The sequence below is a fragment of the Nonomuraea sp. NPDC048826 genome, from assembly GCF_043198225.1.
In the GTDB taxonomy this organism is placed as follows: domain Bacteria; phylum Actinomycetota; class Actinomycetes; order Streptosporangiales; family Streptosporangiaceae; genus Nonomuraea.
In genome coordinates, this window is record NZ_JBICUQ010000006.1 from 571948 (window position 1) to 627773 (window position 55826).

The window sequence follows — 55826 nt, forward strand, 5'->3', positions numbered from 1 at the left end:
ACCGCGCCGACCCGGTCACCCAGCGCTCGGTCACCCAGCGCATCCGTGAGTCTGCGGGTCAAAGTACCCTTGGTCGGGAGAGGTCCGTCTCCTGACCTCGCCGCCAAACCGGCCAGCACCGGCCCCGCGGTGACCACGGGGGCTTCGGGAGGCGCGGTCTGCTCGGCCGGTGGCGGCTGCCTCGTCAGCGCGCTCAGGGTGAGGTCGTTGTCTACCGCGTACACGCCGGTGACGATGGTCACGACCTGCAGCAGGGCGAGGGTGGTCAGCATCACCCACCGCTCGTGTCGTGCCACGTCGCCCTGACCTCTCATCCTGGTGTTCGCCTACGAGACATTAACGCCCAGCCGGGGTTCCCGGGGGGCGCGAGCGGAGGAACCGCGGTGGAGTTCGACGTTGTCGTTGAGATTCCCAAGGGGCAACGGAACAAGTACGAAGTGGACCACGAAACCGGCAAGATCAGGCTCGACCGGCTGTTGTTCACCTCCACGCAGTACCCCGCCGACTACGGCTTCATCGAGAACACCCTCGGTGAGGACGGCGACCCGCTCGACGCGCTGGTGCTGCTGCAGGAGCCGACGTTCCCCGGCTGCTACATCACCTGCCGTGCGGTCGGCATGTTCCGCATGACCGACGAGAAGGGCGGCGACGACAAGGTCCTGTGCGTCCCGTCGACCGACCCGCGCATGGCACACATCCAGGACATCCACCACGTGGCGGAGTTCGACCGGCTGGAGATCCAGCACTTCTTCGAGGTCTACAAGGACCTGGAGCCCGGCAAGTCGGTCGAGGGCGCCAACTGGGTGGGCCGGATGGAGGCCGAGGCCGAGATCGAGCGGTCCTTCCAGCGGGCCAAGGACTCCGGACACTGACGTCATCCGCGGGGCCTGGTGGCGCCCACCAGGTCCCGCCTCCAGATCGGGGCGACGCGCACCACGTCGCCGGTCTGCGGCGCGTGCACCATCAGCCCGCGCCCCACGTACACGCCCACGTGGTGGATGGTGCGCGGGTCGTGCCGGTTGTGGCCGAAGAACATCAGGTCGCCGCGGCGCAGCCGGTCGAGCGGGACCCGCGGGCCCGACGTCCACTGCGTGCCGGTCCAGTGGTCGAGCCGCACCCCGGCCCGCTGCCAGGCCCTCATGGTCAACCCTGAACAGTCGTAACTCCGCGGGCCGGCGGCGGCCCACAGGTAGGGCTTGCCGAGCTGGGTGAGCGCCCAGTTGGCGGCCCTGTGGCCGCGGCCCGACCCGCGGCGCAGCGGCATCCTGAACCGGCCCGCCCGCTTCCTGGCCCGCAGGTCCGCCCGGTCGCGGGCGGCGTCCACCCGCCGCCGCAGCCTGTCACGCTCGGCTGTCAGCGCCTTCGTCTCGCGTTCCTGCCTGGCCACGGCCTCCTGGGCAGCCGCCTTGGCGTGGGCCGCGCCGTCGACGGCCGCCTGCTGGGCGGCCTGGGCGCGGGCCGCCTGGGTGCGCAGGATCGCGGCCACCGTCTGGGCGTCACGCATCCTGGCCAGCACCGCGGCCCGTTCGCCGGCCACCTGCTGGAGCGCCGCGGCGCGGTGCAGGTAGCCGTCGTGGCCGCCGCCGTCCCCGCCGGGGATCGCCGGACGCGGAAGATCCATCCCGCCGTACGCCTGCGCGGCCAGCAGCGCCACCGGCCGCCGGGCATGCTCCACCTCGGCATCCGCCGAGGCGACCCGGGCTACTGCCTGCTCGTGCGCCTCCGTCGTCCGCCGCAGCCGCACCCGTTCGCCGTGGTACACCTCCACCCGCCGCCCGGCCTCGGCGGCCAGCTCCTCCAGCCGTGCCTGCGCCACGGCCAGCGCGGTCACGGCCCTGACCAGTTCCCGTGAACGATCCCGTACGTCCTGCCGCGCGCCGGCGACGTCACGGGAGGAGGGAGCCCGGCTCGGCGTGCACCGGCGGGCTGAGGGCGACGGCCAGGCAGGCGAGCAGGATTCCGGCTCGGACGTGCATAGAATCCCCCTGCTGTCACTCTATGCACACAGTTCCCTACCGTTATCCCTCGTACACTCCTTTCACCTCAATCCCGACCTCCCCCTTTTCGGGGTCTGTCCCTTGCTCAGCCTCATAGAGGCGGAGCACTGCTTCTGGTGATCAGGAGCCTTCGTGGGTGGTGAGAGAAGAAGGGGTCCGGTTGCGCCCACTGCCCCGCCCCTGACTTCACCCCGTCCTCTCACCCCGTCCCCTCACAGTGGCCCGCTCGCCTGCCGTCCGGCCAACCCCCACCGCAACCCGCTGGGCTGGGTCAGTGAGGACGGGCCGGGGCTTGGGGCAGATGTGGGGCTGGGAGGCGGGTCAGCTCACCTTTTCTTCCTCACCAGAAGAGCCGCTCCCCTATGACGCTGCCGTGGGGGTGGGTTGGGGGGAGGGGGTGGGGATCGGGTCGGAGGTGGGGGTGGGGTCCGGGGTGGGGGTGGTGGGGTGGGTGGTCGGCCTGGTGGGGTGGCCTGTGGGTCTGATGGTCGGGCGGATCGTCGGGCGGAAGGTGGGGTGCCGGGTCGGGTGGGCCGTCGGGGCTTGCGTCTGGGTGGGGGATGCGGGGGCGTGGGTGGGCTCGCCAGGACGCAGGGAAGGAAGGGTGGCGTGGGTGCTGTGGGTGGGGACGGGGTCGCGGTCGGGGGCCGATGACCGGTCGTGGGTGGGGAGGCCGCGGGTGGCTTCGGTGGCGGGCGAGGCGAGGCGGGCCGGTGGGGTGGCGCTGGCCACGTCCAGCGGTGGCCGGGTGCCGGTGCTGTCGAGGCCCGGTTCGGCGGTGGCGTCGGCCCGATGCCAGGGGAGGGCGGGTGGCTGGTCTTCGGGCGGGAACGCCACGGTGGCGACGCCCGGCAGGTCGCCGACCTCCTTGCCGAAGTAGTCGAAGATGCTGCCTATCGCCACCACGGTCGCGACCGCCGCCAGTGTGCACGCCACCGCGCGAGGCCAGGTGCGCGGCTTCCGCTCCCCGCCCACGGGAAACCCGGCGCCGTCCAGCGCCTGCGACCGCCGGGCGACGTAGCGGCGGTAGAGGAACAGCTCCGGGTCGACGAAGCAGCTCAGCACCCGCACCCGGAGCGCCTCGGGGAGCGTGACCTGCGGCAGCAGCTCGAAGACCTTCGCCGCCGACACCTGCCGGCTGCGGTGCGGTGAGCAGGTCTCGCATCGGGCGAGGTGGCGGACGAGGTGCTCGCGCATGTCGAGGGTCAGCTCGCCGGCGAAGCCGGTGAGGATGCGGGCCCGGCGCGGGCAGTCGTACGGGCCCTTCCTGGCGAGGATCTCGGCGGTGATGGCGTCGCGCAGGCGGGCGCGCGCGTGCTCGCGGGCGGCGTCGAGCCGGCGTGCCGGGATGCCGAGGACGGCGGCGAGGCCGGCGCCGGTCAGCCCGTGCCGGGTGTCGAGCTCCAGGACCTCGCGGTCGGCGGCGGACAGGCTCTGGACCGCGTTCCAGGCCATGATCCGCAGGTCGGCGTCGTCCGGGTCGTCCGGCTCCGGCGCGTCGGCCAGCACGTCGCCGGCCGCCTGCGCCGCGGCCATCCGGCGGCGCCGGCACTCGCTCCTGGCCAGGGCGTACAGCCAGGGGCGGAGCAGGCCGGGGTCGGACAGCGCGGCGGCGTGCGCCTCGGCCGCGATCAGCGCGTCGCGCAGGGCCACCTGGGCGCTGTCGGTGTCGCGCAGGAGGGACCAGCAGTAGCGGTAGACGCTCTCGGCGTGCGCGTCGTAGAGCGCGGCGAGTGCGCCTGGGTCGCCGGCGCGCAGGGCTTCGACCAGGACGCGGTCATTCATATCACCGAATGTAATGGAGTCGTAACTTGCAGTTCTACCGATTCCGCGCGATACACATCCCTTGTCATGAGCAAGCCAGAAAAATGTCAAGCAGTTCGTCCGGAATGGCCTTTTTGTTTACTCGGCCGCGGCGGGCGACACCTGACTTCCCCGGTCCGTCTCGAAGGGCTCGGTCGTCGGCTTGACCGTGTGCAGCGGCACCGCGCCGCCCATCGCCAGTTCCTCGTACGGCCGCGCGGTCGACCCCCACGTGCGGGCGGTCACCTCCGTGCGGCTCACCTTGGCGCCCGACGGCAGCCCGGCCACCGTGAGGATGAACCGCGGCGGCCGGCCCGCCTGCACCTCGTCGACGAACGTGCTGCCGCCGCCCAGCAGCTTGCCGCCGGCGTCGCGGAGCAGCGCGCTCACCACGAGGCTGCTGGCGGGCAGCTGGTACGGGTTCGCGACGTATCCGGTGATCAGGTACGACCCGTCCTTCTGCCGCATGGTCTGCACCCGCGACACCGGGAACGGCCGGAAGGCCGAGGGCACCCGGGCCGCGGGGCGCCAGCGCGCGGGCCGGTAGGCGACGTCGACCTTGGCCGGTTGGGCGGTCGCGGTGCCCTGGCCGGTGAACGTCAGGGAGCCGCCGGGCGGCACGGCGTCCAGCGGCTGGTCCGTCCTGAACACCTCCTTGCCCTTGGCGTCCTTGCCGACGACGGTCGCCACGACGTGTTCGCCGAAGTGCCACGGGTTGCCGTTGGCCAGGACGGCGGCCCAGGTCACGGCGTACCCGTCGTCCGACTTGGTGACGGCCGACACCTGTTCCATGAGGGTGAGCGGTTTGAGCTGCTGCTGCGTCGGTTCCTCGGACGAGCACCCGGCTAGGCAGATCGCCCCGAGTGCGAGGAGGCTGACGGTTCGGCTACGCGGGATCACTTTGCCGTGATAACCCGATCATGGGTACGCCCGGCCCCTGACACGCGCCGGGCGTACCAACTCTTTGATTTCCTATCGGGCTCTTTGATTTCCTATCGGGCGCGAACGACCCGCTTTTCATCCCAGACCGGCTCCGGTGACTCATAAACCGCGCCATCCGCGCCGAATACCAAATACCGATCGAAATCAGCCGCGAACCACCGGTCGTGGGTGACCGCGAGCACCGTGCCGTCGAACGCGTCCAGCCCGTCCTGCAACGCCTCGGCGCTGGCCAGGTCGAGGTTGTCCGTCGGCTCGTCGAGGAGCAGCAGCGTGGCCCCGGACAGCTCCAGCAGCAGGATCTGCAGCCTGGCCTGCTGGCCGCCGGAAAGCGTCTCGAACCGCTGGTCGGCGATCAGCCCGGCCAGCTCGTAGCGGGCCAGCGCCTTCATCGCCTCGTTCTTGAGCCGGGCGTGCTCGGTCATCACGATCTCGACCGGGGTGCGGCCGGCCAGCTCGGGCCTCGCGTGCGTCTGGGCGAAGTGGCCGGGCACCACCCGGGCGCCGAGCCGGGCCGCACCGGCGTGACGGACCTCCTCGCCGGCCAGCAGCCGCAGGAAGTGTGACTTGCCGGAGCCGTTGGAGCCGAGCACCGCCACCCGCTCGCCGTACCAGACCTCCAGGTCGAACGGCTTCATCAGGCCGGTCAGCTCCAGCCCTTCGCAGATGACCGCGCGCTTGCCGGTGCGGCCGCCGCGCAGGCGCATGCTGATGTTCTGGTCGGCCGGCGGCGTCTCGGGCGGCCCCGCCTCCTCGAACTTGCGCAGCCGCGTCTGGGCGGCGTGGTAGGCGGCGGCCATGCCGTCGTTGTAGCGCGCCTTGTTCTTCAGCATGTTGACCAGGGCCTTGAGCTTGGCGTGCTCCTCGTCCCAGCGCCGCCGCAGCTCGTCGAGGCGTTCGTTCCTAGCCCTGCGCGCCTCGGCGTACGTGCCGAAGCCGCCGCCGTGGATCCAGATGTTGCCCGACTCCACGGTGACGATCCGGTCGGCGGAGTTGGCCAGGAGCTGCCGGTCGTGGCTGACCAGCAGCACGGTCTTGGGCGTCTCGCGGAGCTGCTGCTCCAGCCACTCCTTGCCGGGCACGTCGAGGTAGTTGTCGGGCTCGTCCAGCAGCAGCGTCTGGTCGGGGCCGCGCAGCAGCGCCTCCAGGACCAGCCGTTTCTGCTCACCACCGGACAGCGTGGCCACGTCACGATATTTCACGCGATCGTACGGAACGCCCAGCGCGGCGACCGTGCACGTGTCCCACAGGACCTCGATCTCGTACCCGCCGGCGTCGGTGTAGTCGCTGATCGCCTGGGCGTAGCGGAGCTGCGTCTTCTCGTCGTCGCGCTCCATCATGTCGAGCTCGGCCCGCTCCAGCCGCTCCGCGGCCTCCCGCACCGCGGGCGGCGCCACGCTCAGCAGCAGGTCGTGGACGTTGCTGCCGTCGCGCACGCTGCCGACGAACTGCCGCATCACGCCCAGCCCGCCGGAGGACACCACTCCTCCCTCGACCGGCCGCAGGTCTCCCGCGATCAGCCGCATCAGCGTCGTCTTCCCGGCCCCGTTGGGCCCCACCAGCGCGGCCTTGACGCCCTCACCGATCCTGAACGACACGTCGTCGAGCAACGGCCGCCCGTCGGGCAGCACGTACGTCAGGTGAGCGACCTCGACGTGTCCCACGACAATTCCCCTCCTCGATCCTTGTGGAGGGTACCTTCCGATTTCGTGGCGGAGCACCCCGTTTTCACTGCGTGCGCTGAACCCGGACCGGTTCGCCGAAGGGGAGACTTCCGCGCCATGAGGTCTAGACAGTAAGTGATCTGATGACTAGAACTGTAGGCATCCCCCACCTCTAGGACGTGTCATGGCGCGACTCAGAGCAGTGCTCCTCACCTTGGTCCTCGCCCTGTCCACCCTCACGGCCGTGCCCTCCGCCGCCGCCGTGGCCGCGTCGCCCGGCTGCGCGCCCGCCTTCCAGGGTTCCTCGGTGAACCAGCGGCTGACCACGCTGTTCACCACGTACGGCGACGACAACAGCCGGCTCGACGACTGGACCGGCGCCGACGGCACCTACTCGGTGCGGCTGCCCAACGGGCGCGAGCTGTGGGTGTTCTCCGACACCTTCCTCGGCCAGGTCAACCCCGACGGCTCCCGGCCCCCGGTGGTGGAGGAGGGCGGCACGACCGTCTTCCTGAACAACTCCTTCGCCGTCGAGCGCGACGGCCGCCTGCGCACCATCACCGGCGGCAGCAGCCAGGCCCCGAAGGCCGTGATGCCGCCCCGCGACCAGAACCACTGGTACTGGGCCGGCGACGTGACGCTCGCCGGCGGCATCGTCGAGGTGACCTATCAGGAGTACGAGCGCTTCGGCCCCGGCGCGTGGGACTGGCGCTGGCACCGCAACGTGGTGACCAGGTTCCCCCAGGGCAGGCTCGACCGGCCGCTCAGCGTGCACGACCTGCCCTCGGGCCACGGGGTCGCCTGGGCGTCCGGGATCCTCAAGGACGGCGGGTACACCTACGTCTACGGGGTCGAGGACCACGGCTCGCCGAAGTACATGCACCTCGCCCGGGTCCGGGGCGACAGCCTGCTCGGCACGTGGGAGTTCCTGACCGCCGACGGCACCTGGTCGCGTGACGAGACCGACTCGGCCCGCGTCATGGACGGGGTGGCCAACGAGTACAGCGTGACCAAGGTCGGCGACGGCTACGTGCTCATCACGCACGACACCACCGAGGTGCTCAGCGCGCGGATCGTGGCGTACTCGTCGTGCTCCCCGACCGGCCCGTTCACCGGCAAGCAGGTGATCTACACCACCCCCGAGACCGGCGGGAACATCTTCACCTACAACGCCCACGCCCACCCGGGCATCGCCTCCGACGGGCTGGTCGTCTCCTACAACGTCAACAGCTTCGTCAACACCGACCACTACCGGGACGTGTCGATCTACCGCCCGCGGTTCATCGACGTGAGATTCGGATGATCCTCGACCGCAACTGGGGAGCCCGCCTGCGCCACGGGGGCGTGGGCGGGCTCCGCGCGGTCACGCTGGAGAACGAGCTGCTCCGGGTGACCGTGCTGCCGGGCAAGGGCGGCGACGTCGTCGAGTTCCTGCACAAGCCCACCGACACCGACTTCGTCTGGCTCTCCCCGCAGGGCCTGCGCGACCCGCGCGAGCACCTGCACGGCGCGGCCGACGACGTGGCCCAGTTCGTCGACCACTACGAGGGCGGCTGGCAGGAGGTCTTCCCCAACGGCGGCGCGCCCAGCGAGTACCGCGGCGCCCGGCTGGCCCAGCACGGCGAGGTGTCGGGGCTGCCGTGGGAGTACGAGGTGGTGGCCGACACCGAACGCGAGGTCGCGATCCGGCTCCACGTGCGGACCAGGCGGCTGCCGTACCGGCTGGAACGGACGCTCCGCCTGCGGTCGGGCACGCCCGCGCTGGAGATCGAGGGGCGGGCGGTCAACGACTCCGATCTCCTCCTGCACGCCATGTGGGGGCAGCACCTGGTGTACGGGATGCCGTTCCTGCGCCCGGGGGCCAGGATCCGGCTGCCGGAGGGCGTACGGGTGATCCCGCACGAGACCGCGATCAACCCGGAGGGGCGCCGGGTGAAGGCCGGCGGCCCGTGGGACTGGCCGGTCGTGCCCGCCGACGGCGGCGGCGAGGTCGACCTGAGCGCGGTCCCCGAACGGGGCACGCCCAGCGACATCGTCTACCTGACCGGGTTCCGGGCCGGGTGGTACGAGATCGTCTCGGACCTCGGGCTGCGGGTGGAGTGGGACGCCGAGGTGCTGCCCTATCTGTGGCTCTGGCAGGAGTTCGGCGCCTCCACCGGGTATCCCTGGTGGGGCCGGGCGTTCACGGTCGGGCTGGAGCCGTTCTCCAGCGTGCCGACCGACGGGCTGGCGGCGGCGGTGGCCAACGGCACCGCGCTCGTCCTCGGGCCGGGCGAGACCAGGGTGCTGTCGATGCGTGCGGAGGTGGTGAAGTGACCGAGTTCGACGGCAAGGTGGCGCTGGTCACCGGCGGGTCGATGGGCATCGGCCGGGCGGTCGTGGACCGGCTGGCGGCGGGCGGCGCGTCGGTGGTGTTCTGCGGCGCGGACGAGGGGGCCGCGTCGGAGGGCGAGCGGGTCACCGGCGTGGTCGCCGACGTGCGCCGGGCCGCCGACATGCGTGACCTGGTGGACCTGGCCGTGACCCGGTACGGCGGGCTGGACGTGGTGGTGACGTGCGCGGGCGTGCAGCGCTACGGCACGGTGGTGGACACCCCCGAGGAGGTCTGGGACGAGGTCCTCGACATCAACCTCAAGGGCGTCTACCTCACCTGTCAGGCGGCGGTGCCCCGGCTCGCCGAGCGCGGCGGCGGTTCGGTCGTGGTGGTCTCCTCGGTGCAGGCGTTCGCCTCCCAGGCCCAGGTGGCGGCCTACACGGCGAGCAAGTCGGCGCTGAACGGGCTGGTGCGGGCGATGGCGCTGGACCACGCCGGTGAGGGCGTGCGGGTGAACGCGGTCTGCCCCGGCTCGGTCGACACCCCGATGCTGCGCTGGGCGGCCGACCTGTGGCGGGGCGAGCTGTCGCAGGACGAGCAGGTGGCGCAGTGGGGCCGGGCGCACCCGCTCGGCCGGGTGGCCCGGGCCGAGGAGGTGGCTGAGCTGGTGGCGTTCCTGGCCGGGCCGCGCTCGTCGTTCATCACCGGGGCTGAGCACCGCGTCGACGGCGGCCTGCTGGCCAGGAACCCCGCCGCGCTACCGACGGAGTAGCTCCGCCGCGCGCTCGCGCAGCGCGTCGGACGCCTTCGTGATCGCGCCGGCGTCGTACGGCGGGGCCGGGTCGTACTCGATGACCAGTTGCACCGACTCGGCCGTCTCGTCGCCGGAGACCCGGCCGAGCAGGTCGAACGCCATGTCGATGCCGGCCGACACCCCGGCCGCGGTGACGATCTTGCCGTCGACCACGACCCGCTCGGTCACCGGGTCCGCGCCCGCGCCGGGCAGGAACCCCGTGACCGCCCAGTGGCTCGTCGCCCGCCGCCCCTGGAGCAGCCCCGCCGCGCCGAGCAGGAGCGAGCCGCTGCACACCGACGTCGTCCACCGGGTGTGCTCGTGGGCCTGGCGGATCCAGTCGACCAGGGCCTCGTCGGCGAGCGCGTCGAAGGTGCCGAGGCCGCCGGGCACCAGGATCACGTCCGGCTCCGGCAGGTCGGCGTAGCTCGCGGTCGCGGGGATGGCGAGCGTGCCGAGGTCGTCGTGCACCAGGCCCGGCTCCGCCGCGACGAACGTGACCGTCCAGCCGGGCGCGAAGCCCAGCACGGTGTAGGGGCCGACGGCGTCCAGCGCCGTGAACCTGGGGTAGAGGGGGATCGCGACGTGCATCAGCACTCCTTCGTGTGGAACCGGCGACGGTAGTCGCCGGGTGAGATGCGCAGGTGCGGCGGAAGACGCGGTACGACGTCGGCGGGACCGGCCAGGTCGAGCAGCTGGAAGCCTTCGTGAGCCACCAGGACGACCCGCCTCTTCATACCTTTCATGCTGGTCGTGGCCGTCGCGCGGCGTCAACGACACGACCATTGCGGATTACGCCATCGGCTTTACCCGGGGATCCGTGCCATGACCTGGAGTATGCGTTCAGGCACGCTAAGTTATCGATACTTCCACAGCTCGACTGATCCAGGAGGTCCCCGTTGAGGTTGTCCACCCTCGTGGCCGCCGTCCTGCTCGTCCTCGCCGTGCCCGTCCCGGCCGCGGCCAGCCCGCGCTCGGCCTGCTTCCAGGGCCGGGTCTGCCTGTACGCGGGCTTCGACTTCAACCGCGGCCAGGTCGACCTCTGGCGCGACTTCGTCCGCGACGACCCCGACCTGTCCGGCGACACCTGGCTGAAATGGGACTACACCGACTCCTGGATCGGCATGAACAACGAGACCAGCTCGGCGAAGAACCGGCTCGGCTGCCCGGTGACGCTCTGGCAGAACCCCTACTTCACCGGCGCCCACAGCACGCTCGGTCACGGCACGGGCGACGGGTTCCTGGCCAACAATCCGGTGGGCAACAACCGGGTCAGCTCGCTCGACATCCAGTGCCGATGATCAGGCTTCTCGCCCTCGGGCTGGTGGTGTCGGTGGCGGCGGGCTGCGCGGGCGCGCCGCCGGCGCCGGGGCCGGTCGCCGGCTCGGTGGACGATCTGGTCCTGCCGTTCGACGCCTACAAGCCGGCGCCGGGCCAGCGCGCGCTGCTCGACACCGCGCGGCGCGCGCTGGTCACCCGCTGCCTGAGCCGGCGCGGCGGCCGGCGCGGCCCGGTCCCGCTCGCGCCGCCCGATCCCGGCAACTCCCGCCGCTACGGCGTCGCCGACCCGGCCCAGGCCGCCGAGTTCGGCTACCACCTGCCCGCCGCGCAGGCGGAGCCGGCCGGGTCGGGGAAGCGCGCCAAGAAGGCGCGGCGTCACCCGGCAGGTCTGCGCGCGTGCGAGGAGCGGGCGGCGGTGCGGCTGGCGTCGTCCGGGCAGGCGCCCTGGACGTGGCTGGCGCGGCGCGACGCGCGCACCCTCGAACGCTCCGCCGCCCGCCCGGAGGTGCGTCAGGCCGTCACCGGCTGGGTGGCCTGCATGCGCTCCGCGGGTCATCCGTACCCGTCGCCCGAGGCGGCGATCGGCGACCCCCGCTGGGCCCTGGACAAACCGGTGATCAGCGCTGACGAGAAGCGCACGGCCATCGCCGACACCGCCTGCAAGTGGTCGTCCGGGCTGGTGGCGCGCTGGTTCGCGGCCGACGCCGCGCTGCAGCGGAGGCTCGTCCACAAGCACGCGGGCCGCTTCGCCCTCTTGCGCGCCGACCTGAACGAGCGGGTCCGGCGGGCCACCACCCTCCTGGACCGCAGCTGAATCCGGGCGTTACCGGACGAATCACTCGACAGGGGGACCACCGATCATCCCCGCGGCGGACGCCCCCTCACCCGCCGCGTCCCTAGCGTGTGACCCTGCGAACGGGGCGCATCCGGCTCCCCGTGCGACGAATGCGGGGAAAGAAATGAGCAAGACTCGCACCAGCCTCGACGACATCGCGGCGCTCGGCGCCGAGCTCGACGAGGGCCAGCTGCTGCAGGTGAGCGGGGGCGCGAAGAGCCAGGTCATCGTGATCTGCGGCGGCCACACGCACACCTCCGGCGACAGCAACTAGTGTGCCGCGGGGGCGCGACCATGGCGCGCCCCCGACCGGGACCACGGTCATGATCCTCGTACTGACTTCCGCCGGTGACGAGCACGCCGAACGCGTCGTGGAGGCGCTCGCGGGGGCGGACGTCACCGTCTTCGACCCCGCGGACTTCCCCGTCTCCGCCACCCTGGAGATCGGCCTGCCGGGCGACGGCTCGACCCTGCGGACGCTCGGCCGCGACGGCCGCCGGCTCGTCCTCGACGAGCTGACCGCGATCTGGTACCGCCGCCCCGGAAACCCGGTGGCGCACCCGCGGACCCTCGCCCGCGACCACGTCGAGGAGGAGTGCCGCATCCTGGCCGAGAGCCTGTGGGACGGGCTCGGGTGCCTCAAGGTCCCCGCCTCCAGGCCGGTCATCGACCGCGCGGCGCGCAAACCGTACCAGCTGGACATCGCCCGGCGGCTCGGCTTCGAGCTGCCCGAGACGCTGGTCACCAACGACCCCGAGAGCTTTCTCGACTTCTACCACCGCCACGAGGGCCGGGTGATCACCAAGCCGGTGCACGGCAACCAGTGGGAGGCGGCCGGTGAGCGGTTCGGGCGGTTCGCGGCGCCGGTGACCCCGGCGGACCTGGGTCACGCCGACGCGCTGCGGCTCTGCCCGGTCATCGTCCAGGCGTACGTGCCCAAGCGGGTCGAGGTGCGGGTGACGGTGGTCGGCGGCGAGCTCTTCTCAGCCGAGATCCACTCGCAGGTCAGCAACCACACCCGGCACGACTGGCGGCACTACGACCCCGGCGCCACCCCCGTGCTGCCGCACGACCTGCCGGGCGAGGTCGCCCGGCGCTGCCTGGAGCTGGTCCGGCGGCTCGGGCTGTCCTACGGCGCGATCGACCTGATCGTCACCCCGGACGGCCGCCACGTCTTCCTGGAGATCAATCCGAACGGCCAGTTCCTGTGGATCGAGGAGGCGGCCGGCCTGCCGATCAGCGCGGCGATCGGCGACCTGCTCAAGAGCGGAGCGACGCGATGACGGACGGCCCGATGCTCGCCGACGCGGTCGGCCTGCTCAGCTCGGAGCGGCCCGCCGACGGGCTGGCGGCGTTCCGGGCGGCGTACCCGCGGGTCCGGGCGCGGCTGCTCGCCCAGCGCGAGGAGTTCGACGGCTCGCTCCACCACGCCCTGCTCATCAAGGACGGCGACGCCACGGTCTCCCTCTCCTGGTGCCCGGACCGGGCCCTGCCCTGGCCGCTGCGCGGCGTGCACCGCGCGGGCGAGCACCTGCTGCTCCGGGTCAACGGGATCGAGACGCCGGTGGCCAGGGCGATCGCCTGCCTGGACTTCATCTGGGACGAGTCCGCGCTCGCCGACCGGCTCGTCGCCGACAGCCTGGTGCGCGAGGAACTGGAGGAGACGCGGGAACCGCTGACCGACGCCGCGCTGCAGGAGGCGATGGACGCCTTCCGCCGCGCCCGCGGCCTGCTGACCGCGGCGGCGACCCGGGAGTGGATGGAGCGGCACCGCGTCTCCCACCGCGAGCTGGAGGAGCTGGTATCCCTGGAGGCCGCGGTGGCCGCGCTCCGCAAGCGGGTGTCCGAGGGACGGGTCGAGGAGTGGTTCGCCGCGCACGGCGCGGAGCTCGACGTCGCCCGGGTCGCGCGGGCGGAGTTCGTCGCCGAGCCGGCCGTGCCCGCCCCTGGCGGGTTCCTCGACGCGGTCGAGCGGGCCTTCGCCGACGGTACGGCCCGTCCGGGCGAGGTGTTCGCCACCGTACGCCGGGGCGAGCTCGACGCCGGCCAGGCGGAGCGGATCTTCGCCACCCCGCCGGGGCAGGTCGCCGGGCCGTTCCGCACGGAGCACGGGCACCTGCTGGTCAAGGTCCTGGCGGTGGAGCCCGCCGTGCTCGACGCGGGTACCCGCGACCTCGTCGAACGCCGCGTCTTTCGCGAGTGGGTCGAGCGGCGCAGGAGCACGGCCAAGATCGAATGGTTCTGGGGCCTCGCGGAACGGACGGCGGGCCGATGAAGCCGCTGCCGTACCGGGAGAAGGTGCTCCACCACCACCAGGGCGTCCGGCGGCGCGTCGAGCGCCCCTTCCGGGTCTCCGGGACGCTCGTCGCCTGGCTGTGGATCTACGTGGGCGTGCTGGCGCTGTCGCTGGCGATCGTGGTGGCGCTCGGCGTCCTGCCCGCGCTCGGCGGCGCCCGATGACGCGGGTCAGGGTGCCCGTCCTGCTGCAGAGCACGATGGCCGACTGCGGCGCGGCGTGCCTGGCGATGGTGCTCGGCCACCACGGGCGCAGAGTGACCGTGCGCGAGGTCGCCGCGGACGTCCAGGTGTCCAGGGACGGGCTGACCGCGTTCGCGCTCGTCGAGGCCGCCCGCTCCTACGGCCTGCGCGCCAAGGCGCTCTCGATCGCGCCCGAGCGGCTCGGCTCGGTGCCGGGACCGTTCGTCGTGCACTGGGAGTTCAACCACTTCCTGGTGGTCGAGCGCTGGCGGCCGGACGCCGTCGACGTCGTCGACCCGGCCTCCGGGCGGCGCCGGCTCACCGCGGAGGAGTTCGACCTCGGGTTCACCGGGGTCGTGCTGGCCTTCGAACCGGGTCCGGACTTCAGCGTCCGGGGCCCGGAGCGGCCGCCCTGGCGCGCGAACCTGCTGCGCGCCCTGCTCGTCCGTCACCGCGGCCTGCTGGCCCAGGCGCTGCTCGCGTCGCTGCTCCTGCAGGTGGCCGCGCTCGTGCCGCCCCTGCTGTCAGGGCTCGTCGTGGACGCGGTGCTGCCCGGCGGCGACCGCCACCTGCTGGTGGTCCTCTTCGTCGGCCTGCCGTTCGTGGTGCTGATCCAGGGGATCCTCAGCTACCTGCGCACGGCCGCGCTGCTCATGCTGCGGGCCCGGGCCGACACCGAGTTCACCGCCGGGGTGGTCTCGCGGCTGTTCGCGCTGCCGTACCGGTACTTCACCCTGCGCGGGACGAGCGACCTGGTCATGAGCACGCAGAGCGCGGCCAGCCTGCGGGCCATGCTGTCCGGCCAGGTGTTGTCGGCGCTGCTCGACGGCCCGCTCGCCGTGGTGCTCGTGGTCCTCGTGCTGGTGGGCGACCCGCTGCTGGGCGGGTGCCTGGGCGTGATGGCGGCCGTCCAGGTCGTGCTGCTGGTCCTCACCCGGAAACGGATCACCGACCTCACCGGGCGCGGGCTGACCGCCGCCGCCACCACCCAGGGCCGGCTCATCGAGTCGATCCGGGGCATCGAGTCGATCAAGGCCTCCAGCTCCGAAGGGCGCGCCGTGGAGCGGTGGTCGGCGATGTTCACCGCCCAGATGAACGCCGACCTGCGGCTGGGCCTGACCCGCGGGCTGCTGGACGCCGTGCTGGCGGGCGTCAGAGTCCTCGCGCCCGCGCTGCTGCTGCTCGTGGGCGCGGTCCGGGTGCTCGACGGCGGGCTGAGCCTGGGGACGATGCTCGCGCTCAACGCGCTCGCCGTCTCCGCGCTCACGCCGCTGACCTCGCTGCTGACCAGCCTCCAGGAACTGCAGGAGGCCGGGGCGCACGTCGACCGGCTCGCCGACATCATCGAAGCCGAGCCGGAGCGCACCGGCGGGGCGCGGCCCGAGCTGCGCGGGCAGGTGACGCTGAGCCGCGTCGGGTTCCGCTTCGACCCGCGCTCCCCCTGGACGCTCAAGGACGTCACGCTCAGCATCGAACCGGGGCAGAAGGTCGCGCTGGTGGGCAGCTCCGGCTCGGGCAAGAGCACGCTGGGCAGGCTCCTGCTCGGCCTGTACGAGCCGGTCGAGGGCGAGATCCGCTACGACGGGACGCCCGCCCGCGACCTGGACCCAGTAGGGCTGCGCGCCCGGTTCGGCGTGGTCACCCAGGAACCGCACCTGTTCACCGGCACCATCAGGGAGAACATCGGCCTGACGGTCCCCGGCGCCGGGCTGGACCGGATCGTGCGGGCCGCCGAGCTGGCGCACGTGCACGACGACATCATGGCCATGCCGATGGGCTACGAGACGATGCTGGCCGAGGGCGGCGGGCTGTCCGGCGGCCAGCGGCAGCGGATCGCGCTGGCCCGCGCGCTGCTGCCTGAGCCCCGGATCCTGCTGCTCGACGAGGCCACCAGCCACCTCGACACCGTGGCGGAGGCGGCCATCGAGCACAATCTCGCGACCCTGCCGCTGACCCGGATCGTCATCGCGCACCGGCTGAGCACCGTGCGCGACGCCGATCAGATCCTGGTCGTCGACGCGGGCCGGGTGGCCGAGCGGGGCACCCACGACGAGCTGATGCGGCTCGGCGGACGGTACGCGGCCCTGTCGGACCTCGCCCGGCCACGGCGGTGAGACCGGTCAGAGCTCGGCCGGGACGGACGGGTCGGCGAAGCGCTGGTTCGGCACCCGAGCGAACCAGCCGGGCCGTCCCGGGTCCCGGTCGTAGGGGTAGCCGCCCTCCTGACGGTAGAGCTCGGCGTAGCGGGCCAGCCGTTCCCGGTCCAGCCGCACGCCCAGCCCCGGCCCGGACGGCACCGGGATCGCGCCCCCGGCGTACGCCAGCTTGCCGCCCTCGATCACGTCGTCGCGGAGCTGGTGGTAGTGGGCGTCGGCCGCGTACGTGAGGTTCGGCAGCACCGCGCCCAGGTGGAGCATGGTCGCGAGCTGGATGCCCAGCTCACCGGAGGAGTGCACGGCCACGTCCACCTGGAACGTCTCGCACACCCCCGCCGCCTTCACGCACGCCCGGACACCGCCCCAGAACGTGGTGTCGAGCAGCACCACGTCCGCGCCGCGGCGCAGCACGTTCGCGGCGAGCTGCTCGAAGTTGACCACCACAGTGTTGGTCGCGATCGGCACCCGGACCCGCTCGCGCACCTGCCGCAGCCCCTCCAGACCGAAGACCGGGTCCTCCAGGTAGTCGTTGTCCAGGTCCTCGATGGCCCGGCCGAACCGGATCGCCTCGGCCATCGACAGCACCGCGTTCGGGTCGTACCGGAGCCGGTCACCGGGGAAGGCGGCGGCCAGCGCGAGGTAGCACTCCAGCTCGTAGTCCGGCGGGAACACGCCGCCCTTCAGCTTGTGCACGGTGAATCCGTGCGCCGCCTTCAGCGCCCGGGTGTGCTCGACGAGCTGCTCGGGCGTGCGCACCTCGGGGTAGCCCTCGGCGGCGTAGCGGAAGAACAGGTACGAGGCGAACGGCACCTCGTCGCGGATCCGCCCGCCCAGCAGGTCGCAGACCGCGACCCCGAGCTGCTGCCCGATCAGGTCCAGGCAGGCGAACTCGACGGCGGCCAGCAGTTGGGTCCGGTTGTTGTAGAGCGACGCCGTCGGGTTGGCGATCTTGAAGCGGAGCGTCTCCAGCTGGAACGGGTCGTGGTCGCGCAGGTAGGGCAGCAGGGCGCGGAACGCCGCCTCTGCGCTCTCCCCGCCGCCGCCCATCTCGCCCAGCCCGATCAGCCCGTTGTCGGCCTCGACCTCGACGATCGTGCGCACGAAACGGCCCCAGTGAGCGCCGTTGCTGTGCCGCAGCGGGGCCTCCAGCGGCACGGCGACCGTGGTGGCCCGGATGTCAACGATCTTCACACGTCCCCCAAACCGCGGCGACCCCGCAGGCGGGGATCCGCACCTTGACCGATTCGCCCGTCACCTGGAGCGGTTGCGGCGCGCGGTCCAGTCCCGCGCTCACCCGGGCGGCCCGCAACCCGGGCAGTCCGACGGTCACCTCGACCGGCTCGGCGGCCAGCGACCGCAGCCGCACGACCCGTTCGGCGCCCGCCTGCCCGAGCGAGGTGACCAGGACGTCCGGGTGGTCCACCGACACGTACGCGCGCTCCGGGTCGCATCCCCCGCCGGTCAGCAGGGCGCCGGTGAACGGCTCGGTCAGCCCGGCCGCGGCCAGCGCCCCCAGCCGTCTGCCCGGCACGCCCGGCGCCGAGCGGACCGCGTACCGGAACGTGGTCTCGCCCTGCTGCTGCGCGGGGAAGTTGGTGTCCCAGATGTTGTTCAGCGCCCACGAGTACACCGTGCCCGGCTCCTCGTCCAGCGTCGGCGGGAACGGCGCGTACGGCATGTGGATCGTGCCGAGCTGCACCAGCGGCGCTTCCAGCGTCGCCCAGGCGACGGTCAGCTCGGGGTCCTCGAACGCGATCCAGTGCCGGATGGGCAGCATGTAGGCGGCCGAGCCCGGCACGTGCGGCACGTCGGGGCCGCCGACGCCGCCCGTCAGCTCCCAGGCGGTGGCCTGACCGGCGGCGAACGGGAAGGCCAGGAAGACCGCCTCCTTCGCCGGGGTGCCCTGCTTGGCGAGCTGGTAGGTCAGGTCCAGGCGGGGCACGCCGTAGTGCAGCTCGACCGTGGTGCGCAGCCAGTCGACGCCCTTGCCCTGCAGCTCCACCACCAGCTTCTCGCCGACGGCGGTGCGCTGCGCCTTGACGACCGTGGCGTTGCGGGCGATGGCGCGGTCGCCGAGCAGCGTGCGGTCGTGCGCGCCGACGTGCCCGGACAGGTGGTTGAAGTGCGGCGCCGTGGCGTAGCGGTCGTAGACGTACTGGCCGAACCCGGCGGCGGCGTCCTGGTTGACCAGCTCCCGGCCGGCCTTCTTGTCGAACACCGAGGAGAGGTAACCCTCGCGGACGTCGTAGGTCACCCGGTAGAACTCGTTCTCGATCACCCCGCCGAGGTCCAGTTCGACCGGCTCCGGCGCCTGCGCCTCACCGCGCACGACATCCAGCCGTACGTGCCCGTACCCGGGCAGGTCGGGCACCACGGCATGGATGTGCCGGCCGATCGGCCGGGTCGGCCAGTCGTCCGGGTCCACGTACTCCTCGTGGTGCGGCAGCCGCTCCCCGGTGCGCGCGTCCACCAGCGCGATCGGCACGTCCACCGGCACCACGTCGCGGGGCAGGAACGCGCGGACCACGTCGGTCCGCCGCGCGGTGCCCGGGTTGAACACCGCGAAGGCCGCGAGCGCGCCCTCTCCGGGAGCGGCGCCGTCCCCTGACGCGGCACCGGTCCCGGCGAGGGCAGGTCCGTCGCCGCCCAGGGCGGCGGCGAAGTGGCGGGTGGCGGCCTGCAGCAGGTCCAGGGCGTCGTCCCCGGCGTCGTAGGCGCCCGACGACTTGCGGGTCCACTGCAGCCCGCCCGAGTCGCCGGCCTCCTCGGCGTCCTCCCACGGGTTGGCCGCTCCCCAGGTGTGCTCGTTGAACAGCGCCACCTTGTCGTAGGCCGCGTCCACCTGCTCGGTGGCGTCGGCGCCGGCCAGCGTGTGCAGCGTCTCGGCCGCGCGCAGCGCCGCCTGGGCGCGCCGCACGTAGCCCAGCGGCCGCGCCCCCGACCCGAGCCCGTCGGCCCACCAGTCGGTCCAGTCGCCCTCGTGCACGGCCAGCCGGTCGTGGTGGTGCTCGGCCACGTGGTCGAAGAAGTCGCTGTTGACGGCCGACCGCAGCCGCGGCCACGCCCACTGCTCCCGCCACCGGCGGGCGATCGACGCCGGCACGATCGACGGCCCGGCGTTGTCGGCGTGCGCCCCCTGCACCCGCAGGTGCAGCACGTCCAGCTCGTACGGTTCGCGCGGCGCGTCCGGTCCCTGCCAGCCGAACGTGCCCGGCCCGTACGGGTAGCCGCGCGAGGCCAGCGCGGCCAGGTAACGCGGCAGCAGGTCGTCGGCCAGTTCGTAGGAGTCGGTCAGCCCGACCGTGTTGCCCTCCATGTAGGCCATGCCGTGCGGGGTGTCGGTGAACCACACGAGCAGTTCGTTCCCGCTCGGCGCCCGCCAACGGAACGGCCGGGTCAATTTCTCCCCGCCGTGCAGGTACGGCACGGACCGGCCGGCCCAGTTGTGCGCCGCGGCCAGGTAGCGCACCCCGGCCGCCGACAGCGCGTCGATCAGCCCGACGACCGCGCCCGGCACGTCGGTGTGCATGGCCGACCTGGTGGCGAACCCGTACGCGCGCTCCAGGCGGGTGGTGAAGCGGAGCTGGCGGTACAGCTCCTCGGTGGAGCACGCCTCGGTGTGCAGCTGGAACGGCAGCGCGGTGACCTCGATGATCCCCTCGCGGGCCAGCGCGGCGAACCGGTCGACCTGCTCCGGCGGGCGCGCGTCCAGCCATTTCAGCGCCGGCATCGACGACTCGACCGTCCAGCGGAACTTCGCGTCGTCCGGCCAGGAGGCGGTCTCGCCGGCCAGCCGCACGGCCGCGTCCAGGTAGTCGAGGTGGTGGCGGAGCACGGTGCCCTGCGGATCGGTGTAGCCGATGTCCAGGTGCGAGTGGTGCACGACGAACACGGTCCACTTGCGCTGCGGCGTGACCGTCACCCGGGCGGTGCCGACCACCCCGGCGTCGTCGCGGCACTCCAGCGTCAGCGCCCGCGGCTCGCTCACCTCCGGCACCAGCAGCGTCACGTCCGTGCCCGCGGCGCTGTCGACCCCGACCAGCACGTGCGTCAGCGGGACCGTGCTGGACACCCGGACCGCCTGGCGGCCGTCGTGGGTGAACAGCGGCAGCACCGCCACCCGCACCTCCAGCCCGCGCTCGCTGATCACCGGCGTCGAGGTGCCGGTGCGCAACGCCTGGCGGATCCCGTCGTAGTCCGGTGAGCCCAGGCTCCGCTGCAGCAACCGGCTCGTCATCACACACTCCCTAGGGACAGGCCACGGGCGAACAGCCGCTGGGTGGCGAGGAACAGCACGACCGTCGGCAGCGACACCACCAGCCCCGCCGCCAGTCCGACCGGCACCGGGGTCCCGGCGTACACGTCGGTCATCAGCCCGGCCAGCGCGGTCATCACCGGCCGCACCTCGGCCGTCTGGGTCAGCGTCAGGCCGAAGATCAGGTCGTTCCAGATGAAGGTGAACTCCAGGATGAATACGGCGGCCAGCGCGCTGGTCGACAGCGGCAGGTAGATCCGCCAGAAGATGCGGAACGTGGACGCGCCGTCCATGCGGGCCGCCTCGAAGATCGAGAACGCGACTCCGCTGTAGAAGTTCCGCAGCACGAACGCGGCCAGCGGCACGTTGATCGCCGTGTAGACGAGGATCATCCCGGCGCGGCTGTCGTACAGGCCGGCGTCGCTGTAGCCGACGAAGAGCGGCACGAGCAGCATCTGGGCCGGGAAGACGGTCCCGCCGAAGATCAGCAGGAACCACCAGAACCCGTGCCGCAGCCGCAGCACCACGATCGTGTAGCCGGCCAGCGCGCCGATGAGCACGCCCAGCGCGGGCGAGACCAGGCTGTAAAGAGCGGTGCTGGCCAGGCTGGCGCCCAGGTCGGCGCTGTCCAGCGCGCGCAGGAAGTTGGTGACCAGCGAGAAGTCGTCCGGCGGCGCCCACGCCCGCGACGCGTCGTACGACTCCGGCGACCGCGAGGCGTTCACCAGCAGCAGGTAGGTCGGCCCGAGCCAGATCAGGCCGAGCACGATCAGCACGGCGCGCCGGATCATCGCACCTGCCTCCTGAGATAGAGGTAGGACGCCAGCCCGGTGACCACCGTCAGCACCACCGCCACCGCCGAGCCGTAGCCGTAGTCGCTGGCCACGAACGTCTCCTTGTACATGGTCACCGCGAGCGTCTCGGAGTTGCGTCCCGGCCCGCCCTGCGTCAGCACCCAGACGATGTCGAACGTCTTGAGGCTCGCCACCAGCGCCAGCCCGACCACGACCGCGGTCAGCGGGCGCATCAGCGGCCAGATGACGTACCGGAACAGCCGCCACCCGGACGCCCCGTCCAGCCTGGCCGCCTCGATCGGCTCCTTCGGGATCGACTGCAGCCCGACGACGAACAGCAGCGTGTTCACGCCGAGCTGCTGCCACGTCCACACCAGCAGCATCGCGATCGTGTTGTGCGGCGCCTCCTGCAGGAACGCGGTGTCCACGCCGAGCAGGTTGTTGGCCACCCCGTCGTGCGACAGGATCGGGCTCCACACCAGGGCCAGCCCGGCGCCGCTGAGCGCGTACGGCAGCATGAACGGCAGCCGGTACCACCCGCCGCCCTTGATGTCGTACGAGAGCACGGCGACGAGCAGCCCCAGCCCGACCGGCAGCACCATCGTGCCCGCCACCCAGATCAGCGTGTTGCGCACCGAGGTGAGCAGCACGGGGTCGTCGAGCAGCTTGACGAAGTTGGCGAAACCGACCCACTCCGGCGGCACCAGCCCGTCGTACCGGGTCAGGCTCAGGTAGGCCGTCCACAGGAACGGCGTGTAGAGCAGCCCGGCGACGAGCAGCGCCGCCGGGGCGACGTAGCCGTGCCTGAACCGGCCCAGCATGGGAGCTCGGGTCACTGGTGCGTGCTCCAGTACTCGTCGGCCTCCTTCTGGATGGTCTCCAGCACTTCCTGCTGGGTGCTGGTGTCGGTGACGAACTTGGAGAAGCCGTCCAGCGCGGCGGTCAGGATCGGCGGCGGGGTGGCCTCGAAGTAGCGGTTGACCAGGCGGTACTCACCGCTGCCCGCGTCCTTGGTGACCTTGCCGAGCGCCTCGTCGGCGATCTGCACCTTGGGGTTGGCGCTCACGTCGCCGCGGGCGGTGGCCCACTTCTCCTGCGCCTGGGCGGTGGTCCACCAGGTCAGGTACTTGGTGCTGGCCGCCGGGTCGGGCGCCTTGGCGAGCGAGCACAGCGGGCCGCTCTCGAAGATCATGGAGGTCTTCGGCAGCGACGCGTTCACGTTGGGGATGACGAAGAAGCCGTAGTCCTCGCCCGCCTTCATGCCGCGCTGGGTCATGCTCGTGTTGAACCAGGTGCCGAAGGACACCATCGCCGCCTTGCCGCTCTTCAGCAGGTCAGCCGGGTCGGTCTTGTCGCCCGGGTTGACGAAGTAGCCGGCGTCGACGAGTTCCTTCCACTTGTTCATCACGGCGACCACACCGGGGTCGGTGTACTTGGCCTTGCCGGTGGACAGCCGGTCGTACAGGTCGGGGTCCATGCCGGCCATGAGCTGCTCGAACCAGACGAACGAGAACAGCACGCTGGTGTGGTAGAACGCCTTGACCCCCTGCTGCTTCAGAGTGTCGGCGATCTTGACGAGGTCGTCCCAGGTCTCCGGCGGCTGCAGGCCGTGCTCGTCGAAGACCTTCTTGTTGTAGAACATGCCCCAGTACGCGACGTTCATCGGCACGCAGTACTGCTTGCCGTCGATGGTGTAGTACGGGGCCAGGTCCTGCGACAGGTCGCCGTTCTTGATGGCCTCCTGCCAGATGGCCGTGGTCTCGGCCACCTGCTTCTGCTTGACGATCTCCTCCAGCATCCCCCCGGTCTGCCAGGTGAAGAGGTCGGGTTTGACGTTCGTCCGGAACGAGGCCTTGATGAACGCCTGGTACTGCGCGGAGTCGGTGTAGCCGCTCGGTTTCATGCCCAGGCCGATGGCCTGCTTGGACGCGGCGCCCATCTGCTCGAAGTACTCGCTCCAGGCGCCCTTGTCGTTGTAGAGGGTCAGCTCGGTCTTCTGCTGCGGCGCCTCGGCGCCGTTCCCGCCGCAGGCGGCGAGAAGGAGGGCTGCCACGCCGATCGTGGCCACACGTGACCGGACCATGTTCCCGGCCTCCTTGATCATTCGGGGGGGTGGTGCGTCCTCTGCTCGATCACGGTCCGCACGTCCATCAGGTGAGCCCGCATGCGCTCCTCGGCCGCCGCCGCGTCGCGCGCCTCGATCGCCTCGAGGATCGCCAGGTGCTCCTCGTAGTCGCGCCGCCGGTCGTCGAAGATCTGCAGGATCGCCTGCTGCTCGGCCGCGTGGACGGTGAGCAGCGAGTCGACCACCTCGTGCAGGACGGTGTTGCCCGCCATCCGGGCGGTGGCCCGGTGGAAGGTCATGTTGGCGTCGTGCAGTTCGGCGTCCTGGCCGCGCAGGTGGCCCGCGGCGTCCGCGAGCACCCGCTGGAGCGCCGTCAGCTCCGCCTCGGTGCCGTGGCGGGCCGCCATCGCGGCCAGCGGCGGCTCGATGACGATGCGCGCGCCCAGCAGGTCGAGCAGCTTGGGCGTGTGCATCGCGCGCATGTTGGGGTTGGGCAGCACGAGCCGCTCGATGGCGGCGCCGACATAGATGCCGGACCCGTGCCGCAGCTCGATCGCGCCCGTCGCCTCCAGCCTGCGCAGCGCCTCGCGCAGCGTGGGCGTGGTGACGGCGAACCGCTGGGACAGCTCTCTGGTGGAAGGCAGCCGGTCACCCGGCCGGTGCCCGCCCTCGCGGATGAGCTCCAGCATGCGCTCGGTGAGCGCGTCCGACAGGGTGGGCCGTGCGACCTCTGACATATCAAGTGATCTAATCACTTAACCGCATGCGTGTCCATGGCACCGCGAACGGCATTCTCAGCCGGAGATCTCCGTCAGCAGCCGCCGCATCTGCTCGATCTGCGCCTTGCGCGACTCCTGCACCGTGGCCGCCCAGCGGGTCGCCTCCGGGTTCACCCCGTCGCGGACCTCCGCCGCGGCCATCTGGACGGCCCCGTCCTGATGGGCGATGAGCAGCGTCAGCAGCTCGGGCTCGAACGGGTCCGCCGCCCGGAGCGCGGCGATCTTCTTCCGGTCGGTCTCGGGCACCCCGCCGTGATGGTCGTGCGCGCCGTCGGGCGGCGTGAGCGGCTGCTCCCACGCGTGCAGCCAGCGCAGCATCATCTCGACCTCGGTCTGCTGAGTGCTCACGACGGCCGCCGTCAGCGTCTTCAGCTCCTCCGTGGTCGCCTTCTCGACGCCCACCCCGGCGATCTCGATCCCCTGCCGGTGGTGCTGGACCATCATCTGGACGAACATCACGTCATCGGCGTTCACCGGATCGCCCGTGGGCCCGGCTCCGCAGGCGACCACCAGCAGGAGCGCCACAGCGGCGAGAACGCGTCTCATGCCGAGCAAGCGTGTCATCCACCCGCCGCCCCCGCCACCCCGTCTCATACCGGGATGACTCATCCCAGGGTGGCCGCCGTCACCAGCGCAGGCCGGTGCTGAGCACCGCCCCGTCGAACAGGCCCTGGCCCGCCGGGCGCCATCCGGCCCGCGCCGCGTACTCCGACCCGTACGGCGGCCTGATCTCGTGCCATCCGCACGTCTGGATCTGCCCCTCGGCCGTGATGTGCATCCGGTGGCACTTCAGCTCCTTGGTGACCGGCTTCTCCAGGAACGTGTCGTACGCCTGCACCACCATGTCCGTACGCGTGCCGACCGGGCCGCGTAACCGGCTCCTGATCAGCATGCGGCTGTCACGCACCCGCACGCACGCCTCCAGCTCCACGCCGCCTCCCGCGTCGGTCCACGGGCTGCACCGATCCCCGCTGCCCTGGGCCTCCGGCTGGACGGTCACACCCGGCACCGGCGGATCAGGGGCCCAGGTCCGCCCCGTCAACATCCCGCCCAGAAAGGCGATCACGCCCACCGCACCAGCGGCCACCGCCGCCGTGAGCAGCGGCACCGACCTGCGCGGCGCAGGCTCCTCGACGGTCGGGGCGGCGGTCGGTGAGGCGGGCGGGGGCGGCTCCGGCGGGGCGGTGCGGCGGCTGTGGTGGTCGGCGGCCCTGGTTCGCCAGCCGCGCTCCTCCGCCTCCAGCCGCTTGCGGAGGTCGTCGACGGCGCCGCCGAGGGCGATCAGGGCCCGCGCCCGTTCCGCCGGCAGCTGCAGCGCCGCGGCGATGTCGCGCATCGCGTCCGCGCCCGGCAGGCGGTTGCGGTCGGCGAGCTGACGGGAGCCCGACAGCCAGCGGGAGACGAGCGAGGGGCTGGCGTCCGCGACCCGGTTCGCGAGGTACTTCTGCGGGCGGTTCTGGGAGCGCAGCGCCTCCCGGATGCCCTCAGCCGCCTCGTCCAGCGCGGCGGCCAGCCCGTCCGCGAGCTCCTCGAACGTCCCCATCGCAGCGCGCCGCCCCTTCCCGCAATTGTCCTCCGGACCGTGGAACCGCAGGTGAAGCCCGGTGCAAGCGGTGGCGCAACATTCCACGGACCGCACCGTCTGGCCCCCGTCGGCCAGGCCCGGCCAGTCTTGCAACGCAACAAACGATCAATGCTCGCACAGGATGCGAGACGGATTGGAGACCCATGCGATCACTGGTCATCGCCCTCGCCGCCGCCGCCACGCTGGCCGGGCTGCCCGCCACCACCGCCGCCGCCCAGACCTCCGCGCTGCCCACCTGCTCCGGCACGCGGGTGATGCGCGAGCCCGTGCACCTCCAGCAGAACATGGCCAAGGCGGCGTACATCCACGTCTTCTACGACTCGCGCACGTCGACCGCCTGCGCCTACCTCAACTCCACGAACGCCACGTGGGGCGTCCGGAAGCACATGACGATCATGCTGAAGCACTGCGCCCGTCCCGCCGCCGGCTACGGCGGGTGCGACGGACAGCTGCAGTCGACGGCCGTCCGCGGCTGGTACACCGGCCGCACCCACACCGCCCGGCTGCGCATCTCGCGCGGCTGCATGATGGCGACGGGGCGGATCTACTGGGGCAAGAACTACGGCCTGTTCTCCACCAAGGGCAACGCGTGCGTGAACGGGGCGAGCAGCGCCTCCCGCGGATAGGCGTCAGTGCAGGGGCACGGTGTTCCACGGGCTGTCAGGGGCCGCCAGCAGGGCGCGGTGCGCGTCCAGCACGGTGGTGTACCAGTCGCCGAACGTCTCCTCGTCGAAGTGCAGGCAGCGGCCGAGCACGTAGCCGGCCGAGAACTCCGGCCACGAACCGTACGCGGCCTGCACCGCCTTGCCGGCCCGCTCGACCGCGGCGTGCAGCTCCTGCTCGGAGGCGTACCGTGCGCCGCGGCCCCAGCGGGCCACCATGGTGGCGCGGCCCAGGTCCCAGGCGGCGACGGTGCGCACGTAGCCGTCGGGAGGGAGGAGGCCGTCGGCGCGGAAACGCGACTCGTACCGCATGATCTTGCCGGCCAGCCCGCGCAGGCTGGTCGCCAGGTCGTCCAGGTCCTCGCCGGAGACCTCGTCCCGCAGTTGCGCGCGGATGCTCTGCTCGACGCAGTCGCGCCACACCACCGGGTCGACGCGCCGCTCCCCCGTCTCCTGGGCGAGCCAGAGGCGGGCGCCGAGCACGTACTCCCACACCCACGGGCTGAGTTCGGCGGCGAGCAGGCGTTCCGTGGTGTCCAGCCAGTCGTCGTGGTCGTGGACGCCCCAGCTCTCGGCCAGCCGCTGGACCTCGCTGCCGTAGCCGGCGCCGTGCCAGTCCAGCGTGTTCCAGGCGTCGCCGTTGCCGTAGCACAGGTGGGCGCCGCAGGCGAGGCCGCGCAGCACGCCCTCGTCCAGCGGCAGTCCGGTGCGGCGGGTCTCGATGCGGTCGCAGGTGCCGTCCGGCCGGAACAGCTCGTCGTGCAGCTCGATCCAGGCGTCCTGCTCCTCCTCCGTCGCCAGGAACGCCCTGGCGCACGGCGTCGCCCCGTTCACCAGGAGGACGCGCACGTCGTCGGGCCAGAGCGCGGCCAGCCCGCGCAGCGTGACGAACTCGTACACCAGGTCCGGGTGCGGGCGCGGCAGCACGCCCGCCGTGTACGCCTGCACGAGCCGGCGACCGTCCGGCAGCGCCGTCACGAGCAGCGGCGCCGCCCCGTCGCTTCCTCTGGCCTCGGCGAGCGGCACCGGCCGGTACAGCCCTTCGGCGGCGATCGTCCTCAGGTAGGCCAGGTGCGCCTCGGCGCCGCCGTCGCGGCACAGCTCGTACAGCCGCTGTTCCCGGAACGCCGGCGCGAGCCACCGCTCCCCCTCGGGAGGATCTTCCAGGTACGGGAGTACCGCGTCGTGGGTCTCGTCCTCGGGAGGCATGGGCGCAATATAGCGACTTAATGGATCATGTGCCGGAAGCCCGGCACGGGAGTTCACGTGCCGGGCTTCCGGGGTTCCTTACGGGCGGTTGACGGACTCACAGGCCACCGGGGCGTCGGCGGCGTCCACGAAGGCGGTGTCGTTCTGGCCACCGCAGTCGATCAGCGTGTCCTTGGTGCCCTTGACGTCGACGGCGTCGATCACGTCGGCGCCGCCCCTGCCCTCCAGACGGTCCGCGCCCTGGTCCCCGTCCAGGGTGTCGGAGCCCGAGGAGCCGATCAGCGTGTCGGCGCCGACGGTGCCGCGGATGATCTCCACGTCGAGCGTGACGTCGTCGCGGTCCAGGCTGGGCCGGCCGTCGGTGCGGATGGTGTCGTTCTTGGTGACGGTCACGGGCGTGCCGCTGGAGCCGTAGTCGACGGTGTCGGTGCCGTCGCCGCCCCTGTAGGTGAAGGCGGTGCCCTGGAAGCCCCGCCCGCCCAGGAAGACGTCGCCGCCCGGGCCGCCGTCGACGGTGCCCACCAGGCCCATCAGCGACGAGAAGCGGTCGTTGCCCCGGCCCAGGTTCGCGTTGAGCGTGGTGACCCCGGTGCCGCAGTTCACCTCGTTGGCCGAGACCTGGGTGCAGCCGGTGCCCGCGAGGACCCCGCCGAACACGTGCGTCCGGCCGCTCACCTCCTGGACGGTCAGGTTGTCGTTCCGGGTGATGTCCGCCGGCGCCGTGATGGTGACGGTGCTGCCGCTCCGCGTGACGGTCGGCTCGCCGGCGGCGGCGTGACCGGCGGCGGGCACCGCCGCCAGGACGCCGGCGGCCAGGCCGCCGAGCAGGGACACGCGGATGAGGCCGTGCTTGATGCTGTTCATGGTTTCTGTACCCCGTAGGAGATCTTCGGCGGCGTCCCCTTGAGCGCCGCTCACGTTCGTCGCCTAAGGTGCCGGAGATTTCTGCTCGTTACTGTGCATAACTCCATGTATCAAGCGTTACCGAGAAAAATGCACATTCGATCTTCGATCCATTTGACAGGAAAAACTGTCCAATGGTTTCATCGAGGTATGGCCGCAACCGAGATGTCGCTCATGGACGAGCCCGAGCGCCTGCGCGTCGCCCTGACGCCCATCCGCCGGCAGCTCCTGGCCCGCCTGCGCGAGCCGGCCTCGGCGGTCCAGCTCGCGGCCGAGCTCGGCCTGCCCCGCCAGCGGGTCGGCTACCACCTGAAGATCCTGGAGCAGGAAGAGCTGATCGAGCTGGTCGAGGAGCGCCGCCGGCGCGGCTGCGTCGAGCGCGTCATGCGCGCCACCGCCAAGGCCTTCCTCGTCGACCCCGGCGTGCTCACCTCCCCCGCCCAGGTCGACGCCGACTTCGCCCGCATCGCCGACCGCCACTCCGCCGAGCACCTGGTCGAGACCGCCGCCGGCACCGTCCGCGACGTCACCCGGATGGCCTCGGCGGCCGACCGCCAGGGCGCCCGCCTGCTGACCTTCACCCTGGAGGCCGAGGTGCGCTTCGCCGAGCCGGGCGACGTGCACCGCTTCACCGACGAGCTGGCCGAGGCCGTCTCCCGCATCGCGGCCCGCTACGACACCGCCGGCGGCAGGCCCTACCGCCTCACCGCCGGCGGCCATCCCGCCCCGCGCACCTGAATCCCACTCCCGAAGGAGCTCCGATGACGGACGAACGGTTCACCGTCGAGGTCACCATCTCCGCGCCGGTCGAGGAGGTGTGGCGGGCGCTGCGCGAGCCGGAGCGGATCCGGCGCTGGCACGGCTGGCACTCCGACGGCCTCGACAAGGAGATCGAAGTCATCTACGCCGAGCACGTCACCGAGTCGCCGGAAGAACACTGGATGGAGGTCCAGGGCGGCGACAGGTTCGAGCTGACCGACGCCGGCGGCGGCCGCACCCGCCTGCGCATGACCCGGGCCCCGCTCAGCGGCGACGCCGAGTGGGACGCCTACTACGACGACGTCAACGAGGGCTGGATCACCTTCATCCACCAGCTCAGGTTCGCCCTGGAGCGCCACCCCGGAGCCGACCGGCGCACCGTCTTCCTGTCGGGCCGCGGCACCACCCCGACCCTGACGGCCGCCGGCCTGGCCGCGCTCGCCGACCTCGTCCCCGGCGCCCCGTACGCGCACACCGCCCCCACCGGCGAGCCGCTCGCCGGCACCGTCTGGTTCCGCACGGACCACCAGCTCGGCCTCACCGTCGACGGCTGGGGCGACGGCCTCCTCGTGGTCGCGCACACCCCGGCCGCCCCGGTCCACCCGGAGGGCGTCGCCATGATGGTGCTGACCACGTACGGCCAGACGGACGAGGAGTTCGCCGCCCTGGAGGCGCGCTGGAACGCCTGGTGGTCGTCGGCCGTCCCGGCGGCCTGATCAACGGGGCGAAACTGTCGGCGCCCGCTGCGAGACTGCGCGGGTGCCGACATCCGACCTCGCTCCCATCTCAACTTTCTGGGACTCTTCCGCCGAAGCCTTCGACCACGAGCCCGACCACGGCCTGCGCAGCCCGCAGGTGCGCGCCGCCTGGTGGCTCAGGCTCACCCAGTGGCTGCCCAGCGGCGCCTCCGACATCCTCGACCTGGGCTGCGGCACGGGTTCGCTGACCCTCCTGCTCGCCCAGCAGGGCCACCGCCCGACCGGCGTCGACCTCTCGCCCCGCATGATCGAGCAGGCCGCGCGCAAGCTGGAGCAGGCGGGCTTCGGCGCGCCCCTGCTGGTCGGTGACGCCGCCGACCCGCCCGTGGAGCCCGGCGCGCGGTTCGACGTGATCCTCGTACGCCATCTGCTGTGGACCCTGCCCGCGCCCGAGCAGGCGCTCCGCCGCTGGCTGGAGCTGCTCCGCCCGGGTGGCAGGCTGGTGCTGGTCGAGGGCCGCTGGGACACTTCAGGCACCGCCCCGTACGCCGCCTCGCCCCCGCTGCCGTGGGTCGGCGGCGTGCCCGCCGACCAGCTGACCGCGGCGCTCGCCCCGATGGCCCGGGTGGTCCACCACGAGCGCCTCACCGACCCTGCGCTGTGGGGCAAGCCGATCGACGACGAACGTTACGTGCTGATCGCCCGCCCCGCACCCGACGGGGAGAAGCAGACGACGCCCTAGCGCGAGGACGGCCCCTCCTGGCAGGCGTCACAGCGCGGGGCCTCCCCCGGCGGGCGTCACAGCGCGGGGCCTCCCCCGGCGGGCGTCACAGCGCGGGGCCTCCCCCGGCGGGCGTCACAGCGCGGGGCGGAGCAGGCGTTTGGCCTCGTCGTGGTGGCCGGCCATCTCGCGCAGCGTCTCGCCCGTCGCCTTCAGCACCGCCAGCCGGGCGCCCGGGTTGTCGCGCAGGGCGCGCGCGACGGCCTTGACCATGCCGGGCATCGCCAGCGTCTCGCGCGGGTCCCGGATCCTGGAGTAGACCTCCAGGATCCGGCGCACCCCGCCGGGCCCGTCGGTCAGCCCGCGCAGCAGCTCGATCTGCACGTACGCGAGCCCGTCGCCGCGCCCGAGCAGGTTCGTCCAGTGATACATGAGCAGACACTGCGCATCGCGCGACCGCTCCCAGGCGGCCGTCGCGTCGTCGAGGGCCGCCCGGTCGTCCACCACGCCGGCGACCCGCTCGCCCAGCAGCCGCCCGAACCTCACGGCGTCGCGGATGCCCTGCGCCGTGACCGGGTCCTTGAAGTGCCCGGCGTCGCCGACCAGCGCCCAGCCGGGCCCCGCCGACTTGCGGAAGAACGACGGGTGCACGGCCGAGCTGACGATCTTCGTCGCCCTGGTGCACCCTTCGAGGCGCTTGGCCAGCCCAGGCACCAGCTTGACGGTACGGTCGAACTCCGCCTCCAGGTCTCCCCTGAAGTCGCCGGCCCGTTCGGCCGGGGGCATCAGCAGCACCAGCGACAGCCCGCCGTCGCAGGGGAAGGCGTTGCCCAGCTCCCGCCCGGTCAGCCACATCGCCGCGGTGGTGCGCCATTCCTCGCGGGGGTCCTCGTAGTACGCGTAGTAGCAGGCCCGGCCGTTGTCGTGGGTGAGCCGCGGCTGCTCGGCGCCGACCAGGCGGGCGACGGTGGAGCGTCGGCCGTCGGCGCCGATGACGAGGCCGGCGCGGATCTCGTACTCCGGCCCGCCGCGCTCGCTGACCTTGACGCCCACCACCCGGCCTCCCTCCCACAGGAGGTCGACGACCCGGTGGCCCTCCCTGACCTCGGCGCCGGCGGCGCGGGCGGTGTCGACGAGGGCGGCGTCCAGCGCGGTGCGCCGGACGCACAAGCCGTAGTCGATGCCGTCGATCGGGGTGTAGCGGCCGGAGGCGGCGTGGTCGGGGCCGCCGACGAAGGCGCGGGAGAGCTTCGGCGCGCCGATCTTCTCGACGCGTTCCAGCGCGCCGGCCTTGGCCAGCTCGGCGACACCCGAGGCGAAGAGCAGGTGGGTGGAGACCGTGGTGGACGGGAACCGCGCCGGGTCCACAGCGATCACCTTGACTCCGCGCCGCGCCAGTGCGGCGGCGGCGGAGGAACCCGCGCAGCGCGCTCCGGCGATGACGACGTCTGCGTGCTCTGGCATCGGGCCTCCTGGCGCGCTAACCGACTCTAGTGTCGGTTTTATGCCTGCGAGGGGCGCGGCGTCAACGGGTCGGAGGTAGGCTGCCGGACATGGCGATCCAGGAGCCGAAGAGGCGCATGCGTGGTTCCGCCCGCCGGGCCCGGATCACCGAGGCGGCCCTGGAAGTCTTCGCCGCCCGCGGCTACCACGCCACCGCCATGGAGGAGATCGCCGCCGCGGCCGGGGTCACCCGTTCGGTGCTCTACGACCACTTCCCGTCCAAGCGGGTCCTGCTGATCACGGTGCTGCAGGAGCAGAACGCGCGCCTGGTCGAGCACATCGGCGCCCGCATCACCGGCACCGGCTCGCCCGGCCGCCGGCTGCGCGCCACGCTCGACGCCTACTTCAGCTTCTCCGAAGACTGGCCCGACGCCCGCCGCCTGCTGTTCGACCACACCGACGAGGACGACCCGGAGATCAAGGCCGTGCGCTGGGGCATCCGCGAGACCCGCACCCGCTCGGTCGCCGTCATGCTCGGGCGCGACCTGCGCAACCTGGGGCTCGACCCCGACAGCGACACCGCGCACGCCGTGGTCGAGCTGCTCATCTCCGGCACCGACGGCCTCGCCCAGTGGTGGGCCAGAAACCCGTCGATGCCGCGCGCCCACCTCGTCGAGGCCGCGATGCTCGTGCTGTGGAACGGGCTCTCCCAGACGCCGGGACGCACATCCGCATCTTGACAGAAGTGATCCACAGGTTCATCGTCTCGCCTAGCTGAACCAACAGCCGTGTCGGTTAGCTAACGGTGAGCGGAGGCCGCCCCATGGCAGACCAGGAGATCCAGGACAACGGGCAGAGCGGGATCAACAGACGCAGGTTCGTCACCGGCGCGCTGGGCGCCGCGGCGGGAGCGGCCGCCGGACCGCTGTGGGGCGCGGAAGGCGCCAGAGCGGCCGCCCCTTCCCTTCTCAAGGCCAGTGTCACCGGCCGCGCCGTGGCGGTCTTCGGGGCCGGCATGGGCGGCCTGAGCACCGCCCACGAGCTGGCCGAGCGCGGCTTCCAGGTCACCGTGTACGAGCGCAAGGTGCTCGGCGGCAAGTCCAGGAGCATCCCGGTGCCCGGCACCGCGACCGGCGGGCGCAAGGACCTGCCCGGCGAGCACGGCTTCCGGTTCTTCCCCGGCTTCTACCAGAACCTGCCGGACACGATGAGCCGCATCCCGTTCGGCTCGGGCACCGTGCGCGACAACCTGGTCGCCGCCAAGGCCACGGCCATCGCCTACCGGCAGAAGTTATTGACCGTCCCCATCCCCAGCGAGCTGAGCAGCGGACTCACGCCGGAAGTCATCCAGAACTTCTTACGCAGCGCGCTCATCGCGGCCACCACGATCCCGCTCACCCAGGTCAACTTCTTCCTCTCGAAGATGATCACCTTCATCACCAGCGGCCCCAAGCGGAAGCTCGGCCAGTGGGAGAACATGAGCTTCTCCGACTTCACCAAGTCCGACATCATGTCGGTCGAGTACCGCGAGCTCCTGACGAGGATGTTCACCGCCTCCCTGGTGGCCGCCCAGCCCGACCGGGCCAACACCCGCACGATCGCGATGATGTTCGAGGCGCTCATCTACAGCGGCCTCGGGCTCGGCCCGTACGGCCCGCCCGACCAGGTGCTCAACGGCCCGTCCAACGACGTGTGGATCGACCCCTGGATCGACTACCTGACCGGGCTCGGCGTCCAGTTCAAGGTCGGCTGGACCGCCACCGGGTTCGACTACAGCGGCGGCCGGATCACCGGCGCCCGGGTGACCGACCCCACCGGCGCCGCCGGGACCGTCACCGCCGACCACTACGTGGCCGCGATGCCCATCGAGCGTCTCACGCCCATCCTGTCGAGCGCGATGAAGTCCGCCGACCCCCAGCTGGCCCGGCTCAGCCACCTGGAGACGGACTGGATGAACGGCGTCATGATCTACCTGAAGGAGCCCAGGCCGATCGTCGACGGCCACATGGTCTACGCGGGCACCCCGTGGGCGCTCACCTCGATCAGCCAGGCGCAGTTCTGGACCACGAACTTCCCCGCCACGTACGGCGACGGCGTGGCGAAGGACTGCCTGTCGCTCGACCTGTCCGACTGGAACACCCCGGGCATCCTGTTCGGCAAGACCGCCAAGCAGTGCACCCGCCAGGAGATCGTCCAGGAGGTGCTGGCCCAGGTCCGCGCCGTCACCCCGAACGGCGCCACGCTGCTGCCCGACTCGCTCGTGCACAGCTGGTTCGTCGACCCCGCCATCTCCGGCGAGGGCACCCCGCAGGTGGCCAACGACGAGCCGCTGCTCATCAACTCCCCGAGCTCGTGGGCCAACCGCCCCGACTCCACGACCCGGATCCCGAACTTCTACCTGGCCGCCGACTACGTCCGCAACAACATCAACCTGGCGACCATGGAGGGCGGCAACGAGGCGGGCCGCACGACCGCCAACGCCATCCTGGACGCCGCCGGCTCCTCGGCGACCAAGGCCAGGCTGTACGACCTGTACCTGCCGCGCGAGTTCAAGTCGCTCTACGACCTGGACGACATCCGCTACCAGCTGGGCCTGCCGAACAAGTTCGACATCCTGGCCCCGTACTGGCCATGACCGGTCTTGCCCCCGGGGGACTCCGGCATCCCCCGGGGGCGACTCACGCGTACGGGCGATCGATCGTACGGTGCAGCATCACGAGCAGGGCCAGGAACCCCGCGCCCCAGGCGACCGGGACGACCGGGCCCGGCTCCACGTGGCCGAAGTCGTCCAGCAGGTCGAGCACGCCCAGCCCGGCCAGAGCCCAGCGCAGCACGTCCAGGGCGGCCGCGGGCCGGTCGGCGAGGCGGAGCCTCCGGACGACGGCCTCGGCGACCAGCCAGAGGCCGACCAGGGAGGCCACGTTCTCGGCGAGGCCGATCAGCTGGATGACCGGCGAGGCCCCGGCCCCCAGGCTGGCCCGCACGCCCGAGGCGTACAGGGCGACCGTCGAGAGGCAGACCATGCCCAGCGCGAAGGCGGCGGCCCGGCTGAAGAGATCGCCGGCGCTCCCCAGCCGTGCCAGCGAGCTCGCGCACACCGCCCAGCCGACGGGGTTCAGCAGCACGTCGAACCCGTCGACGCGGACGGCGACGAACACGACGGCCAGCCCCAGGACGACCTTCGTGCCGGGACGGAAGAGCCGCACGCCCGTCGGGCCGCCGGTGGTCAGGACCATCGCTCCACCGCCTCGTCGCAGGCCTCGATGGCGATGCCCCGCTGCCAGGCGACGGTGACGGACTCCTCGGGCAGCTGCCGGGGATGCCAGACGACCTGTCCCTCGCCGTCGCCCAGCCAGGTGCGGTAGGTGAAACGGATCGGCTGGGGTTCGCGCGGCACCGCTTCGCAGTCGGTGATGACGACGGTCCTTCTCAGCGTTTCCCAGCTGCCGCTTTCCACGGTGACTTGACCGGTTTCGTCGCGCGCCTTGTTCACCGGAAGTAACCGCATACCGGGAATATCAGCGGATAGGCCGGTGAGGGTGAAGGATCCTATCCCTTGGTATTCCACCTCGATACGCAAGGCGACGGCCAGGGCCCCGTCGTCGGTCTTCTCCACGCCGAGCACACCGATGTCGGGGCCCGTCCAGTGAATGCGCCGGGAATCCGCCTCCGCCGCCCAGGGAACCGCCACCACGGCGAGCGACAGACAGGCGATCGCCGCCGCCATGAATCGCACCGGGAGAGCACGCCAGGTGGCGACAGAAAAGTGATTCCATAAATCATCCGGGCGCACGGTAAAGCACCTTATATGGTGTCAACTCGTGACGATACCTCCGGCAATCGCGTGGGCCGCCGGCGTGATCGCCGTGCTCGTGGCCGCCATGCCCGTCACGCGGGAGCGGCTCACCCGGTTCGCGGAGCTGACCGGGCTCGACGTCACGACCGCCGACGCCGGCCGGATCGTCGCCCACTTCGCCCGGCTGCGCCGCCGGCGGCTGGTCGCGGTCCTGTGCGCCGTCCCGGTGACCGGCCTCACCGGTGACCCGTTCTACCTGGTCGTGGGCTGGTGCGCGGCCGCACTCCTGAGCCGCCCGCAGGCCGGCCCCCCGATCTACCGGACGTCATGGCTGCTCGGCCTGACCTGCGCCGTCGCGGCGGGCGGCTACCTGCTGGCGACCGACGGCGTCACCTCGACCCGGCTGGCGCACGCCGCCGTCGCCGCCGTCGCCGCCGTCGTCGCGCTGGCCGTGTCACTCCGCTTCCCCGCCGCGTCGGACGGCACCGCCACGGGCCTGGCCATCGGCCACTGGTCGGCCCGCTCCCTCTACCTCTCCGGCGCCGCGATCGCGCTCTCTGCCGCGTTCCTCACCCCGGCTCGGGAACCCGTACCGGAACGCTCAGCCTCGGCGACGACGTCTTACGCCACCGAGCGGGCCGCGTTCACGGACGTCAAGAAGCTCGCGGCACCCACGTGCCCGTTCGCCGACGACACCGACGTGCCCTGCCGTGCCTGGCTGGTCAACGGGGATCCCTTTCCCCAGGCCGCCACGTACCTGATCGTCGAAGGCGCGCCGCCGCGGCGGGCGCCGTTCGCGCGCAGCCACGACCGGAAGGCCGCCGTCTATCTGGATCGGTACGACCGCCGCATGATGTATCACCACGAGGCGGAACTCCGCGCGCTCACCGGCCCGCTCACCGACGGCGAGGTGCCCGAGCCCACGTTCGTCCGCCAGAGCAGGTACGTCGCTCTGACCCACGACGGCGCGCGGATCATCGACACCGGGACGTGGACCACGCTGTCCGTGCCGGACGCCGACCACGTGCACGACCTCAACGGGAGCGGTTTCGTGGTCTCGACGGCGTCCGAGGTGCGCGTGCTCGACCACCGGGGGCGCGTGCGCATGACCCGCCCGCTCCGGAAGGACGACGCGTACCACCTTCGCCCGGACGGCGACCGCCTCGTGGTCGTCAACGGGCAGCGCGTCGACACCTACGACCCGAGCACCGGCCGGCGCCTGTCCAGGGTCACGGCCGGCTTCACCGGCGACGCCTTCCTCGACGCCGCCGTCGGCTGGGCCGGGGATCGGCTGCTGGTCCGCGACGCCTACAGCGGCCGCCTCTACCGCCTTGACCTGGGCACCGGCGAGGTCCGCCGCCGCTGAACCGCCTCCGCGACACAAAACTTGGGTCGTTCGTTCTCTTGTATCATTCGTGTTTATGGAGGTAGGTTTCCCAGCATGACGCCGTCCAAGACAACCGCTGAGGAGCTGCGCGCGGCCGGCCTGAGAGTCACGGCCGCCCGGGTCGCACTGCTCGAGACCGTCCGGGACGGTAACCATCTCGACGTCGAGACCATCGCCTCCGGGGTGCGCGATCGCGTCGGCCACATCTCTCTCCAAGCCGTCTACGAGGCGCTGCACGCGCTCACCGCCACGGGGCTCGTACGGCGCATCGAACCGGCCGGCAGCGCGGCCCGGTACGAGGGACGTGTGGGTGACAACCACCACCACATCGTGTGCCGGTCGTGCGGCGCGGTCGCCGACGTCGACTGCGCGATCGGCCACGCGCCCTGCCTCAACGCGTCCCAGGACCACGGCTTCACCATCGACGAGGCCGAGGTCATCTTCTGGGGCACCTGCCCCGACTGTTCCACCGCCTGATCAGAAGGACTCCCATGACCGAGAATCACGATGCGATCGTCACCGACCCGAAGCCGGAGGGCGAAGGCGGCTGCCCCGTCGCGCATCGCGCCCTGCACCCGACCCAGGGTGGCGGCAACCGTCAGTGGTGGCCTGAGCGGCTCAACCTGAAGATCCTGGCCAAGAACCCGGCCGTCGCCAACCCCATGGGCGAGGACTTCAACTATGCCGAGGAGTTCCTGAGCCTCGACCTCGCCGAGGTCAAGCGCGACATCGCCGAGCTGCTGACCGACTCGCAGGACTGGTGGCCCGCCGACTTCGGTCACTACGGCCCGTTCATGGTCCGGATGGCCTGGCACAGCGCCGGCACCTACCGGATCAGCGACGGCCGCGGCGGCGCCGGCGCCGGCCAGCAGCGCTTCGCGCCGCTCAACAGCTGGCCCGACAACGCCAACCTCGACAAGGCCCGCCGCCTGCTGTGGCCGGTCAAGAAGAAGTACGGCAAGAAGCTGTCGTGGGCCGACCTGATGGTCCTGGCCGGCAACGTCGCCCTGGAGTCGATGGGCTTCAAGACGTTCGGCTTCGCCGGCGGTCGCGAGGACGTCTGGGAGCCGGAGGAGGACGTCTACTGGGGTCCCGAGACCGCCTGGCTGGCCGACGAGCGCTACAGCGGCGACCGCGAGCTGGAGAACCCGCTCGGCGCGGTCCAGATGGGCCTCATCTACGTCAACCCGGAGGGCCCGAACGGCAACCCGGACCCGCTGGCCGCGGCCCGCGACATCCGTGAGACGTTCCGCCGGATGGCGATGAACGACGAGGAGACGGTCGCCCTGATCGCGGGCGGTCACACCTTCGGCAAGACCCACGGCGCCGGCCCGGCCGACCACGTCGGCGCCGACCCCGAGGCCGCCCCGATCGAGCAGCAGGGCCTGGGCTGGAAGAGCACCTACGGCACCGGCAAGGGCGGCGACACCATCACCAGCGGCCTGGAGGTCACCTGGACCTCGACGCCGACGAGGTGGTCCACCAACTTCTTCTGGAACCTGTTCGGCTACGAGTGGGAGCTGACCACGAGCCCGGCCGGCGCCCACCAGTGGCGGCCGAAGCACGGCGCGGGCCAGGACTCGATCCCCGACGCCCACGACCCGTCGAAGCGGCACGCGCCGTCGATGCTGACCACCGACATCGCGCTCCGCGAGGACCCGATCTACGGCCCGATCTCGCGGCGTTTCTACGAGAACCCCGACGAGTTCGCCGACGCGTTCGCCCGCGCCTGGTTCAAGCTGACCCACCGTGACCTGGGCCCGGTCTCGCGCTACCTCGGCCCCGAGGTCCCGAGCGAGACGCTGCTCTGGCAGGACCCGCTGCCCGAGCGCACGTACGAGCTGATCGACGACGCCGACGCCGGCGCGCTCAAGGAGCAGATCCTGGCCTCCGGCCTGTCGGTGTCCGAGCTGGTGTCCACCGCGTGGGCGTCCGCCTCGTCCTTCCGCGGCAGCGACAAGCGCGGCGGCGCCAACGGCGCCCGCGTCCGCCTGCAGCCGCAGATCGGCTGGGAGGTCAACGACCCCGACCGGCTCGCCACGGTGCTGGGCACCCTTGAGGGCATCCAGAAGTCCTTCAACGGCTCCCAGGTCGGCGGCAAGCAGGTCTCGCTCGCCGACGTGATCGTGCTCGCCGGCTGCGCCGGGGTCGAGAAGGCCGCCAAGGACGCCGGCTTCGACGTCCAGGTGCCCTTCACGCCGGGCCGCGTGGACGCGTCCCAGGAGCAGACCGACATCGAGTCGTTCTCCGTCCTGGAGCCGACCGTCGACGGGTTCCGCAACTACCTGGGCAAGGGCAACCGGCTCCCGGCCGAGTACCTCCTGATCGACCGCGCCAACCTGCTCACGCTGAGCGCGCCCGAGATGACCGTCCTGGTCGGCGGCCTGCGCGTGCTCGGCGCGAACAGCGGTCAGTCCCAGCTGGGCGTCCTCACCGACACCCCCGGCAAGCTGACGAACGACTTCTTCGTCAACCTGCTCGACCTGGGCACCGACTGGCGGCCGGTGGCCGGCGACGAGAACACGTTCGAGGCCGTCGACCCCGCCACCGGCGAGGTCAGGTGGACCGGCAGCCGCGTCGACCTCGTCTTCGGCGCCAACTCCGAGCTGCGCGCGCTCGCCGAGGTGTACGCGTGCGACGACGCCAAGGAGAAGTTCGTGACGGAGTTCGTCGCGGCGTGGGACAAGGTCATGAACCTCGACCGGTTCGACCGGGCCTGATCCTGTGGGCGTCCGGACCGGCCCGCGCGGCCGGCCCGGCGCCCACCGCCCGGCGATCCGCGAAGATCCCGGGCATGAGAACACTGATCGCCGGCGTCCTGCTCGCGTCGCTGACAGCCTGCGGGCCCGGCTCGGAGGAGCGCGTCCTGCGCTCCTTCGCCGCGATGGAACGGGTGGCCCGGACGGGCACGACGTCCGGGCCGCTGACCATCGGCGAGGCCGCGTTCCGGTCCGTCCACCGAGAAGGCGACCGCGTCTACTTCACGGTCGGCCTGAACGGGCCGGGCGTGGACCCCTACGGCTACGTCTACAGCCCTGACCAGGTGCCGGTCGACGACTCCGACCCGTCGGTCTCCTCGTCCTTCGAGCACGTCCAGGGTCCTTGGTACCGCTGGAGCGACAGCTACTGATCCGAGTCCGGTGTTACGTTCCGCGTGCCGGCGCGGATGTACTCAAGGGTGGTGAACGCCATGGACGAGGGCGCGTGGGTGGGCCTGGCGGACGCGGTCCGCGGGGTGCGCGAGGAGCTGGCCGCGGCGATGGAGTCGGCCGAGGGCGAGCGGCTGCGTTTTGAGGTCGGGCCGGTGGAGCTGGAGTTCCTGGTCGAGGTCAACCGGGAGAAGTCGCTCGACGGCAAGGTCAAGGTGTGGGTCGTGGAGGGCGGGGCGAGCGGCAGTGCCTCCCGGGGTTCGTCGCACACGGTGAAGGTCGTGCTGAACCCGGTCGACACCGCCACCGGCAAGCCGCCCCTGGTACGTGACGAGCTGAGCTCCCGGCCCGGCAGGGAGTAGCCGGAGATGCGGCCCGGCCGGGTCGTCGACGTCACCGGAGCACTGCCCGGCGGGAAGGTCGCGTTCGGGTCGGGCTGCCTGGTCGGCGGCGACCTGGTGCTGACCGCGCGGCACCTGGTGCTCGATCCCGCGACCGGTCGGCCGCTGGCGGACCTGGAGGTCCGGACCCTGGCGGACGCGCACGGCCTGCCCTGCGAGGTGGCCTGGCCGGGCACCGGCCGCCTGGACGCGGCCCTGCTGCGGATCACCTCCCCGCGAGGCCCGCGCCCGAACCCGGTGCGGTGGGGGCAACTGGTCTCGGCCAGCGGACGCGTGAGCTGCGAGGCCATCGGCTTCCCCCAGGCGATGGAGCAGCCACGAGGGCTCCGCGACACCGAGCGCTTCACCGGGACGGTCAACGTCGGCACCGGCCTGCTGGGCGGACGGCTGCACGCCTCCGCCGACGACCAGGTCCCGGCGCGGGGCGGCTGGCAGGGCATGTCGGGCGCGGCGTTGTGGGCGGGACGGCTGCTGATCGGGGTGGTCGTCGAGGACCCGGTCGCGTGGCGGTCCCGGCGGCTGGTGGCCGAGCCGGTGTCGCTGTTGTGGGCCGAACCGGGGTTCCGCGAGGCGCTCGGGCGGGCTGCGGTGCTGGAATCGGTCGAGTTCGCCCGGCCGGTCCGGGTGGCGGCGCGGTCGCCGGCCTATCTGCTGCGCGCCGACGCCCAGACGGTACGGTTCCGCGCCCGTACGACCGAGCTGGCGGCGCTCGCCCAGTGGTGTGACGGGGGCGGGGTCCGGGTCCGGCTGCTGACCGGGCCGGGCGGGCAGGGAAAGACCCGGCTGGTCACGGAGCTGTGCCAGCGGCTGGAGCAGGACCCGTCGAGGTCGTGGGTGACGTCGTGGTGGGGCGACCGGCCCGCCGCCGGCGAGGAGGCGCGGCGGGCGGCGCTGGAGCGGCCGGCCGGTCCGGTCCTCGTGGTGCTGGACTACGCCGAGACGCGGCCGGACGTGGTCGCAGAGGTGGTGCGCTCGGCCCAGCTGGGCGGGGACGCGCCGGTGCGGGTGCTGCTGCTGGCCCGCAGCGCCGGAGACTGGTGGCAACGGCTGATCGAGTCCGACAGCCGCCTGGAACAGGTCTTGGACGCGGCGGTGGTGGAGGAGCTGGCGCCGCTGGAGCGGGAGCCGGTCGCACGGGCCGCCGCGTACCAGGAGGCGCTGACGGACCTGGAGGCGGCGCTGACCGCGATGGACTGGCCGCACCGGCCGTCGTCGTCCGTGCCGACGCCGGACCTGGAGGCGGCCCGGTTCACCGGGGCCGGAGCGGCGCTGAGCCTGCAGATGAGCGCGCTGGCCGGGCTGCTGGGCGAGGAGCCGGAGCCGGGACGGCCGGTCGAGGAGGTGGTCCTGCGGCACGAGGCCCGCTACTGGCGGGACACCGCGCGCCACCACCGGCTGAGCGTGTCGGAGCCGACGTTCCGGCGGGCGGTCGCCGTGGCCTCGCTCTGCGGGGCCGCCGCGGAGCCCGAGGCGGTGGACCTGCTGCGGCGGGTGCCGTGGCTCGGAGATCAGCACGAGGACGCGCTGTTCGCGGTGGCCCGCTGGCTGCGCGACCTCTACCCGGCGTCCGGCGGCGGGTACTGGGGCTCGTTGCAGCCCGACCGCCTGGCGGAGCACCTGGCCGCGGCCCTGCTGCGGGAGTGCCCAGGCCTGCTGGGCTCGCTGGCCGCGCACACCTCGACGGAGCAGGACTTCCAGGCGTTGACGGTGCTGGCGCGGGCGTCCGCGCGCCACCGGGACATCGCGCCGGAGGTGGCGGCCATGGTGGCGGCCCATCCTGTGGTGGCGGCCACCGCGATGCGGGTGGCCACACAGAGCGAGGACCCTTCGGTGCTGCTCGCCGGGCTGTCGGCGCTGCTGCGCGACGACCGGCTCTCGGCGGAGCACGCCGCCATGCTGTCCGACCTGATCCCGGAACAGACCCGGGCCCTGAGCGGGTTCGCGGCGGACATCGGGCAGGCGGTCGTGGACGCGTACGAGACCCGGGCCGGAACCGACCCCGACGTCTATCTGCCCATCCTCGCCGGCGCGCTCAACAACCTGTCGATCAGGCTCGGCGCCCTCGGACGACGCGAAGAAGGCCTGGCCGCCGTCCGCCGCGCCACCGGCATCCAAGAGCGCCTGGCCGAGGTCGACTCCGACGCCTACCTCCCCGACCTGGCCAACTCGCTCAACAACCTGTCCGTCCGGCTGGCCGCGCTGGGACGGCATGAGGAGGGCCTGCCCGTCATCCGGCGCGCCACGGACATCCGCGAGCGCCTGGCCGCCGCCGACCCCGACACCCACCTGCCCGACCTCGCCCGGTCGCTCAACAACCTGTCCATCAGACTCGGCGACCTGGGACGCCCCGAGGAAGGCCTGGCCGCCATCCAGCGCGCCACCGACATCTACGAACGCCTGGCCGCCGCCGACCCCGACACCCACCTGCCCGACCTCGCCCGGTCGCTCAACAACCTGTCCATCAGACTCGGCGACCTGGGACGCGCCGAGGAAGGCCTGGCCGCCATCCAGCGCGCCACCGACGTCTGCGAACGTCTGGCCGCCGCCAACCCCGACGCCTACCTGCCCGACCTGGCCAACTCGCTCAACAATCAGTGCATCCGGCTCAGCGGCCTGGGACGGGACGAAGAAGCCCTCACCGCCGCCCGACGCGCCACCGAGATCCGCGAGCGGCTGGCCGAGGCCCACCCCGATGCCTACCTGCCCGACCTGGCCAACTCGCTCAACAACCTGTCCGTCCTCCTCGGCACCCTGGGACACCACGACGAGGGACTGGCCGCCGGCCTGCGGTCCACCGGCATCCGCGAACGACTGGCCGCGACCGACCCCGACGCCTACCTCCCCCACCTCGCCCTGTCACTCAACAACCTGTCCATCAGACTCGGCGACCTGGGACGCCCCGAGGAGGGCCTGGCCGCCATCCGCCGCGCCACCGACATCCGCGAGCGGCTGGCCGCCGCCAACCCCGACGCCCACCTCCCCAACCTGGCCAACTCGCTCAACAACCTGTCCGTCCGGCTGGCTGATCTGGGACGCCGTGAGGAGGGCGTGGAGGTCGCCCGCCGCGCCGCCGGCATCTTCGGCCGGCTGGCCGAGGCCCGCCCCGACGCCTACCTCCCCGACCTCGCCACCTCCCTCGTCAACCTGGCCATCGACCTGGCCGCGCTGGGGCGGGGCGAAGAGAGCGCCACCGTCGCCGACCGGGCCGTCCGCCTCCGCCGCGACCTGGCCGAAGCCCACCCCGACGTCTTCCTCACCGAACTCGCCGTCGGCTGCTACACCGTCGCGACCCTGGACAACGCCACACCCGCGCGCGACCGCATCGCCCTGCTGATCGAAGCGCTCACCATCGCACAGGATCGCGACCACGCCCCGCTCGCCTCGTCAGCGTCGGCGGTCCTGCGCGGCGAGTACGAGGAGCATCCGGACGACGTCCGCCGCCTCTGGACCGAACTCACCGGCACCGAGGTCCCCGCCTGGTTGACATGAGCGCCGGATCACGCCAGATCGTCGTAGTGGCCGGGGTCGGAGACACTGCCCCCGGAGCGATCCCGCCGTCGGGAAGCCGCCCTCCCCCGGCGGCCTATGTCGTTCAGGATGTGCTGGAACACCGCCTTCTCCTCGGCGGCCCTCGCGGCGGCACGGTCCGGGAACATCCGCTCCCACGCCCGGGTGACGTCCGCGCCCAACCGCCTGTGGTCGGCGGCCAGCGCGGTGGCGCTCCTGACCAGCTTCGCCCAGCCGTCCGGCGACGCCTCCCGGATCCGCTGGACGAGCCGGGCGCGGCGCTCCTCCAGCCCGTCCCGCCGATCACGGAGACCGGCGACCAGGTCGTTCTGCCCCGGGGCGGCGAGCAGTTCAGCAAGGTCCGCTCGCGGCATCGACGCGGCCGCCTCGCCCGCCGACACCGCCCTGACCAGCTCACCGAAGACCTGATAGTCATCGCCCAGCCGGCTCGCGGCCTCGCCCGGCCTCGCGAGCGCGCCGACCTCGGCCTCCCGCCGTTCGAGCTCCTCCAGCCTGGCCGCCATCACCCCATCCACCTCCGGGCTCCAACCCTCCCTCTCCCGTACGAAGAAGTGATGGGCCGTCCCTGACCGTCCGCGGAGCGCCGCCCGCTGCCCGCGCACCTCGGCCCGCAGCCGGACCACCGCCGGCCCGCGCCACACCACGACCGCCACCACGACCACCGCCGACAACCCGGCGAGCACCATCTCGGACGCCGTCATCACGCCACCCAACAACTCAGGCTTGACCTCCCATCGTCCCGTACCTCGCGATCCGCGGGAAGGTCATTAAGCTGGATCCGTGCTGGAGACATCGATCCGCACGCTGGCAGCCTCCGCCGAGGTGATGGCCCTGAAGGGCGACCTCGACGGAGCCTCCGAGGCGATGGACCGCGCCCTGCGCATAGCCCACGACGCGACCGGTCCGCGCGAACGGATCGCAGCCCTGATCGCGACAGCCGCCGGAATGGCCGCGGTCTGCCCGTTCGACCAGGCGCTGCGCGCGGCCGGCGGCATCAAGCGAGTCGAAGACCGCATCGCCGCGCTCGGAACGGTGGCCGGAGCCCTGGCCCGCGCGGGCCGGCCCACCACGGCGCTCACCTCCCTCCCCGAGGACGACCTCTCCCCCACCGGCCTGAGAGCCCTGGCCGAGGCGCTGGTCATGGCCGGCGACATCGACCGCGCGGTCACGGTGGCCGGCCGCGACCCCGACCCCAGCTGGGGGTGGGACGCCTTCACCCGCGCCCTCATCCGGGCCGGCCGGCTCGACCACGCCTACGCCACCGCGCTCTTCCTCGTCACCGACCGGCCGCGCCGCGGCGTCGCGCTGCTGCTGGTCGCCGAGGCACTCGCCCGATCCGGGCGGGCCGGCCAGGCCGTCGAGGTGGCCGAGCGGATCGCCGACCCCCCGTGCCGCAGCCAGGCACTGCGCGCCGCCGCCCTGGCTCCCGGCGATCCGCAGCGTACGGCGGACCTGCTGCGCCGGGCCGAGACGGCGGCCAGGGCCATCACGAACCCCGGCACCCGCCACACCGAGCTGGGCGACCTCGCCCTCGCCTGGGCCGAACACGGCGATCTCGACCAGGCTCTCGCCACCGCCGACGCCATCGACCTCGACAGCCGCCGCGCCGCCGCCCGGGTGACACTGGCCCGGCGGCTCATCCAGTCAGGACGAAGCGGAGAGGCCGCAGCGGTCCTCGCCGACACCCAGCCAACAGACACCGACCTCCTGGTCACCATGGCCCAAGCGGGCCGGCTCGACCACGCCATGTCGCTCGCCCACACGATCACCGACCGCGTCCGGCGCGACCAGGCCATAGCCCGCGTGGCCCGCGCCGCCACCGGAGCAGGCCGCCCCGAACGCGCCGCCGAGATCCTCGACGAGGCCGCCACCGCCGCCCTGGCCGTCGACGGCGACGACGACATCCGCCACATCCACGCCCTGGTGGACCTGGCCGACGCCTTGGTCCACGCGGGCCGGGGGGAACGCGCGGACGACCTCCTGCGCCGCGCCGAACTCCTGGTCCACACCCTCTACGAGGAACAGGAACAGTCCGAGGCCCGGCGACTGCTGGCGTCCGCCCTGGCCCGGGCGGGCCTTCTCGACCGCGCCGACGCGATCGCCGCCGACCACTGGCCGTCCCCGTGGCCCGACCTCGTCCGCGCTCTGTGCGACCTCGGCGCGTACGACCACGCGTACGAGAGAGCCCCGTCGATCCCCGACCCGAGCCGCCGATCCCAGGCCCTGCACCGCATTGCCGCCGGTCACGCCCGGAACGGACGGCTCGACCAGGCCGAATCCATCGCCCAAGCCATCGAGGAGCCCGCAGCACGCGCCCAGGCACTCCTGGCGGCAGCCGAAGCGCGGACCCGGGCCGGACACCTCAACCAGGCCGCCGAGCTCTTACGAACGGCCGAGACCACCGCCCGCTCCGTGACCTCCGCCCACGACCACGACCGCCTGCTCAGCGACCTGGTCGACGCCCTCCTCGCCATCGGCCGCCTCCCTCAGGCAGCCGACCTGCTCGCCCACGCCGAGGCCACCGCCGACACCCCCACGACGCTGGCCGCGGTCCTGACCGCCTCCGGCCACCTCGACCGCGCCTTCCGCACCGCACTGGACATCCCCGACCCCCTGGAGCAGTGCGACACCCTGGCGTCGATCGCCGAAGCCCATGCCCGAGCCGGCGCACCCCCCGGCCGCGTCCAACAGGTCCTCCTCCACGCCGACGCCACAGCCGTCCCACCGGCCGACCCCGCCCTGCGTACCCGACTCCGAGCACGCGTGGCCCGCGCCCGGGCCACCACCGGCGACACCCACCACGCCCAACAGACCCTCGACGACCTCCTGTCCTCGAACACCCCCATGCCGCGGGAGGCGACAGCGGACGTGGCCCAGGCCCTGTCCACCCTCGGCCGTCACGACCACGCCCTCACCCTCGCCGCGACCGATCCACGCACCTCGGCCACCGTCATCGTCACCCTGGCCCGCACCGGCGCGACCACCCGGGCCACAACCCTGGCCCACGGCCTGCCCGACCCCCACCTGAGGGCCTGGACCCTGGCCGAGATCTCCCGCACCAGGGCCACCACCGGCAACCCGGCTGAACCGACCTGACGACGTACGGTCCCGACGAGCCGCTGATCTGTCACCACTTGTCCCAGCCCGAGTAGGCATACCAAGGGCCGGTGAGCGGGTCGAGGCTCTCCACGTCGTCCTCGGGCATCTGACCTGCCGGACTCCATACGAAGCCGGCCGATGTGCGGATCCCCGGGTCGCTGACCCTGAACCTCGCTCCGCCGCCGGGGGTCGCCTCCGACCAGCAGGTCGGGTAGAGGCCCACCTGATGGCACTCCATCCAGACGTCACCGCTGCGGGCCACGGCCTGGGCATGGGCGATCAGCGCGGACTCCGACAACGCGAATCGCACCCGGAACGGCCAATCGAGAGACACCGCGACGACCATGCCGCAGACGATGATCCACGGCATGAACCATCGGAGCTTGCGGTGGCGGATCGCGTCGGCATCACGGATGAGTGCGACCACCGCCCGCACCGTCCAGACGAACGTGAGAAAGCCGCCGATGAAGAGCACCCAAAGGACGAACTCGGCATACACATAGGGCCCGCTGGCCCACCAGAGCGCTACCAGCACCGCGAGGGAGAACGCCGTCAGCAAGGGCCATCCCGGCGGTTTGTCGAGCACGGCGCAACCTTAGGGCAGCGTGGTGGGCCATGGACAGAATGGTTCCGTGATCAACCGGCTCCACTGGCCCACTGTCCCGTATGGAGCCATCGCGACGCCTGTCGCCCCCATCATTCGTCCGTACGGGAAGTGAACCCAGTTGCGCTAAACGGCGGCGGCGACGGCGCGGAAGGCGGCCAGCACCTCCTCCTGGTCATGCTGCCCGGTCGAGGTTGTCGACTTGACGATCACCACGTCGTGCTCCGGGGAGACGTAGACGTACTGCCCGCCGAAGCCCGCCGCCATGAAGTCCTTGCCGCCGCCGAGCCACCAGTGCAGCCCGTAGCGCGGGTTGACGCCTGACGGGCGGGTGGACGCCTTGACCCACGACGCCGGCACCACCTGCTTGCCGTTCGCCTTGCCCTGACGCAGGTAGAGCAGGCCGAAGCGGGCGTAGTCGCGGTCGGTGGCGTGGATGCAGCAGTAGCCGAGGCTGTGGCCGTCCCCGTCGGCGGAGATCCGGGCGGTGCCCGCCATGCCCGCGGGCCGCCAGATCTTCTTCTCGACGTAGCGGTGGTACGGGGTGCCGGTGGCCTCGGTGATGACCCGGGCGAGGACGTACGAATTCATGCTGTTGTACTCGAACTGCGTCCCCGGGGCCCAGTCGGGCCGCTGCCGGACGACCCTCGGCATGAGCGGCAGACCCTTGGAGGCGGCGGCCTGCATCTTGGGGACGTCCTTGCCCTCGTCCCACTCGGTGCCGGACGACATCCGCAACAGGTTCCGGATGGACACGTCGTCGTAGCCGGACCTGCCCAACTCGGGCAGATACCGGGTGACCGGGTCGTCGAGGGAGCGGATGTGCCCCTCCTTCAGCGCGACGCCGATCGCCGCCGAGGTGAACGACTTGGCCATGGACCACGACTGGAACCGGGTGCTCCGGCTCGCGTCGGTGTACCGCTCGTGCACGATCTTCTGTCCGCGCAGGACGAGGAATCCGTTGGTCTTCGTACGGGTGAGGAAGTCGTCGAGGGTACGCCTTTCGCCCTGGTAGGTGTACGTGACCGAGAGCGGCCGGTTGGCGTTGACCAGGGGGACCGGGTCGGCCGACGGCCGGATGACGTCGGCCGGCGGCGCGGCCGGGGCGGCCAGGGTGAGCGCGATGAGGATGCTGCGCACGTCGCCTCCTGTGGTTGACGGAAGAGGACAGAGGCGATGGTGGCGAGCGTTCTTGGCAAATCTCTGGCAGTCACCCCAGCCACCAATTCTCTGGCAGCCACTCCAGCCACGAGCTCTGGCAGTCACTCCAGCCACGAGCGGGGCCGGCCGGTCCCGCCGGCGGTGGGCAGCCGGACCTCGAAGCGCGCGCCGGTCACGGTGGCGGTGCCGCCGTGCAGCTCGGCCTGCCTGCGGACGAGCGTCAGGCCGAGACCGGAGCCGGGGCTGCCCGGACGACGGCGGAACCGGCCGAACACCGCCTCCCGGTCGGCGTCGGGGACGCCGGGGCCGCCGTCGGTAACGGTGAGGACGGCGGTCACCCCGTCGAGGGCGGTCACCCTGTCGAGGGCGGTCTCCCCGTCGAGGGCGAGCTCCACGGCGATGGGCGGCTCGCCGTGCGCGGCGGCGTTGCCGAGCAGGTTGTCGACGATCAGCCGGAGCCCTTCGGCCCAGCCGCGCACGGTCACGCCGTCCGCCACCGTCTCGGTGATCTTCAGGTCCGGGTGGCGGCGGCGGGCCGCGGCGACGGCCTCACGCACGATGCCGCTCAGGTCGGCGGGCACGGCGGTGGCGGGGTCGAGCAGCTCGCCGGCGGAGAGCTGGCGGAGCACGGTGACGAGCCGCTGGACGCGGGCCTGCTCGGCGATCAGGTCGGCGACGATCTCGGCGTGGTCGTCCGGGGTGAGGCGGGGGTGGTCGAGCAGGGAGAGATTGGCGGCCATGCTGGTGAGCGGGGTGCGCAGCTCGTGCGCGGCGGTGGCGGCGAAGGCGCGGGCGGTCTCCAGCGCGGCATCGCGCCGGTCCAGCAGGTCGTTGAGCACTCCGGCCAGGTGGTCGATCTCGGTGACGCGCGAGTCGGTGTCGAGCCGGGCGTCCGAGGCCGTGGCCTGGCGGCTGAGCCGGGTGAGCGGCCGTACCGCGTACCGGCCCAGGACAGGTCCGGCCGCCGCGCCCGCGACGGCGCCGATCAACGTGACCATGAGCACCCGCCGGCGCAGCAGCGCGAGCTGCTCGTCGAGCCGCTCCTGTGGCTCGACGAGCAGCAGCCGGTGGCCACGGCGGCTCAGGTCAGTGGCCACGTACCGCCACCGGCCGTGGTCGGCGGGCCCGTCACCGGCGGGCGGGCGCCCGGGCACGTCACCGATCGCCAGCGGCTCGCCGCCCTCGACGTGCACGTACACGCCGGGCCCCGCCGCGGCGGCGGCCAGTTGCCGCTCCATGAAGTCCGCCGGCACGTCGGGCGCGACGCTCGCCCGCCAGGCGTACGAGGCGGCGATCGGCCGCAGCGCGCGCAGCCGCGCCAGCAGCCGTTCGTCGCGTTCGGCGCGCAAGTCGGCGGAGACCAGGGCGAGCACGAGCAGCCCGGCCACCGCCACCATGAGCGCGACCAGCGCCGCCAGGCAGAACGCGAAGCGGGTCGACAGCTTCACGGCGCCGGTTCCCGCAGCACGAAGCCGACCCCGCGGACGGTGTGCACCATGCGCGGTTCGCCCAGCTTGCGCCGCAGGTAGCCGACGAAGGTGTCGACGGCGTTCTCGGTGACGTCGAAGTCGTAACCCCAGACCCGCTCCAGCAGCACCTCGCGGGAGAGAACCAGGCCGGCGTTGAGCGCCAGCACTTCCAGCAGGTCGAACTCGCGCCGCGTCACCTCGACCTCGCCCCCGTGCATCGTCACCCGCCGCGCCTCCGGCTCGACCACCAGCGGCCCGACCCGTACGACGGAACCCGGGGCGCGGCCGGCCCGGCGCAGCAGCGCACGCAACCGCAGCACCAGCTCGCCGAGGTCGAACGGCTTGACCACGTAGTCGTCAGCGCCGGCGGCGAGCCCAGCCACCCGATCGGCCACCTCGTCCATGGCCGACAACATGAGCAGCGGCACGTCGGTCCCACCGGCACGCAGCCGGGAACACACCTCGATACCGGACATGCCGGGCATGGATACGTCGAGCACGACCGCGTCCGGCCTGCGGACGGTCACGAGTTCGAGCGCGCGCTCCCCCGACTCGGCGGTGTCGACGCCGAACCCCTCCAGCCGCAGCCCGCGCCGCAGCACCCGCAGGATGGCCGGGTCGTCATCGACGGCGAGGATCTGGTGGCTGGCCAACGGCATTCTCCATCGGTACGTCGGCCCAAGATCCTACGTCCCGGGCACGACGCAGCGCGCCCGACGACGTACGCCTCGGATCACGACATAGCGCCAAGAGGAGAGCGACCAACCCACCCCACAGAACAGCAACCAGAATGACGGAAAGTTCTTCCGCGTCAGAGCCGGTGGGCCGATAGCAAGGCGAGCGACAATGCCTGACCTCACCAGCGAAGCGGAGCCATGAACCCTGACCTTTCAACCTCTGTAGCGCCCGTAGCGGTGAACGTGATCCGCTCAGCGGCGACGGCGTCGCGGAGGGCGGCCGATCATCTACGAGGCGACCGCACGGGCCCTGGCGAGCGAGTACGTCGTGGTGAAGCCGCGCGGATCCCAGACCGGCTTCGAGCCCGATACGATGTCGAACTCCGTCGCGCTGATCAAGGCGGGAAGGACCGACGACAGACCCTCGAAGACCTGACGGCCTCGTCATTGGCATTGGTGCGGATCTGCTGCATGCGCTGCTGGATCAGGCCCCGCAGATTCCCGATGTCCCCGTCGGACGAACCGAAACTCGTGCATGTGCTTGACGCGCTTCTTGAGGGTGCGCTGTCTGACGGCCGACTGCCAGACAGCGCACCGTGCCGTAAGACAAGGAAGTTCATGGCTAACAGATATCGAACGTTATGGGTGCTCGTGGCGAGCATCGCAACGCTGGCGACCTCCGTGGTCGCCCCGGTGCAGGCGTCCGCCGTCGCCTCCGTCAGCAAGACGTTCGCCGCCGCGGAGGACGTGTTCGTCAGCCAGGCCGAGCCGGCCAAGAGCTTCGCGACCGCGACCTGGCTGAGCGTCTGCGGCACCGGGTGCGGCAGCGCCACCACAGGGCAGCGCATCGCCCTGACCCGCTTCAAGATCACCGACATCCCGCAGGACGCCGAGAACGTCAAGGTCACGCTGGACCTGGTCTCGGCCAGAACGACAGACACCACCGTCTCCGTCCGCCCGGTGACAGGCGCCTGGACCGAGGCCGCTACCACCTGGAACACCCGTCCCGCGCTCGGCACTCCGACCATCGGCTCCCACACCGGCTTCACCGCCGGCGGGACCGCCAAGCTGGACGTCTCATCGGCCGTCGAGGGCGACGGCACATACGCGTTCGCCCTCACCGGGACCGACGCCACCACGACCGTGCTGATGTCCTCACGGGAGAGCGGGAACCGGGGGCCGAAACTCACGGTTACCTACACTGAGGGAACCGGAGGCGAGCAGACCGACGGACCGCTGCCCTTCACCCTGGCGGGCACGGCAGCGCTGCGGGCCTCGGCGAAGAAGGTCTTCGCGCACTACTTCACCCCGTACCCGATCTCGCTTGACAACCAGGCGCCCGCGAGTGACTACTACGCCAGGAACTACCTGAAGCCGGAAGGCGAGAGCGGCAAGCACGCCGCGTACGGCGGGCTGCTCCGCGACCGGCCCCTGGGGCGCGACCCGATCGCTGGTGACTACGCGGTGGCGGACTTGAAGACCGAGGTGAAGCAGGCCATCGCCGCGGGACTGGACGGCTTCACCGTCGACATCCTCTCCGTGACCAGCGCGCACTGGACGCGGGTGCAGAACCTTATCAAGGCCGCCGAGGCTGTCGATCCGGGCTTCAAGATCGTGCTCATGCCGGACACGAACGGGCTGGCCTCGGTGGACAGCGCCACCCTCGCCGCGGCCATGGCCAAGCTCGCCGCGTCGAAGTCGGTCTACCGCCTCGCCGACAACCGCCTGGTCGTCGCCCCCTTCAAGGCCGAAGGCCGGACCGCCGCGTGGTGGTCCGACTGGATGAAGACCATGGAGACGACGCACGGGATCAAGGTCGCCCTGGTGCCCTGCTTCCTCGATTTCAACAAGTACCGCGACACCTTCGCCTCGATCAGCTACGGCTTTTCGAACTGGGGCAACCGCAACCCCGCGGCCAACTCCAGCCTGGGCACCAACATCGACCGCGCCCACAGTATGGGCAAGATCTGGATGCAGCCGGTGTCCGTCCAGGACGAGCGTCCCAACCAGGGCATCTTCGACGAGGCCGGCAACACCGAGAACCTCCGGGCCACCTGGAGAGGGGCGATCGACGGCAAGGCGGACTGGGTGCAGCTCACCACCTGGAACGACTACTCGGAGAACACCCAGTTCGCCCCCTCCCGGAACGCGGGCTGGACCTATCTGGACATCAACGCCTACTACCTGACCTGCTACAAGCTCGGCTGCCCAAAGATCACCAACGACACGGCGTATCTGACCCACAGGATCCAGCCGGTCGCGGCCCAGCCGACGTACACGCAGACCAAGCTCATGAAGCTGCGCACCGGCAGCACCGCGGCCCGCGACACCGTCGAGGTGCTCACCATGCTGACCGCGGCAGGCAAGGTGTCCGTCACGATCGGCGGCACGACGCAGACCTACGACGCACCCGCAGGGGTATCCGCCAAGACGTTCCCGCTGAGGCCGGGCGCCGCTTCGGCCACGGTCACCAGGAACTCCGCCGTGATCGCGAAGGTCGTCTCGCCGTACCCGATCAGCGCGACGCCGTACGTGCAGGACCTGCACTACCGCGCGGCTTCCAGCGAACGCTGACGCGGCACCGGCCGGATCCCCGGACCAGGGCCTTGGGGATCCGGCCGGTGGCCGGACGCTGCAGCCAGTGCTGCTCGGCGTGCAGGAACAGCCACTGGGGAGAAAGGTCTTGGAAGGGATGGCAGGCATGACTGTCCCTTCCGGATGAAGCTCAGCCACAGTAATCGGCCACTGTCGGTGAGCAGGCTGGGATCCAGGTCGATCAGCAGGGCGAGGATGTGGGCGGCTGCTTGGGCGTCGGTGCAACCGGACATGCTGAGCCCGGTGCACAGGTAGGCGGTGCGCAGCCGGCCGTGTGGCGGTCCGTCCGGACCGGCGGGGACACCAGGACCCGAAAGTCCCGGCGCACTCTGGCGCTCCCACAGCCCTGTGTGGAAGCAGAGCTGCGGCACAGCTTCGTGTCCCTGCTCTCAGACCAAGGCATCTTCTTCAAGACCTGAGATCAGGGAGCTCAGACACTCAGAAGCCCTTCAAGGGATCTTGAAGGGCTTCTGACCTGGGAGCCGCCTTGGGGATTCGAACCCCAGACCCCTTCATTACGAGTGAGAACCTGATCGTCCACTGCTGTCCACAAGCGCCTGGCCATGCTGGTCGATGTCCGCTATGGCGCGGTCCCACTCCACCTACGTCCGTGATCGTCTAAAGGCGTTGTTAGCAACTTAGTTAGCAAGATCGCCTGTGTGCAACGCTTCCGCCGGCATGGCTGTCACCTCAGCCATGGTCACCCTATGACCCCCCGACGAAGGAAGGGCCTGGGCGATCGCCCCGATCGCAAACGGCGTGCACCGAAGTCCGCGATCGTTACTGTCAACGACGCCAGCCAACCGACGCCCGGTAGATGGGCACATCTGGTGTAGAGCAGTCCGATCACCTGCATTGACTGCCGGAACGCCTCGCATGGCTCATATCGCTTGCTTGATCCAATCATCCCGTGCATGCCTCACCGCAGCGTTCATGACATCTGCTTGCAAACAGGTGCCGATGCTGTCGAACGACTAATCTGCTTATGCTCCTCATCACGTTTGCACTATGACCCGGAGGGCTCGCAGATGACATTTCCCACCTCAGCGTTCGAAGAGGCTACCGAGTACGAGCGGTATATCCTCGATAGCCTCGCAACCGCATTACCCGAACCAAGCGGCGGGCACGTGCTCGATCTGCGCACTGGGAAGCTACGCCAGGACGCCCATGCCATGCTGAAGACGGTGGAAGTCAAGGCATACGTGGGCGGGAAGCCCGCACCGGTGGACCTGACCCCGCTCGTTTTCGGAGCCGCGTGGAAGGTCATCGACGTGGTGATCGACCTTCAACTCCTGCGGTACGAAGGCAAGAGCTTGAACAACATCAGCAAGAAGGTCAAGGTGGCCAAGACGGGCAATGGTGTACGACTTGAGCCCCCGTTTCCGGAGGACATCTGGCGGCGCCTCCTCGGCACCTACGCGAATACCTACGACCTGCGGCATTCGCTGACGCACCGCGGTGTCATCTCACACAAGAACGGCTCGCTCGAAGCGACCCCGGAGCCCGGCCAGACGACAACGACCATCATGACGCGGGACGAGCTCCTGTACTTCTTCCGCGCCGTCCAGGCCATCCACACCGGCCTCATCACGCAAACGCTCAGCCGGCGGGACGCCGACAACTTGCGCTTCATCCTCAATCAGCTTCAGGCGCATCATCGTCTCGGGCCGGTTTCCGGCCGGGAAATCAAGGGGCACGTCGTCATTCAAGTGCAGGGCGAGGAAGGCTCGGACGGGCGGGTGACGTTCGACCTGGCCCGCGTAGTGTCCGAGACAACTATCCGGCACCCGCAGGCGGGGCGGGATCTGGAGATACACCTCGCCGACG

Annotated in this window: 51 protein-coding genes (2 of these 51 only partly in view); 26 read left to right on the top strand and 25 right to left on the bottom strand. The window is 71.7% G+C overall.

The window, feature by feature from the left end; genetic code table 11:
- Positions 1 to 296, bottom strand: the 5' portion of a protein-coding gene (gene dacB / locus ACGFI7_RS24430; RefSeq protein WP_393408421.1) for a D-alanyl-D-alanine carboxypeptidase/D-alanyl-D-alanine-endopeptidase. Its footprint begins 1114 nt before the window's first position; 296 of the gene's 1410 nt are visible here — the first part of the coding sequence; it begins with the start codon at positions 294 to 296; its stop codon lies off the left edge, out of view.
- Positions 297 to 383: 87 nt separating this feature from the next.
- On the opposite strand from dacB, the gene ACGFI7_RS24435 reads away from it, so the two are divergent.
- On the top strand, positions 384 to 872 hold the full coding sequence (locus ACGFI7_RS24435) for an inorganic diphosphatase (protein ID WP_393408424.1): 489 nt from the start codon (positions 384 to 386) through the stop codon (positions 870 to 872).
- Between the two features lie 2 nt (positions 873 to 874).
- Here the strand turns inward: ACGFI7_RS24435 and ACGFI7_RS24440 are convergent, their stop codons facing one another.
- From ACGFI7_RS24440 to ACGFI7_RS24455, 4 genes are all read right to left on the bottom strand, one after another.
- A complete protein-coding gene (locus ACGFI7_RS24440; RefSeq protein WP_393408426.1) occupies positions 875 to 1831 on the bottom strand; it encodes a C40 family peptidase in 957 nt (318 codons plus the stop codon).
- Positions 1832 to 2357: 526 nt separating this feature from the next.
- Complete coding sequence (locus ACGFI7_RS24445; protein WP_393408429.1) at positions 2358 to 3782, bottom strand: hypothetical protein; 1425 nt, start codon at positions 3780 to 3782, stop codon at positions 2358 to 2360.
- A gap of 117 nt (positions 3783 to 3899) precedes the next feature.
- On the bottom strand, positions 3900 to 4700 hold the full coding sequence (locus ACGFI7_RS24450; protein WP_393408432.1) for a hypothetical protein: 801 nt from the start codon (positions 4698 to 4700) through the stop codon (positions 3900 to 3902).
- A gap of 92 nt (positions 4701 to 4792) precedes the next feature.
- Complete coding sequence (locus ACGFI7_RS24455; RefSeq protein ID WP_393408434.1) at positions 4793 to 6403, bottom strand: ABC-F family ATP-binding cassette domain-containing protein; 1611 nt, start codon at positions 6401 to 6403, stop codon at positions 4793 to 4795.
- A gap of 184 nt (positions 6404 to 6587) precedes the next feature.
- Here ACGFI7_RS24455 and ACGFI7_RS24460 point away from each other — a divergent pair, with 184 nt between their 5' ends.
- From ACGFI7_RS24460 to ACGFI7_RS24470, 3 genes are read left to right on the top strand one after another with little or no spacing between them, the layout of a single operon-like run.
- Positions 6588 to 7706, top strand: coding sequence for a DUF4185 domain-containing protein (locus tag ACGFI7_RS24460; protein ID WP_393408437.1), 1119 nt, complete (start codon positions 6588 to 6590; stop codon positions 7704 to 7706).
- Positions 7703 to 8719, top strand: coding sequence for a DUF4432 family protein (locus ACGFI7_RS24465; RefSeq protein WP_393408440.1), 1017 nt, complete (start codon positions 7703 to 7705; stop codon positions 8717 to 8719). Before ACGFI7_RS24460 ends, ACGFI7_RS24465 begins: the two co-directional genes overlap by 4 nt.
- Entirely contained in the window at positions 8716 to 9489 is a 774-nt protein-coding gene (locus ACGFI7_RS24470; RefSeq protein WP_393408443.1) for an SDR family NAD(P)-dependent oxidoreductase, read from the top strand. The genes ACGFI7_RS24465 and ACGFI7_RS24470 overlap by 4 nt, the downstream gene beginning before the upstream one ends.
- Here ACGFI7_RS24470 and ACGFI7_RS24475 read toward each other — a convergent pair.
- Together ACGFI7_RS24475 and ACGFI7_RS24480 are read right to left on the bottom strand one after the other, a co-directional pair.
- Positions 9475 to 10101, bottom strand: coding sequence for a DJ-1/PfpI family protein (locus ACGFI7_RS24475; RefSeq protein WP_393408446.1), 627 nt, complete (start codon positions 10099 to 10101; stop codon positions 9475 to 9477). The genes ACGFI7_RS24470 and ACGFI7_RS24475 overlap by 15 nt on opposite strands.
- Positions 10101 to 10247 carry a hypothetical protein gene (locus ACGFI7_RS24480; protein ID WP_393408449.1) on the bottom strand — a complete coding sequence of 49 codons (147 nt, stop codon included), beginning with the start codon at positions 10245 to 10247 and terminating at the stop codon, positions 10101 to 10103. Before ACGFI7_RS24480 ends, ACGFI7_RS24475 begins: the two co-directional genes overlap by 1 nt.
- 162 nt (positions 10248 to 10409) lie before the next feature.
- Here ACGFI7_RS24480 and ACGFI7_RS24485 point away from each other — a divergent pair, with 162 nt between their 5' ends.
- From ACGFI7_RS24485 to ACGFI7_RS24515, 7 genes are all read left to right on the top strand, one after another.
- Positions 10410 to 10811 (top strand): peptidase inhibitor family I36 protein, encoded by a 402-nt coding sequence (locus ACGFI7_RS24485; protein WP_393408451.1) that lies wholly within the window; start codon positions 10410 to 10412, stop codon positions 10809 to 10811.
- Positions 10808 to 11605 carry a hypothetical protein gene (locus tag ACGFI7_RS24490; RefSeq protein WP_393408454.1) on the top strand — a complete coding sequence of 266 codons (798 nt, stop codon included), beginning with the start codon at positions 10808 to 10810 and terminating at the stop codon, positions 11603 to 11605. Before ACGFI7_RS24485 ends, ACGFI7_RS24490 begins: the two co-directional genes overlap by 4 nt.
- Before the next feature lie 145 nt (positions 11606 to 11750).
- Positions 11751 to 11900, top strand: a complete 150-nt coding sequence (locus tag ACGFI7_RS24495) for a hypothetical protein (RefSeq protein WP_393408456.1) — start codon at positions 11751 to 11753, stop codon at positions 11898 to 11900.
- Positions 11901 to 11949: 49 nt separating this feature from the next.
- On the top strand, positions 11950 to 12909 hold the full coding sequence (locus ACGFI7_RS24500; protein WP_393408459.1) for an MvdC/MvdD family ATP grasp protein: 960 nt from the start codon (positions 11950 to 11952) through the stop codon (positions 12907 to 12909).
- The gene (locus ACGFI7_RS24505) at positions 12906 to 13901 is read left to right on the top strand and encodes a TIGR04500 family putative peptide maturation system protein (RefSeq protein WP_393408462.1); all 996 of its coding nucleotides are present in this window, start codon (positions 12906 to 12908) and stop codon (positions 13899 to 13901) included. The genes ACGFI7_RS24500 and ACGFI7_RS24505 overlap by 4 nt, the downstream gene beginning before the upstream one ends.
- A complete protein-coding gene (locus tag ACGFI7_RS24510; protein ID WP_393408464.1) occupies positions 13898 to 14086 on the top strand; it encodes a hypothetical protein in 189 nt (62 codons plus the stop codon). Before ACGFI7_RS24505 ends, ACGFI7_RS24510 begins: the two co-directional genes overlap by 4 nt.
- On the top strand, positions 14083 to 16218 hold the full coding sequence (locus ACGFI7_RS24515) for a peptidase domain-containing ABC transporter (protein ID WP_393408466.1): 2136 nt from the start codon (positions 14083 to 14085) through the stop codon (positions 16216 to 16218). Before ACGFI7_RS24510 ends, ACGFI7_RS24515 begins: the two co-directional genes overlap by 4 nt.
- 6 nt (positions 16219 to 16224) lie before the next feature.
- Here the strand turns inward: ACGFI7_RS24515 and ACGFI7_RS24520 are convergent, their stop codons facing one another.
- The 8 genes from ACGFI7_RS24520 to ACGFI7_RS24555 all read right to left on the bottom strand — a co-directional run bounded on the left by ACGFI7_RS24520 (position 16225) and on the right by ACGFI7_RS24555 (position 25696).
- Positions 16225 to 17451, bottom strand: coding sequence for an enolase C-terminal domain-like protein (locus ACGFI7_RS24520; protein ID WP_393408468.1), 1227 nt, complete (start codon positions 17449 to 17451; stop codon positions 16225 to 16227).
- On the bottom strand, positions 17438 to 20497 hold the full coding sequence (locus ACGFI7_RS24525; protein ID WP_393408470.1) for a glycoside hydrolase family 38 C-terminal domain-containing protein: 3060 nt from the start codon (positions 20495 to 20497) through the stop codon (positions 17438 to 17440). Before ACGFI7_RS24525 ends, ACGFI7_RS24520 begins: the two co-directional genes overlap by 14 nt.
- A complete protein-coding gene (locus ACGFI7_RS24530; RefSeq protein ID WP_393408472.1) occupies positions 20497 to 21306 on the bottom strand; it encodes a carbohydrate ABC transporter permease in 810 nt (269 codons plus the stop codon). The genes ACGFI7_RS24525 and ACGFI7_RS24530 overlap by 1 nt, the downstream gene beginning before the upstream one ends.
- The gene (locus ACGFI7_RS24535; RefSeq protein ID WP_393408475.1) at positions 21303 to 22145 is read right to left on the bottom strand and encodes a carbohydrate ABC transporter permease; all 843 of its coding nucleotides are present in this window, start codon (positions 22143 to 22145) and stop codon (positions 21303 to 21305) included. The genes ACGFI7_RS24530 and ACGFI7_RS24535 overlap by 4 nt, the downstream gene beginning before the upstream one ends.
- On the bottom strand, positions 22142 to 23392 hold the full coding sequence (locus ACGFI7_RS24540; protein ID WP_393408478.1) for an ABC transporter substrate-binding protein: 1251 nt from the start codon (positions 23390 to 23392) through the stop codon (positions 22142 to 22144). The genes ACGFI7_RS24535 and ACGFI7_RS24540 overlap by 4 nt, the downstream gene beginning before the upstream one ends.
- Positions 23393 to 23409: 17 nt before the next feature.
- On the bottom strand, positions 23410 to 24111 hold the full coding sequence (locus ACGFI7_RS24545) for a FadR/GntR family transcriptional regulator (RefSeq protein WP_393408480.1): 702 nt from the start codon (positions 24109 to 24111) through the stop codon (positions 23410 to 23412).
- 57 nt (positions 24112 to 24168) lie between these two features.
- A complete protein-coding gene (locus tag ACGFI7_RS24550; protein ID WP_393408483.1) occupies positions 24169 to 24699 on the bottom strand; it encodes a DUF305 domain-containing protein in 531 nt (176 codons plus the stop codon).
- A 79-nt stretch (positions 24700 to 24778) separates the two neighbouring features.
- Entirely contained in the window at positions 24779 to 25696 is a 918-nt protein-coding gene (locus tag ACGFI7_RS24555; protein ID WP_393408485.1) for a hypothetical protein, read from the bottom strand.
- A gap of 185 nt (positions 25697 to 25881) precedes the next feature.
- Here ACGFI7_RS24555 and ACGFI7_RS24560 point away from each other — a divergent pair, with 185 nt between their 5' ends.
- A complete protein-coding gene (locus ACGFI7_RS24560; RefSeq protein ID WP_393408487.1) occupies positions 25882 to 26364 on the top strand; it encodes a hypothetical protein in 483 nt (160 codons plus the stop codon).
- Positions 26365 to 26367: 3 nt separating this feature from the next.
- On the opposite strand, the gene ACGFI7_RS24565 is transcribed toward ACGFI7_RS24560, so the two are convergent.
- Both ACGFI7_RS24565 and ACGFI7_RS24570 read right to left on the bottom strand, forming a co-directional pair.
- A complete protein-coding gene (locus ACGFI7_RS24565) occupies positions 26368 to 27609 on the bottom strand; it encodes a DUF1266 domain-containing protein (protein WP_393408489.1) in 1242 nt (413 codons plus the stop codon).
- A 78-nt stretch (positions 27610 to 27687) separates the two neighbouring features.
- A complete protein-coding gene (locus ACGFI7_RS24570; RefSeq protein ID WP_393408492.1) occupies positions 27688 to 28473 on the bottom strand; it encodes a calcium-binding protein in 786 nt (261 codons plus the stop codon).
- A 189-nt stretch (positions 28474 to 28662) separates the two neighbouring features.
- Here ACGFI7_RS24570 and ACGFI7_RS24575 point away from each other — a divergent pair, with 189 nt between their 5' ends.
- Genes ACGFI7_RS24575 through ACGFI7_RS24585 form a run of 3 tightly spaced genes read left to right on the top strand, consistent with a single transcriptional unit; the run spans position 28663 to position 30711 of the window.
- On the top strand, positions 28663 to 29250 hold the full coding sequence (locus ACGFI7_RS24575; RefSeq protein WP_393408494.1) for an ArsR/SmtB family transcription factor: 588 nt from the start codon (positions 28663 to 28665) through the stop codon (positions 29248 to 29250).
- A gap of 23 nt (positions 29251 to 29273) precedes the next feature.
- On the top strand, positions 29274 to 29987 hold the full coding sequence (locus ACGFI7_RS24580) for an SRPBCC domain-containing protein (protein WP_393408497.1): 714 nt from the start codon (positions 29274 to 29276) through the stop codon (positions 29985 to 29987).
- A 43-nt stretch (positions 29988 to 30030) separates the two neighbouring features.
- Positions 30031 to 30711: a class I SAM-dependent methyltransferase gene (locus tag ACGFI7_RS24585; RefSeq protein ID WP_393408499.1), complete on the top strand. Its 681-nt coding sequence runs from the start codon at positions 30031 to 30033 to the stop codon at positions 30709 to 30711.
- Between the two features lie 114 nt (positions 30712 to 30825).
- On the opposite strand, the gene ACGFI7_RS24590 is transcribed toward ACGFI7_RS24585, so the two are convergent.
- Positions 30826 to 32154, bottom strand: a complete 1329-nt coding sequence (locus tag ACGFI7_RS24590) for an NAD(P)/FAD-dependent oxidoreductase (RefSeq protein WP_393408502.1) — start codon at positions 32152 to 32154, stop codon at positions 30826 to 30828.
- Between the two features lie 89 nt (positions 32155 to 32243).
- On the opposite strand from ACGFI7_RS24590, the gene ACGFI7_RS24595 reads away from it, so the two are divergent.
- Together ACGFI7_RS24595 and ACGFI7_RS24600 are read left to right on the top strand one after the other, a co-directional pair.
- Positions 32244 to 32873 carry a TetR/AcrR family transcriptional regulator gene (locus tag ACGFI7_RS24595; protein WP_393408504.1) on the top strand — a complete coding sequence of 210 codons (630 nt, stop codon included), beginning with the start codon at positions 32244 to 32246 and terminating at the stop codon, positions 32871 to 32873.
- A gap of 83 nt (positions 32874 to 32956) precedes the next feature.
- The gene (locus ACGFI7_RS24600; RefSeq protein ID WP_393408507.1) at positions 32957 to 34768 is read left to right on the top strand and encodes an FAD-dependent oxidoreductase; all 1812 of its coding nucleotides are present in this window, start codon (positions 32957 to 32959) and stop codon (positions 34766 to 34768) included.
- Positions 34769 to 34811: 43 nt separating this feature from the next.
- Here ACGFI7_RS24600 and ACGFI7_RS24605 read toward each other — a convergent pair whose 3' ends face one another.
- Both ACGFI7_RS24605 and ACGFI7_RS24610 read right to left on the bottom strand, forming a co-directional pair.
- A complete protein-coding gene (locus tag ACGFI7_RS24605; RefSeq protein ID WP_393408510.1) occupies positions 34812 to 35369 on the bottom strand; it encodes a hypothetical protein in 558 nt (185 codons plus the stop codon).
- On the bottom strand, positions 35360 to 35860 hold the full coding sequence (locus ACGFI7_RS24610) for a hypothetical protein (RefSeq protein WP_393408512.1): 501 nt from the start codon (positions 35858 to 35860) through the stop codon (positions 35360 to 35362). Before ACGFI7_RS24610 ends, ACGFI7_RS24605 begins: the two co-directional genes overlap by 10 nt.
- Positions 35861 to 35954: 94 nt before the next feature.
- On the opposite strand from ACGFI7_RS24610, the gene ACGFI7_RS24615 reads away from it, so the two are divergent.
- From ACGFI7_RS24615 to ACGFI7_RS24640, 6 genes are all read left to right on the top strand, one after another.
- Positions 35955 to 37295, top strand: a complete 1341-nt coding sequence (locus ACGFI7_RS24615) for a YncE family protein (RefSeq protein WP_393408514.1) — start codon at positions 35955 to 35957, stop codon at positions 37293 to 37295.
- A 75-nt stretch (positions 37296 to 37370) separates the two neighbouring features.
- On the top strand, positions 37371 to 37793 hold the full coding sequence (locus ACGFI7_RS24620) for a Fur family transcriptional regulator (protein WP_393408516.1): 423 nt from the start codon (positions 37371 to 37373) through the stop codon (positions 37791 to 37793).
- A gap of 14 nt (positions 37794 to 37807) precedes the next feature.
- Positions 37808 to 40036 carry a catalase/peroxidase HPI gene (katG, locus tag ACGFI7_RS24625; RefSeq protein ID WP_393408519.1) on the top strand — a complete coding sequence of 743 codons (2229 nt, stop codon included), beginning with the start codon at positions 37808 to 37810 and terminating at the stop codon, positions 40034 to 40036.
- A gap of 74 nt (positions 40037 to 40110) precedes the next feature.
- Positions 40111 to 40446 carry a hypothetical protein gene (locus ACGFI7_RS24630; protein ID WP_393408521.1) on the top strand — a complete coding sequence of 112 codons (336 nt, stop codon included), beginning with the start codon at positions 40111 to 40113 and terminating at the stop codon, positions 40444 to 40446.
- Positions 40447 to 40506: 60 nt separating this feature from the next.
- Positions 40507 to 40827: a trypco2 family protein gene (locus ACGFI7_RS24635; RefSeq protein ID WP_393408615.1), complete on the top strand. Its 321-nt coding sequence runs from the start codon at positions 40507 to 40509 to the stop codon at positions 40825 to 40827.
- Between the two features lie 6 nt (positions 40828 to 40833).
- Positions 40834 to 44355, top strand: a complete 3522-nt coding sequence (locus ACGFI7_RS24640) for a tetratricopeptide repeat protein (RefSeq protein ID WP_393408524.1) — start codon at positions 40834 to 40836, stop codon at positions 44353 to 44355.
- 8 nt (positions 44356 to 44363) lie between these two features.
- Here the strand turns inward: ACGFI7_RS24640 and ACGFI7_RS24645 are convergent, their stop codons facing one another.
- Positions 44364 to 45095, bottom strand: coding sequence for a hypothetical protein (locus ACGFI7_RS24645; RefSeq protein WP_393408526.1), 732 nt, complete (start codon positions 45093 to 45095; stop codon positions 44364 to 44366).
- Between the two features lie 79 nt (positions 45096 to 45174).
- On the opposite strand from ACGFI7_RS24645, the gene ACGFI7_RS24650 reads away from it, so the two are divergent.
- Positions 45175 to 47490: a hypothetical protein gene (locus tag ACGFI7_RS24650; RefSeq protein ID WP_393408529.1), complete on the top strand. Its 2316-nt coding sequence runs from the start codon at positions 45175 to 45177 to the stop codon at positions 47488 to 47490.
- A 31-nt stretch (positions 47491 to 47521) separates the two neighbouring features.
- Here the strand turns inward: ACGFI7_RS24650 and ACGFI7_RS24655 are convergent, their stop codons facing one another.
- The 4 genes from ACGFI7_RS24655 to ACGFI7_RS24670 form a co-directional block, all read right to left on the bottom strand.
- On the bottom strand, positions 47522 to 48079 hold the full coding sequence (locus ACGFI7_RS24655) for a hypothetical protein (RefSeq protein ID WP_393408531.1): 558 nt from the start codon (positions 48077 to 48079) through the stop codon (positions 47522 to 47524).
- A 144-nt stretch (positions 48080 to 48223) separates the two neighbouring features.
- Complete coding sequence (locus ACGFI7_RS24660) at positions 48224 to 49237, bottom strand: serine hydrolase domain-containing protein (protein ID WP_393408534.1); 1014 nt, start codon at positions 49235 to 49237, stop codon at positions 48224 to 48226.
- 122 nt (positions 49238 to 49359) lie between these two features.
- Positions 49360 to 50706, bottom strand: a complete 1347-nt coding sequence (locus ACGFI7_RS24665) for a sensor histidine kinase (RefSeq protein WP_393408536.1) — start codon at positions 50704 to 50706, stop codon at positions 49360 to 49362.
- The gene (locus ACGFI7_RS24670; protein ID WP_393408538.1) at positions 50703 to 51386 is read right to left on the bottom strand and encodes a response regulator transcription factor; all 684 of its coding nucleotides are present in this window, start codon (positions 51384 to 51386) and stop codon (positions 50703 to 50705) included. The genes ACGFI7_RS24665 and ACGFI7_RS24670 overlap by 4 nt, the downstream gene beginning before the upstream one ends.
- Positions 51387 to 52055: 669 nt before the next feature.
- Between ACGFI7_RS24670 and ACGFI7_RS24675 the strand changes: the two genes are divergently transcribed.
- Together ACGFI7_RS24675 and ACGFI7_RS24680 are read left to right on the top strand one after the other, a co-directional pair.
- On the top strand, positions 52056 to 53978 hold the full coding sequence (locus ACGFI7_RS24675) for an endo-1,3-alpha-glucanase family glycosylhydrolase (protein WP_393408541.1): 1923 nt from the start codon (positions 52056 to 52058) through the stop codon (positions 53976 to 53978).
- Positions 53979 to 55027: 1049 nt separating this feature from the next.
- Positions 55028 to 55826 carry the 5' portion of a hypothetical protein gene (locus ACGFI7_RS24680; RefSeq protein WP_393408544.1) on the top strand. Its footprint extends 92 nt past the window's final position, so 799 of the gene's 891 nt are visible here — the first part of the coding sequence; it begins with the start codon at positions 55028 to 55030; the stop codon falls past the right edge of the window.

What these genes read in the sequence shown, in the direction of transcription:
- ACGFI7_RS24445 (WP_393408429.1), bottom strand. Translation starts at nt 3,782, where the DNA reads ATGAATGACCGCGTCCTGGTCGAAGCCCTGCGCGCCGGCGACCCAGGC.
- ACGFI7_RS24460 (WP_393408437.1), top strand. Translation starts at nt 6,588, where the DNA reads ATGGCGCGACTCAGAGCAGTGCTCCTCACCTTGGTCCTCGCCCTGTCC.
- ACGFI7_RS24480 (WP_393408449.1), bottom strand. Translation starts at nt 10,247, where the DNA reads ATGAAGAGGCGGGTCGTCCTGGTGGCTCACGAAGGCTTCCAGCTGCTC.
- ACGFI7_RS24550 (WP_393408483.1), bottom strand. Translation starts at nt 24,699, where the DNA reads ATGAGACGCGTTCTCGCCGCTGTGGCGCTCCTGCTGGTGGTCGCCTGC.
- ACGFI7_RS24525 (WP_393408470.1), bottom strand. Translation starts at nt 20,497, where the DNA reads ATGACGAGCCGGTTGCTGCAGCGGAGCCTGGGCTCACCGGACTACGAC.
- katG (WP_393408519.1), top strand. Translation starts at nt 37,808, where the DNA reads ATGACCGAGAATCACGATGCGATCGTCACCGACCCGAAGCCGGAGGGC.
- ACGFI7_RS24530 (WP_393408472.1), bottom strand. Translation starts at nt 21,306, where the DNA reads ATGATCCGGCGCGCCGTGCTGATCGTGCTCGGCCTGATCTGGCTCGGG.
- ACGFI7_RS24510 (WP_393408464.1), top strand. Translation starts at nt 13,898, where the DNA reads ATGAAGCCGCTGCCGTACCGGGAGAAGGTGCTCCACCACCACCAGGGC.
- ACGFI7_RS24600 (WP_393408507.1), top strand. Translation starts at nt 32,957, where the DNA reads ATGGCAGACCAGGAGATCCAGGACAACGGGCAGAGCGGGATCAACAGA.
- ACGFI7_RS24640 (WP_393408524.1), top strand. Translation starts at nt 40,834, where the DNA reads ATGCGGCCCGGCCGGGTCGTCGACGTCACCGGAGCACTGCCCGGCGGG.
- ACGFI7_RS24490 (WP_393408454.1), top strand. Translation starts at nt 10,808, where the DNA reads ATGATCAGGCTTCTCGCCCTCGGGCTGGTGGTGTCGGTGGCGGCGGGC.
- ACGFI7_RS24635 (WP_393408615.1), top strand. Translation starts at nt 40,507, where the DNA reads ATGGACGAGGGCGCGTGGGTGGGCCTGGCGGACGCGGTCCGCGGGGTG.
- ACGFI7_RS24605 (WP_393408510.1), bottom strand. Translation starts at nt 35,369, where the DNA reads ATGGTCCTGACCACCGGCGGCCCGACGGGCGTGCGGCTCTTCCGTCCC.
- ACGFI7_RS24620 (WP_393408516.1), top strand. Translation starts at nt 37,371, where the DNA reads ATGACGCCGTCCAAGACAACCGCTGAGGAGCTGCGCGCGGCCGGCCTG.
- ACGFI7_RS24590 (WP_393408502.1), bottom strand. Translation starts at nt 32,154, where the DNA reads ATGCCAGAGCACGCAGACGTCGTCATCGCCGGAGCGCGCTGCGCGGGT.
- ACGFI7_RS24630 (WP_393408521.1), top strand. Translation starts at nt 40,111, where the DNA reads ATGAGAACACTGATCGCCGGCGTCCTGCTCGCGTCGCTGACAGCCTGC.
- ACGFI7_RS24555 (WP_393408485.1), bottom strand. Translation starts at nt 25,696, where the DNA reads ATGGGGACGTTCGAGGAGCTCGCGGACGGGCTGGCCGCCGCGCTGGAC.
- ACGFI7_RS24540 (WP_393408478.1), bottom strand. Translation starts at nt 23,392, where the DNA reads ATGGTCCGGTCACGTGTGGCCACGATCGGCGTGGCAGCCCTCCTTCTC.
- ACGFI7_RS24575 (WP_393408494.1), top strand. Translation starts at nt 28,663, where the DNA reads ATGGCCGCAACCGAGATGTCGCTCATGGACGAGCCCGAGCGCCTGCGC.
- ACGFI7_RS24465 (WP_393408440.1), top strand. Translation starts at nt 7,703, where the DNA reads ATGATCCTCGACCGCAACTGGGGAGCCCGCCTGCGCCACGGGGGCGTG.
- ACGFI7_RS24475 (WP_393408446.1), bottom strand. Translation starts at nt 10,101, where the DNA reads ATGCACGTCGCGATCCCCCTCTACCCCAGGTTCACGGCGCTGGACGCC.
- ACGFI7_RS24670 (WP_393408538.1), bottom strand. Translation starts at nt 51,386, where the DNA reads ATGCCGTTGGCCAGCCACCAGATCCTCGCCGTCGATGACGACCCGGCC.
- ACGFI7_RS24515 (WP_393408466.1), top strand. Translation starts at nt 14,083, where the DNA reads ATGACGCGGGTCAGGGTGCCCGTCCTGCTGCAGAGCACGATGGCCGAC.
- ACGFI7_RS24610 (WP_393408512.1), bottom strand. Translation starts at nt 35,860, where the DNA reads ATGGCGGCGGCGATCGCCTGTCTGTCGCTCGCCGTGGTGGCGGTTCCC.
- ACGFI7_RS24595 (WP_393408504.1), top strand. Translation starts at nt 32,244, where the DNA reads ATGGCGATCCAGGAGCCGAAGAGGCGCATGCGTGGTTCCGCCCGCCGG.
- ACGFI7_RS24565 (WP_393408489.1), bottom strand. Translation starts at nt 27,609, where the DNA reads ATGCCTCCCGAGGACGAGACCCACGACGCGGTACTCCCGTACCTGGAA.
- ACGFI7_RS24645 (WP_393408526.1), bottom strand. Translation starts at nt 45,095, where the DNA reads ATGACGGCGTCCGAGATGGTGCTCGCCGGGTTGTCGGCGGTGGTCGTG.
- ACGFI7_RS24580 (WP_393408497.1), top strand. Translation starts at nt 29,274, where the DNA reads ATGACGGACGAACGGTTCACCGTCGAGGTCACCATCTCCGCGCCGGTC.
- ACGFI7_RS24570 (WP_393408492.1), bottom strand. Translation starts at nt 28,473, where the DNA reads ATGAACAGCATCAAGCACGGCCTCATCCGCGTGTCCCTGCTCGGCGGC.
- ACGFI7_RS24545 (WP_393408480.1), bottom strand. Translation starts at nt 24,111, where the DNA reads ATGTCAGAGGTCGCACGGCCCACCCTGTCGGACGCGCTCACCGAGCGC.
- ACGFI7_RS24560 (WP_393408487.1), top strand. Translation starts at nt 25,882, where the DNA reads ATGCGATCACTGGTCATCGCCCTCGCCGCCGCCGCCACGCTGGCCGGG.
- ACGFI7_RS24505 (WP_393408462.1), top strand. Translation starts at nt 12,906, where the DNA reads ATGACGGACGGCCCGATGCTCGCCGACGCGGTCGGCCTGCTCAGCTCG.
- ACGFI7_RS24500 (WP_393408459.1), top strand. Translation starts at nt 11,950, where the DNA reads ATGATCCTCGTACTGACTTCCGCCGGTGACGAGCACGCCGAACGCGTC.
- ACGFI7_RS24495 (WP_393408456.1), top strand. Translation starts at nt 11,751, where the DNA reads ATGAGCAAGACTCGCACCAGCCTCGACGACATCGCGGCGCTCGGCGCC.